General features: G+C 64.0%; 61 protein-coding genes and 2 pseudogenes (2 of these 63 only partly in view). 24 read left to right on the top strand and 39 right to left on the bottom strand.

Annotated elements, in window-relative coordinates:
* The 19 genes from CSQ85_RS01920 to CSQ85_RS01830 all read left to right on the top strand — a co-directional run.
* Nucleotides 1–1166, top strand: the 3' portion of a protein-coding gene (locus CSQ85_RS01920; RefSeq protein ID WP_150382607.1) for an ABC transporter permease. Its footprint begins 67 nt before the window's first position; the window shows 1166 of its 1233 coding nt (coding positions 68–1233); its start codon lies beyond the left edge, outside the window; it ends in the stop codon at nt 1164–1166.
* Nucleotides 1167–1299: 133 nt separating this feature from the next.
* Nucleotides 1300–3387 carry a bifunctional indole-3-glycerol phosphate synthase/tryptophan synthase subunit beta gene (locus CSQ85_RS01915; RefSeq protein WP_150382606.1) on the top strand — a complete coding sequence of 696 codons (2088 nt, stop codon included), beginning with the start codon at nt 1300–1302 and terminating at the stop codon, nt 3385–3387.
* 23 nt (nt 3388–3410) lie between these two features.
* Nucleotides 3411–4283 (top strand): tryptophan synthase subunit alpha, encoded by an 873-nt coding sequence (gene trpA, locus CSQ85_RS01910; protein WP_150382605.1) that lies wholly within the window; start codon nt 3411–3413, stop codon nt 4281–4283.
* A gap of 94 nt (nt 4284–4377) precedes the next feature.
* Nucleotides 4378–5307, top strand: a complete 930-nt coding sequence (gene lgt / locus CSQ85_RS01905) for a prolipoprotein diacylglyceryl transferase (RefSeq protein ID WP_150382604.1) — start codon at nt 4378–4380, stop codon at nt 5305–5307.
* Between the two features lie 102 nt (nt 5308–5409).
* Entirely contained in the window at nt 5410–6078 is a 669-nt protein-coding gene (gene rpe, locus CSQ85_RS01900; protein WP_107040560.1) for a ribulose-phosphate 3-epimerase, read from the top strand.
* A gap of 84 nt (nt 6079–6162) precedes the next feature.
* A complete protein-coding gene (locus tag CSQ85_RS01895; RefSeq protein ID WP_043166534.1) occupies nt 6163–6426 on the top strand; it encodes a phosphoribosyl-ATP diphosphatase in 264 nt (87 codons plus the stop codon).
* A 70-nt stretch (nt 6427–6496) separates the two neighbouring features.
* Nucleotides 6497–7348: an ATP phosphoribosyltransferase gene (gene hisG, locus CSQ85_RS01890; RefSeq protein WP_150382603.1), complete on the top strand. Its 852-nt coding sequence runs from the start codon at nt 6497–6499 to the stop codon at nt 7346–7348.
* A 25-nt stretch (nt 7349–7373) separates the two neighbouring features.
* Entirely contained in the window at nt 7374–8045 is a 672-nt protein-coding gene (locus CSQ85_RS01885; protein WP_150382602.1) for a CDP-alcohol phosphatidyltransferase family protein, read from the top strand.
* Nucleotides 8046–8102: 57 nt separating this feature from the next.
* Nucleotides 8103–9086: a DUF881 domain-containing protein gene (locus CSQ85_RS01880; protein ID WP_150382601.1), complete on the top strand. Its 984-nt coding sequence runs from the start codon at nt 8103–8105 to the stop codon at nt 9084–9086.
* A complete protein-coding gene (locus CSQ85_RS01875; protein ID WP_043166530.1) occupies nt 9087–9419 on the top strand; it encodes a small basic family protein in 333 nt (110 codons plus the stop codon).
* An 88-nt stretch (nt 9420–9507) separates the two neighbouring features.
* Nucleotides 9508–10290, top strand: coding sequence for a DUF881 domain-containing protein (locus CSQ85_RS01870; protein ID WP_223846780.1), 783 nt, complete (start codon nt 9508–9510; stop codon nt 10288–10290).
* A 6-nt stretch (nt 10291–10296) separates the two neighbouring features.
* A complete protein-coding gene (locus CSQ85_RS01865) occupies nt 10297–10734 on the top strand; it encodes an FHA domain-containing protein (protein WP_107040555.1) in 438 nt (145 codons plus the stop codon).
* 55 nt (nt 10735–10789) lie between these two features.
* Complete coding sequence (locus CSQ85_RS01860) at nt 10790–11443, top strand: MerR family transcriptional regulator (RefSeq protein WP_150382599.1); 654 nt, start codon at nt 10790–10792, stop codon at nt 11441–11443.
* Between the two features lie 13 nt (nt 11444–11456).
* Nucleotides 11457–11873: a hypothetical protein gene (locus CSQ85_RS01855; protein ID WP_150382598.1), complete on the top strand. Its 417-nt coding sequence runs from the start codon at nt 11457–11459 to the stop codon at nt 11871–11873.
* Nucleotides 11874–12003: 130 nt separating this feature from the next.
* On the top strand, nt 12004–13428 hold the full coding sequence (locus CSQ85_RS01850) for an ABC transporter permease subunit (RefSeq protein WP_150382597.1): 1425 nt from the start codon (nt 12004–12006) through the stop codon (nt 13426–13428).
* Between the two features lie 3 nt (nt 13429–13431).
* Nucleotides 13432–14415, top strand: coding sequence for a branched-chain amino acid ABC transporter permease (locus tag CSQ85_RS01845; RefSeq protein ID WP_150382596.1), 984 nt, complete (start codon nt 13432–13434; stop codon nt 14413–14415).
* Nucleotides 14408–15499: an ABC transporter ATP-binding protein gene (locus CSQ85_RS01840; protein WP_223846766.1), complete on the top strand. Its 1092-nt coding sequence runs from the start codon at nt 14408–14410 to the stop codon at nt 15497–15499. The genes CSQ85_RS01845 and CSQ85_RS01840 overlap by 8 nt, the downstream gene beginning before the upstream one ends.
* A 26-nt stretch (nt 15500–15525) precedes the next feature.
* Nucleotides 15526–16323 (top strand): ABC transporter ATP-binding protein, encoded by a 798-nt coding sequence (locus CSQ85_RS01835; RefSeq protein ID WP_223846779.1) that lies wholly within the window; start codon nt 15526–15528, stop codon nt 16321–16323.
* A gap of 230 nt (nt 16324–16553) precedes the next feature.
* A complete protein-coding gene (locus CSQ85_RS01830; RefSeq protein WP_223846765.1) occupies nt 16554–17828 on the top strand; it encodes an ABC transporter substrate-binding protein in 1275 nt (424 codons plus the stop codon).
* Nucleotides 17829–17935: 107 nt separating this feature from the next.
* On the opposite strand, the gene CSQ85_RS01825 is transcribed toward CSQ85_RS01830, so the two are convergent.
* A complete protein-coding gene (locus tag CSQ85_RS01825; RefSeq protein WP_190972836.1) occupies nt 17936–18724 on the bottom strand; it encodes a DNA/RNA non-specific endonuclease in 789 nt (262 codons plus the stop codon).
* Between the two features lie 88 nt (nt 18725–18812).
* Nucleotides 18813–19211, bottom strand: coding sequence for a hypothetical protein (locus tag CSQ85_RS01820; protein ID WP_150382593.1), 399 nt, complete (start codon nt 19209–19211; stop codon nt 18813–18815).
* A gap of 112 nt (nt 19212–19323) precedes the next feature.
* Here CSQ85_RS01820 and CSQ85_RS01815 point away from each other — a divergent pair, with 112 nt between their 5' ends.
* Complete coding sequence (locus tag CSQ85_RS01815; RefSeq protein WP_150382592.1) at nt 19324–19755, top strand: hypothetical protein; 432 nt, start codon at nt 19324–19326, stop codon at nt 19753–19755.
* Between the two features lie 575 nt (nt 19756–20330).
* Here the strand turns inward: CSQ85_RS01815 and CSQ85_RS12980 are convergent.
* The 10 genes from CSQ85_RS12980 to CSQ85_RS01770 all read right to left on the bottom strand — a co-directional run bounded on the left by CSQ85_RS12980 (nt 20331) and on the right by CSQ85_RS01770 (nt 26178).
* The gene (locus CSQ85_RS12980; protein ID WP_190972835.1) at nt 20331–20504 is read right to left on the bottom strand and encodes a hypothetical protein; all 174 of its coding nucleotides are present in this window, start codon (nt 20502–20504) and stop codon (nt 20331–20333) included.
* Between the two features lie 58 nt (nt 20505–20562).
* The gene (locus CSQ85_RS01810; RefSeq protein ID WP_190972834.1) at nt 20563–20913 is read right to left on the bottom strand and encodes a DivIVA domain-containing protein; all 351 of its coding nucleotides are present in this window, start codon (nt 20911–20913) and stop codon (nt 20563–20565) included.
* Between the two features lie 173 nt (nt 20914–21086).
* The gene (locus CSQ85_RS01805) at nt 21087–21824 is read right to left on the bottom strand and encodes a hypothetical protein (protein WP_190972833.1); all 738 of its coding nucleotides are present in this window, start codon (nt 21822–21824) and stop codon (nt 21087–21089) included.
* Between the two features lie 45 nt (nt 21825–21869).
* The gene (locus tag CSQ85_RS01800; RefSeq protein WP_150382589.1) at nt 21870–22238 is read right to left on the bottom strand and encodes a hypothetical protein; all 369 of its coding nucleotides are present in this window, start codon (nt 22236–22238) and stop codon (nt 21870–21872) included.
* Between the two features lie 19 nt (nt 22239–22257).
* Nucleotides 22258–22623 carry a YccF domain-containing protein gene (locus CSQ85_RS01795; protein ID WP_150382588.1) on the bottom strand — a complete coding sequence of 122 codons (366 nt, stop codon included), beginning with the start codon at nt 22621–22623 and terminating at the stop codon, nt 22258–22260.
* A gap of 19 nt (nt 22624–22642) precedes the next feature.
* Nucleotides 22643–22897 carry a hypothetical protein gene (locus CSQ85_RS01790; protein WP_107040537.1) on the bottom strand — a complete coding sequence of 85 codons (255 nt, stop codon included), beginning with the start codon at nt 22895–22897 and terminating at the stop codon, nt 22643–22645.
* A 299-nt stretch (nt 22898–23196) separates the two neighbouring features.
* Nucleotides 23197–23487 (bottom strand): DUF3592 domain-containing protein, encoded by a 291-nt coding sequence (locus tag CSQ85_RS13585; RefSeq protein ID WP_449495011.1) that lies wholly within the window; start codon nt 23485–23487, stop codon nt 23197–23199.
* 114 nt (nt 23488–23601) lie between these two features.
* A complete protein-coding gene (locus CSQ85_RS01780) occupies nt 23602–24018 on the bottom strand; it encodes a DUF3592 domain-containing protein (protein WP_150382586.1) in 417 nt (138 codons plus the stop codon).
* An 86-nt stretch (nt 24019–24104) separates the two neighbouring features.
* Entirely contained in the window at nt 24105–25148 is a 1044-nt protein-coding gene (locus CSQ85_RS01775) for an SOS response-associated peptidase family protein (protein WP_150382585.1), read from the bottom strand.
* Between the two features lie 31 nt (nt 25149–25179).
* Nucleotides 25180–26178 carry a hypothetical protein gene (locus CSQ85_RS01770; protein WP_150382584.1) on the bottom strand — a complete coding sequence of 333 codons (999 nt, stop codon included), beginning with the start codon at nt 26176–26178 and terminating at the stop codon, nt 25180–25182.
* Between the two features lie 564 nt (nt 26179–26742).
* On the opposite strand from CSQ85_RS01770, the gene CSQ85_RS01765 reads away from it, so the two are divergent.
* Nucleotides 26743–27132, top strand: coding sequence for a hypothetical protein (locus CSQ85_RS01765; RefSeq protein WP_150382583.1), 390 nt, complete (start codon nt 26743–26745; stop codon nt 27130–27132).
* 96 nt (nt 27133–27228) lie between these two features.
* Here the strand turns inward: CSQ85_RS01765 and CSQ85_RS01760 are convergent, their stop codons facing one another.
* Nucleotides 27229–27507 carry a hypothetical protein gene (locus CSQ85_RS01760; RefSeq protein WP_043166484.1) on the bottom strand — a complete coding sequence of 93 codons (279 nt, stop codon included), beginning with the start codon at nt 27505–27507 and terminating at the stop codon, nt 27229–27231.
* A gap of 205 nt (nt 27508–27712) precedes the next feature.
* Here CSQ85_RS01760 and CSQ85_RS01755 point away from each other — a divergent pair, with 205 nt between their 5' ends.
* Nucleotides 27713–28582, top strand: a complete 870-nt coding sequence (locus CSQ85_RS01755; RefSeq protein WP_150382582.1) for a DUF1963 domain-containing protein — start codon at nt 27713–27715, stop codon at nt 28580–28582.
* 187 nt (nt 28583–28769) lie between these two features.
* Here CSQ85_RS01755 and CSQ85_RS01750 read toward each other — a convergent pair whose 3' ends face one another.
* From CSQ85_RS01750 to CSQ85_RS13575, 6 genes and pseudogenes are all read right to left on the bottom strand, one after another.
* Entirely contained in the window at nt 28770–29486 is a 717-nt protein-coding gene (locus CSQ85_RS01750) for an HAD hydrolase-like protein (RefSeq protein WP_150382581.1), read from the bottom strand.
* Between the two features lie 132 nt (nt 29487–29618).
* Complete coding sequence (locus CSQ85_RS01745) at nt 29619–29963, bottom strand: RNA polymerase-binding protein RbpA (protein WP_150382580.1); 345 nt, start codon at nt 29961–29963, stop codon at nt 29619–29621.
* Between the two features lie 88 nt (nt 29964–30051).
* Nucleotides 30052–32646: a DEAD/DEAH box helicase gene (locus CSQ85_RS01740; protein ID WP_150382579.1), complete on the bottom strand. Its 2595-nt coding sequence runs from the start codon at nt 32644–32646 to the stop codon at nt 30052–30054.
* Nucleotides 32647–32967, bottom strand: a complete 321-nt coding sequence (locus CSQ85_RS01735) for a hypothetical protein (RefSeq protein WP_150382578.1) — start codon at nt 32965–32967, stop codon at nt 32647–32649. It abuts the gene before it with no gap.
* 117 nt (nt 32968–33084) lie between these two features.
* Nucleotides 33085–34167: pseudogene (locus CSQ85_RS13580) on the bottom strand (helix-turn-helix transcriptional regulator); the annotation flags it as partial.
* An 89-nt stretch (nt 34168–34256) separates the two neighbouring features.
* Nucleotides 34257–35001: pseudogene (locus tag CSQ85_RS13575) on the bottom strand (helix-turn-helix transcriptional regulator); the annotation flags it as partial.
* 309 nt (nt 35002–35310) lie between these two features.
* On the opposite strand from CSQ85_RS13575, the gene CSQ85_RS01725 reads away from it, so the two are divergent.
* Nucleotides 35311–35505, top strand: a complete 195-nt coding sequence (locus CSQ85_RS01725) for a hypothetical protein (protein WP_107040520.1) — start codon at nt 35311–35313, stop codon at nt 35503–35505.
* A gap of 22 nt (nt 35506–35527) precedes the next feature.
* Here the strand turns inward: CSQ85_RS01725 and CSQ85_RS01720 are convergent, their stop codons facing one another.
* Nucleotides 35528–36643: a substrate-binding domain-containing protein gene (locus CSQ85_RS01720; protein WP_150382576.1), complete on the bottom strand. Its 1116-nt coding sequence runs from the start codon at nt 36641–36643 to the stop codon at nt 35528–35530.
* A 167-nt stretch (nt 36644–36810) separates the two neighbouring features.
* Between CSQ85_RS01720 and CSQ85_RS01715 the strand changes: the two genes are divergently transcribed.
* Nucleotides 36811–37194 (top strand): hypothetical protein, encoded by a 384-nt coding sequence (locus tag CSQ85_RS01715; RefSeq protein WP_150382575.1) that lies wholly within the window; start codon nt 36811–36813, stop codon nt 37192–37194.
* A gap of 79 nt (nt 37195–37273) precedes the next feature.
* Here CSQ85_RS01715 and CSQ85_RS01710 read toward each other — a convergent pair whose 3' ends face one another.
* The 19 genes from CSQ85_RS01710 to CSQ85_RS01620 form a co-directional block, all read right to left on the bottom strand.
* Nucleotides 37274–38401 (bottom strand): tyrosine-type recombinase/integrase, encoded by a 1128-nt coding sequence (locus CSQ85_RS01710; protein WP_150382574.1) that lies wholly within the window; start codon nt 38399–38401, stop codon nt 37274–37276.
* A gap of 25 nt (nt 38402–38426) precedes the next feature.
* Nucleotides 38427–38804, bottom strand: a complete 378-nt coding sequence (locus CSQ85_RS01705) for a type II toxin-antitoxin system HicB family antitoxin (protein WP_150382573.1) — start codon at nt 38802–38804, stop codon at nt 38427–38429.
* Nucleotides 38801–38995 (bottom strand): hypothetical protein, encoded by a 195-nt coding sequence (locus tag CSQ85_RS01700; RefSeq protein ID WP_150382572.1) that lies wholly within the window; start codon nt 38993–38995, stop codon nt 38801–38803. The genes CSQ85_RS01705 and CSQ85_RS01700 overlap by 4 nt, the downstream gene beginning before the upstream one ends.
* A 238-nt stretch (nt 38996–39233) precedes the next feature.
* Nucleotides 39234–40025 carry an endolysin-like domain-containing protein gene (locus CSQ85_RS01695; protein WP_150382571.1) on the bottom strand — a complete coding sequence of 264 codons (792 nt, stop codon included), beginning with the start codon at nt 40023–40025 and terminating at the stop codon, nt 39234–39236.
* A 3-nt stretch (nt 40026–40028) separates the two neighbouring features.
* Nucleotides 40029–40463 carry a phage holin gene (locus CSQ85_RS01690; protein WP_150382570.1) on the bottom strand — a complete coding sequence of 145 codons (435 nt, stop codon included), beginning with the start codon at nt 40461–40463 and terminating at the stop codon, nt 40029–40031.
* Between the two features lie 70 nt (nt 40464–40533).
* Nucleotides 40534–40896, bottom strand: a complete 363-nt coding sequence (locus CSQ85_RS01685) for a hypothetical protein (protein WP_150382569.1) — start codon at nt 40894–40896, stop codon at nt 40534–40536.
* Nucleotides 40893–42032: a reverse transcriptase domain-containing protein gene (locus tag CSQ85_RS01680; RefSeq protein WP_150382568.1), complete on the bottom strand. Its 1140-nt coding sequence runs from the start codon at nt 42030–42032 to the stop codon at nt 40893–40895. The genes CSQ85_RS01685 and CSQ85_RS01680 overlap by 4 nt, the downstream gene beginning before the upstream one ends.
* A 348-nt stretch (nt 42033–42380) precedes the next feature.
* Entirely contained in the window at nt 42381–42800 is a 420-nt protein-coding gene (locus tag CSQ85_RS01675) for a hypothetical protein (RefSeq protein ID WP_150382567.1), read from the bottom strand.
* A gap of 102 nt (nt 42801–42902) precedes the next feature.
* Complete coding sequence (locus CSQ85_RS01670; RefSeq protein WP_150382566.1) at nt 42903–44291, bottom strand: DUF6273 domain-containing protein; 1389 nt, start codon at nt 44289–44291, stop codon at nt 42903–42905.
* A 4-nt stretch (nt 44292–44295) separates the two neighbouring features.
* Nucleotides 44296–46086 (bottom strand): hypothetical protein, encoded by a 1791-nt coding sequence (locus CSQ85_RS01665; RefSeq protein WP_150382565.1) that lies wholly within the window; start codon nt 46084–46086, stop codon nt 44296–44298.
* A gap of 14 nt (nt 46087–46100) precedes the next feature.
* Complete coding sequence (locus tag CSQ85_RS01660; protein WP_150382564.1) at nt 46101–48629, bottom strand: phage tail spike protein; 2529 nt, start codon at nt 48627–48629, stop codon at nt 46101–46103.
* A 12-nt stretch (nt 48630–48641) separates the two neighbouring features.
* Nucleotides 48642–49469 (bottom strand): phage distal tail protein, encoded by an 828-nt coding sequence (locus tag CSQ85_RS01655; protein ID WP_150382563.1) that lies wholly within the window; start codon nt 49467–49469, stop codon nt 48642–48644.
* A gap of 1 nt (nt 49470) precedes the next feature.
* Nucleotides 49471–52857: a phage tail tape measure protein gene (locus CSQ85_RS01650; protein ID WP_150382562.1), complete on the bottom strand. Its 3387-nt coding sequence runs from the start codon at nt 52855–52857 to the stop codon at nt 49471–49473.
* Between the two features lie 15 nt (nt 52858–52872).
* Entirely contained in the window at nt 52873–53205 is a 333-nt protein-coding gene (locus CSQ85_RS01645) for a hypothetical protein (protein WP_150382561.1), read from the bottom strand.
* A gap of 38 nt (nt 53206–53243) precedes the next feature.
* Nucleotides 53244–53765 carry a hypothetical protein gene (locus CSQ85_RS01640; RefSeq protein ID WP_150382560.1) on the bottom strand — a complete coding sequence of 174 codons (522 nt, stop codon included), beginning with the start codon at nt 53763–53765 and terminating at the stop codon, nt 53244–53246.
* Between the two features lie 136 nt (nt 53766–53901).
* Nucleotides 53902–54201, bottom strand: coding sequence for a hypothetical protein (locus CSQ85_RS01635; protein WP_223846763.1), 300 nt, complete (start codon nt 54199–54201; stop codon nt 53902–53904).
* Nucleotides 54198–54731 carry a phage tail tube protein gene (locus CSQ85_RS01630; RefSeq protein WP_190972831.1) on the bottom strand — a complete coding sequence of 178 codons (534 nt, stop codon included), beginning with the start codon at nt 54729–54731 and terminating at the stop codon, nt 54198–54200. The genes CSQ85_RS01635 and CSQ85_RS01630 overlap by 4 nt, the downstream gene beginning before the upstream one ends.
* Nucleotides 54732–54909: 178 nt before the next feature.
* Nucleotides 54910–55326, bottom strand: a complete 417-nt coding sequence (locus CSQ85_RS01625) for a hypothetical protein (RefSeq protein ID WP_150382559.1) — start codon at nt 55324–55326, stop codon at nt 54910–54912.
* Nucleotides 55319–55646: the 3' portion of a hypothetical protein gene (locus CSQ85_RS01620; RefSeq protein ID WP_150382558.1), read on the bottom strand. 65 nt of this gene lie beyond the right edge of the window; 328 of the gene's 393 nt are visible here — the last part of the coding sequence; its start codon lies off the right edge, out of view; it ends in the stop codon at nt 55319–55321. The genes CSQ85_RS01625 and CSQ85_RS01620 overlap by 8 nt, the downstream gene beginning before the upstream one ends.

Below are 55646 nucleotides of genomic sequence, written 5' to 3'. Positions count from 1 at the left end.
TCATGCACACGGCGTGGATCGGGGCCACCGGACGCATATCCCGCACAGTGCTCGCCGCGCTGGGCATCGCGCTCGGCGTGGCCGCATACGTGGCGCTCTCCGGCATCGCCGCGTCGAACCAGGCCGCGCTGCTCGCCCGCCTCGACGCACTCGGCGCGAACCTGCAGGTCGTGTCACCGGGACGCGACGCCGCACAGCAACCCGTGCCCCTGCCCGCATACGCGCCCGAAACCATCGCACGCCAGCCCCAAGTGGAACAGGTGGGCGTATTCGACACGGCACCCGAAAACGTGAGGATCTTCAAAAACGAATTCGTGCCCAAATCCAACGGCAACGCCCTGACACTGACCGTCATGCGACCGGGCGCCCTAGATGCCGTCGGGGCGACGATCGCGCAGGGACACGGCATCGACGAGAACAACCAGCACCTGCCCGTGGCGATACTCGGCTCCGAAGCCGCCTACCGGCTCGGCGTCACCACAGTCGGCGACCGCATCCTCATCGACGACGCATGGTACGGGGTCGTCGGCATCCTCGCCCCGGCACCACAGGCGCAGAACCTCGACCCGTCGGTCATCATCGGCTCGACACAGGCGAAAGCCAGCCACCCGGACCAGGCCGAGACGATCGGCCAGATCAGCGCGATCTACGTGCGCACCAAACCGGGCGACGCCGAAACACTGCGACGCATGCTCGCCCACGCGGCGAACCTCGCCGGCGCCAACGTATCCGTCAACGCGTCGGCCGACCTGTCCGAAGCACGCAACACCACCGACGACTCCCTCAACACACTGGGACTGATGATCGGCGCGATCGCACTGGCCGTGGGCGGCATGAGCATCGCCAACATGATGATCGTCACCGTGATGGAACGCCGCGGCGAAATCGGCCTGAGACGAGCGCTCGGCGCAACCCCCGGCGCCATCCGCATGCAGTTCGTCACCGAAGCGGCCATGCTCTCCGCATTCGGCGGCCTCGCCGGCATCACACTCGGCGCCGGCACGGCGTTCGGCTTCGCGATATGGGCGGGACAGCCAGCCGTACTCGAATGGGGGACACTGCCCGCCGCATGGGGCGCGGCCGTGCTCGTCGGCGCGCTCGCCGGCATCTACCCGGCGTCGAGGGCCGCGCGGCTCACGCCGACCGCGGCGCTGCGCGGGGAGTGAGGGGAGCGAAACGGGGGTGAGCACGGGGCGGAACAGGCCCCGAAATCGCCCAGAATGTAGGACGCGATTACCCGCGAGCACGGCGACCGTCCTATTGTGGCGCATGGTCGACTTACACATACAAGGGAGGACCATGTCGGTACTGGACGAATTGGTGGCGGGCGCGCTGGAGGACCAGCAGACCCGCGAGCACGCCGTGTCACTGGAGGAAATCAGGAAGGCCGCGCTCGCGGCCCCGGCCCCGATCGACGCGACCCGATGGCTCAAGCGCGTCGACGGCATCCCCGTGATCGCCGAGATCAAGCGCGCATCCCCGTCCAAGGGCCACCTGAGCGACATCCCCGATCCCGCGGCGCTGGCCCGCGAATACGAGCGCGGCGGCGCGAGCGCGATCTCCGTGCTCACGGAGGGACGCCGCTTCCTGGGCAGCCTCGACGACTTCGACAAGGTCCGCGCCGCGGTGCACATCCCGCTGCTGCGCAAGGACTTCATCGTCACCGACTATCAGGTCTACGAGGCGCGCGCCCACGGCGCCGATCTGGTGCTGCTCATCGTCGCCGCGCTGGATGACGCGAAGCTCAAGCATCTGCTCGACCTCGCGCACGACCTGAAGATGACGGTCCTCGTCGAGACGCACACGCGCGAGGAGATCGAACGCGCGATCGCCGCCGGCGCCCGGGTGATCGGCATCAACGCCCGCAACCTCAAGGACCTGAAGGTGGACGTCAACAAATACAACGAACTGGCCGCGAACCTGCCGGACGACGTCATCAGGGTGGCGGAATCCGGCGTGTTCGGCGCCGTCGAGGTCGAGGATTACGGCCGGGCGGGCGCGGACGCGGTGCTGGTCGGCGAGGGCGTGGCCACCGCCGATGACCACGAGCTGGCGGTCGAACGACTAGTGAAGGCAGGAGCAAGAGTGAAGGCATCCGAAACCACCCCGTTGAGCGAACACCACGGCCCGTACTGGGGCCAGTTCGGCGGTCGATACGTGCCCGAGGCGCTGATCACCGCGTTGGACGAGCTCGAGCGCGTCTACGATGAGGCCAAGGCCGACCCCGAATTCCACAAGGAGTTCATGACCCTCCAGCAGCGTTACGTGGGCCGCCCGAGCCCGCTGACCGAGGCGCCGCGCTTCTCCGCGCTCGTCAGGGAGAAGACCGGGCTCGACGCGCGCATCTTCCTCAAGCGCGAGGACCTCAACCACACCGGCGCGCACAAGATCAACAACGCGCTCGGCCAGGCCCTGCTCGTCAAGCGCATGGGCAAGACCCGCGTGATCGCGGAGACCGGCGCCGGACAGCACGGCGTCGCCACCGCCACCGTGTGCGCGATGATGGGTCTGAAGTGCCGCATCTACATGGGCCAGATCGACGCCCGCCGTCAGGCCCTCAACGTGGCCCGCATGCGCATGCTCGGCGCCGAGGTGGTCGAGGTCACGCTCGGCGACCGCATCCTCAAGGACGCCATCAACGAGGCCCTGCGCGACTGGGTCACCAACGTCAAGGACACCCACTACCTGCTCGGCACCGTCGCGGGCCCCCACCCGTTCCCCGAAATGGTGCGCGACTTCCAGAAGATCATCGGCGAGGAGGCCAAGCAGCAGCTCAGGGACTGGTATGGCATCGACCATCCGGACGCGGTGTGCGCGTGCGTGGGCGGCGGCTCCAACGCCATCGGCGTGATGAACGCCTTCCTCGACGACGAGCGCGTCAACCTCTACGGCTACGAGGCTGGCGGCAACGGCCCCGAATCCGGCAAGCACGCCATCCGCTTCGCCCCCGGCACCGGCCAGCTCGGCATGTTCCAGGGCGCCAAGAGCTACCTGCTGGAGACCGACGAGGGCCAGACCCTCGACACGTACTCCATCTCCGCCGGCCTCGACTACGCGTCCGTCGGCCCGGAGCACGCCTGGCTCAAGGACATCGGCCGCGTCAACTACTCGTGGGCCACCGACGAGGAGGCGATGAACGCCTTCCGCGACCTGAGCCAGACCGAGGGCATCATCCCCGCCATCGAAAGCTCGCACGCGGTCGCCGGCGCGTACAAGGCCGCCGCCGACCTGAAGGCCAAGGGCTACGACAAGGCCGTGATGATCGTCAACATCTCCGGCCGAGGCGACAAGGACATGGCCACCGCAGGCAAGTGGTTCGGCTACCTGACCGACGATCAGGCCAAGGCGCTCGAGGTCACCGGCGCGCACGGCAACACGGTCGCCTGAACGAGAAGAGGAGAACGACAATCATGACAACCACCGCAACCACACCCTCCGGCCAGCCGCTGGGCATCAGCCACAAGCCCAGCCAGACCGAGGCCATGTTCGCCAAGTTCAAGGCCGAGAACAAGCCCGCCTTCATCGGCTACCTGCCGTACGGATTCCCCGATCCGGAAACCTCGCTCGTCGCCCTCAAGACGATGGTCGAGCACGGCGTCGACGCCGTCGAGATCGGCCTGCCGTACTCCGACCCGGTGATGGACGGCCCGGTCATCCAGGCCGCCTCGTCCATCGCCCTCAACAACGGCGAGACCATCAAACGCGTCTTCGAGGCCGTGGAGACCGTGGCCAACGCCGGCGGCGTGCCGCTGGTCATGAGCTACTGGAACCTCATCTACCACTACGGCGTCGAACGCTTCGCCACCGACTTCGAGAACGCCGGCGGCGCCGGACTCATCACGCCGGACCTCATCCCGGACGAGGCGGGGGAGTGGATCGAGGCGTCCGACCGCCATGGCCTCGACCGCATCTTCCTGGTCTCCCCGGATTCGGCCACCAATCGTCTCGAGACCGTCGCGAGGAACGCGCGCGGCTTCGTCTACGCGGCAGCCCGCATGGGCGTCACCGGCGAACGCGCGCAGCTCGACGCCTCCCCGGAGCTGCTCGTCGAGCGCACCCGCAAGGCGGGCGCCGAGAACGTGTGCGTCGGCATCGGCGTGTCCACCGCCGAGCAGGGCGCGAAGGTCGGCTCCTACGCGGACGGCGTCATCGTCGGCTCCGCGCTCGTCCACACGCTGCTCGCCGACGACAACCGCTCCGCGCGCGACACCTCCGAAGGCCTGAAGCTGCTGGCCGCCAAGAGCGAGGAGCTCGCCGCGGGCATCCACGGAGCGCGCGGCTGAGCCGGATCGCCCCAAGCGATTCCCCCAATGGGCGATCGCTTGGGGCGATCCCCGGCAGGCCGGCAGGTCCGTACGTGGCGCGTAGGATGAAACCATGAATCTCGCGTATATCCCCTCGCCGTCGTTCTCCAAGTTCGAGATCGGCCCGGTCACCATCCGCATGTACGCGGTGTGCATCCTCATCGGCGTGTGCTTCGCCGTGTGGATACTCACCCGCAGGTGGAAGCGCGTGGGCGGCACCTTCGATCAGGTGCTCGACACCACGCTGGTGACCGTGCCGTGCGCCTTGGTGGGCGCACGCCTGTACCATGTGTTCACCACGCCGGCCATGTACTTCCCGCCGACCGGCGACCCCGCCGACATCGTCAAGGTGTGGGAGGGCGGCATGGCCATCTTCGGCGGCATCGGCGTGGGAGCGCTGGTCGCGTTCCTGTGGTGTCGTCATCGGCGTTACCCGTTCGCGATGTTCGCCGACTGCCTCGCGCCGGGGCTTCTCGTCGCGCAGGCCATCGGCCGCCTCGGCAACTGGTTCAACCAGGAGCTGTTCGGATGGCCGACCACCCTGCCGTGGGGCCTGAAGCTCAACGACTCGGCCGACGCGATCGGCCGCACCGAGGTGTGCTGGCAGGGCGCGGCATGCCCGTCCGGCACGCTGTTCCACCCGACGTTCCTCTACGAGATGATCTGGAACCTGATCGGCGCGGCCCTCATCGTGTGGATCGGGCACCGGTTCGCCGACCGTCTCAAGGCCGGCCAGCAGTTCGCCATGTACATGATCTGGTACGGGCTTGGCCGCAGCTGGATCGAGAACGTGCGCATCAACTACTCCACCGTGATCCTGGGCCTCAGGACCAACGTGTGGACCGCGATCCTCGTATGCCTCGCCGGATGTGTCCTGTTCGTCGTGCTCCACCGCGTCGGGCAGGACACGAATACCCTGAGCGAACGCCTCATCAAGGTCACGGCGGACGAGCTCGAACGCCAGCGGCTCCAGGAGGAACGGCACGCGAAAGGCAAGCGCTGAACCTGAACTTCCGGTGACGGCCCCGCGACGTTCCCGCGACATCTCCGCGACATCCGCGGCAAAGCACGACATAGTCTCATTTGATAGATAAGGTATGGAATCATGAAGAAGATTGAAATCGCCCCCAGCATCCTGTCCGCCGACTTCTGCAACCTCGAGCGCGACCTCAAGGCCATCGCCAACGCCGACCTCGTCCATGTGGACGTGATGGACCATCACTTCGTGCCGAACCTGACCCTCGGCGAGCCGATCGTCAAGCGCATCTGCGAGGTCACCGATCTGCCGGTCGACGTGCACCTGATGATCGAGGACCCGGACCGTTGGGCCCCGGAGTACGCCAGGCTCGGCGCCGCCTCCGTGTCCTTCCACATGGGCGCCACCCACGCGCCGGTCCGTCTGGCCCGCCAGCTGCGCGACATGGGCTGCAAGGCGTGCTTCGCCGTGCGCCCGGCCGAGCCGGTCGAGCCGATCTTCGACATCCTCGACGAATTCGACATGATCCTCATCATGACGGTCGAGCCCGGTTTCGGTGGCCAGAAGTTCCTCGACAACCAGATGGCCAAGGTGCGTCGCCTGCGCGACGAGATCACCCGCCGCGGGCTGACGACCAAGATCCAGGTCGACGGCGGCGTGAGCCCGAAGACCGCGCACATCGTGGCCGAGGCCGGCGCCGACGTGCTCGTGGCCGGCTCCGCCGTGTACGGCGCCGACGACCGCGCGGCCGCCATCGACTCCATCCGCGAGAAGGCCGCCGCCGCGTACCGCGACTGATCCGACCGACCATCCGCCAATACGCCCCCAATACGTTTACGTTTCCAACACGTCCAAGACAACATCAAAGGAATCATCACACACATGAAGACGTTCGAATCGCTGTTCGCCGAACTGAGCGAGAAGGCCAAGACCCGCCCCGAAGGCTCCCTGACCGTCGAGGAACTTGACAAGGGCACGCACTTCATCGGCAAGAAGATCGTCGAGGAGGCCGGCGAGACCTGGATCGCCGCCGAATACGAGGGCGCGGACCGCACCGCCGAGGAGATGAGCCAGCTGCTCTACCACGTGCAGGTCATGATGATCAAGCACGGCCTGACCCTCGAGGACGTCTACAAGCACCTGTGACCGGTTCCCGCTCAGGAAACCGCGGAACCTCCTGAAAAAAAGACCTCCTGAAAAAGCGAAGGGGCAAATCATGCTGAGAATCGCCGTGCCCAACAAGGGCATGCTGTCCGAACCCGCCTGGAACATGCTGTCCGAGGCCGGGTACCGTCTGCGCACCAACCCGCGCCAGCTCGTCGTCGAGGATCCCGACAACGACATCGAGCTGTTCTACCTGCGTCCGCTGGACATTGCCGTGTACGTCGGCCGCGGCACCATCGACTGCGGCATCACCGGTGAGGACCTGCTCAAAAACTCGGGCACCGAGGCCATCGAGCACATCCCGCTCGGCTTCGGCGCCTCCACGTTCCGCTTCGCCGCGCCGAACGACTCCTCCTTCTCCAAGCTGGAGGACATCGAAGGCAAGCGCGTGGCCACGTCCTTCGACAAGCTGGTCCACGACTACCTGACCGACCACGGCATCAACGCCGAGACCATTCATCTGGACGGCGCTGTCGAATCCTCCGTGCAGCTCGGAGTGGCCGACCTCATCGCCGATGTGGTCTCCACCGGCACCACGCTGCGCAACGCCGGCCTGAGGATCTTCGCCGACCCGATCATGCACTCCGAGGCGTGCCTGATCCGCTCCCCGAGGATCGATCCGAAGGACGAGCGCCTGACCGTCCTGAGCCGTCGTCTGGAAGGCGTGCTCACCGCCCAGCGCTACGTGCTCATGGACTACGACATCCCGATCTCCAAGGTCGCCGCCGCCGTGGACGCGGCACCCGGATTCGAGAGCCCTACCATCTCCCCGCTGCACGACAAGCAGTGGAACGCGGTGCGTGTGATGGTGCCCAAGGCGCAGGTCAACCAGATCATGGACAAGCTCTACGAGATCGGCGCGCGCGGCATCATCGTGACCGCGTTGCAGGCGTCCCGCATGTAGCGGACCGTGTACACTGAACCGAAGTATGAGCGAACACAACGTCACATCACGGTACAGCCCTGAGGCGCGGGACATCTACCTGACGATCCCGAACCTCATCAGTCTGTTGCGCATCATCTCGATACCGTTCATCGCATGGCTGATGGCACGGCACGAGATGGTGCCGGCGCTGATCGTGCTCGCGATCTCCTCCGCTTCGGACGGCGTCGACGGCATCCTCGCGCGCAAGCTCAACCAGGTGAGCAAGATCGGCCAGATCCTCGATCCTCTGGCCGACCGTCTGCTCATCTTCTGCTCAATCCTCGCGCTCGGCGTCGCGGGCATCATCCCGTGGTGGATGCTTATCGTCGTCGGCCTTCGCGATCTGGTGATGGCTGTGCAGGTGTTGTGGATCGCGCAATACGGGTACGGCCCCCTGCCCGTGCATTTCGTCGGCAAGGCGGGGACCGCGCTGCTCATGATGGCGATCGTCGCGCTGACGGTCGCGGACCTCGGCACCGGCTCCCTGTTCCGGCTGCTGCATCTTGCGGGGCTGGCCACCGGCATCTGGGGCATCGCCATGTACTGGCTCGCCGGGTACATTTACTTCCGTCAAGGGATCACGGTGCTGCGTCAGGAGCTTCCTCATCGCGACCATGACGGCCGCGACATTCAGGACGCCCACGTCATCCGTGACGTCCCAGACAAGGCCGCCTGACCGTGCGACGGTCACGGCAACAGGGAATCCACGGAATCTGAATCTGGTGCGTGTGCGATGAACGAGTACGAGCCGATGCCGGCATCCTATCCGGCCGACGCCGCGCCGTCGACGAGACGACGCCGTTCCGTATTCTCCCGCTCCTACTCCGGGCTGATGTCGCATCACCCCACACCACGTTCCGACATCAGTGAGGGGGAGCGGGAACGTCGCCGCCGGGTCCGACAGGACGAGTCCCTGCGTCTCATCGACGATCTGACGAACCGGCCGCTCGACCCGATCTACCTCGATTCCAATCTCGCCACGCATCGCGAGACGCCGCTGTCGACATGGACGATGCGCATCCTGTGCTTCGTCGTGTGCATCGCCGTCGGTTTCCTTGGCAGTCTGTTCGTCCAGCAGCTCCATTCCGACCCGCGCAAGGAGGTGCGCGCGTCGCTCGCCTCCGAACTGGCCACCTCGCAGGGCAACGTCGATTCGCTCACCGGGCAGATCAACGACCTCAGGGCCCAGGTGGAGCGCCAGTCAAAACGCCTCGACGTCAGCGGGTCGAGCGAGACCGTCCTCAACGACGAGATGGCCAGCGGGCAGGTGAAGGTGACCGGGGAGGGCATCACCATGACCGTGTCCAACCCCATCGCCGCCGGCAACGACACATCCGCCGGCGCCCTGCCACGTGAGACCGCCGGCAGCCACCTGCGCGTCATCACCGACGGCGACCTGCAGCAGCTGGTCTCGATCCTGTGGCAGGCCGGAGCGGAGGCGATCTCCATCAACGGCCACCGGCTCGGCGTGCAGACCTCGATCCGCACCGCGGGTGGCACCATCCTCATCGGGCTCGACGCCGTCTCCAGCCCCTACACGATCGAGGCCATCGGCAATTCGTCCTCCCTGTCCGAATCGGTCGGCAAGCGTCGCATCGCAAGTCTTTACGATGCCTACAAAGACGCGGGCATCACATTGCAGGTCAAGGAGTCGAAGGCGCTTACACTGGAGGCAGCCGTGGTCGGCGATCTCAACTACGCAAGGAGGGCTGAATAGATGGCAGCGGTTCTCGGTCTGATCATCGGCGTGGTGATCGGCGTGTTCGTCCAGCCCGACATCCCCGTGTGGGTGCAGCCGTATCTGCCGATCATGGTCGTCGCCGCGCTCGACGCGCTGCTCGGCGCCGCACGCGCCTATTTCGAACGCCGGTTCTCCGACCGTGTGTTCATCATCTCGTTCTTCGCCAACGTGATCACCGCGACGTTGCTCGTCCTGCTCGGCAACCAGCTCGGCGTCGGCTCCCAGCTGCAGACGGCGGTCATCGTCGTGCTCGGCATCCGCATCTTCTCCAACGTCTCGGCCATCCGCCGGTTCATCTTCCGCAGCTGACGGAGGCGATATGGCAGGACAGATCAGACGCGGGGGACGGGATGCCAAGAGCGTCGAGGACAGCGGGAGAAACGACACGGTCAGCCGCATGCGGGCGCGTGCCGAGGCGGAGGAGCGCAACGACGGGCTCGCCACAGGCTCGTTCCCGCAGGTGCGCCGACGCGACGACGGCAAACGCCCCGGTTCCGGGCTGCGGGCCAAGCTCCTGTCGTCACTGCTGGTCGTGCTCATGTGCGCGCTGCTCGGCTTCGGATACATGACGCAGATCAACAACACGCAGTCGACGTACGAGACGATGAGCGAGGACGAACTCGTCCGTCTCATCAACGAGACCAGCAACCAGGCCCAGCTGCTCGAACAGCGCAAGAACGAACTGTCCAGCCAGCTGTCGAGCCTCAAGGCCGCCGCCGACCAGCGCGAACAGGCCGAGAAGATCGCCAAACAGAACGAGGAGACCAGCGGCATCATCTCCGGCAGGCTTCCGGCGCAGGGGGAGGGCGTGGTCATCACCGTCACGCGCGGCACCAAGCAGGACATCGACGCCGCCACGATGTTCACCCTCGTCGAGGAGCTGCGCAACGCCGGGGCCGAGGTCATATCGATCGGCGACGTGCGCGTCGTCACCTCCACGTCGATCGTCGCGAAGGACGGCGAACTGGTATGCGACGGCGTGACGCTGGACGCGCCGTATGTGATCCGCGCGATCGGCAACCCCAGTGACCTGCAGAACGCCGTCAACATCGCAGGCGGCGTGGGTTCCAGGCTCAAGGTCATGTTCGGCGCGCAGGTCACCGTCACCCAGTCCGATGACGTCGTCATCGATGCAGTGCGTGGCACAACCACATACGACTATGCAAAGAATGTAGAATGAGGAGTTATGACTGAACCGATTCCTAGCGCAGGCGAAACGACCATCATCGGTCTGCCCGCCATCACCATCCCCGTAACCGCCACCGGCGACCGTCCGCTCACCCAGGAGGATCTGGAGACCATCTCCCGTCTTTCCCCGGGAACGGCGCTGCTCATCTCCACGCGAGGCGCCGTCTCCGGATCACGGTACCTCCTCGACGAGGACGAGGTGACCGTTGGCCGCGACCCGAAATCGGACATCCTGCTCGACGACTCCACGGTGTCCCGCGCGCACGCGGTGTTCCGTCGCGTCAATGGCGTGTTCTCCGTCATCGACGCCGGATCGCTCAACGGCACGTACGTGAACCGTCAGCGCGTCGATCAGGCGACGCTGAAGAACGGCGACGAGATCATGATCGGCAAGTTCCGTCTCGTCTTCTTCACCCAGTCCGCGATCGTCGCCTGACGACGGTCCGACTGGACTTCCGAACGGAACGGCAGGCGAGGCTGGGGGAACGGCGATGATCGGCGCGGACGATGCGGGACTGCGATTGCACGTGTGGTCCGAGGACCGGGACCGGGCCGATGACGGCGCCGTGCAGGGCGAGCTCTTCGCCACTTCGGAGGAGGAGGACGTCAAGCGCGGATACCGCGGCACGGTCGCGTCCAAGGTCGCCGGCATCACCTACCGTCAGCTTGATTACTGGGCGCGCAAGCAGATCGTGGAACCGTCGATCACCCCGTCGCACGGTTCCGGATCGCGTCGCCTCTACTCGTTCAAGGACGTCGTCATCCTCGCCGTCTCCAAGCGTCTGCTCGACGCGGGCGTGAACCTGCAGAACGTCACGGCGGCCATCGGCTTCCTGACCCAGCGCAGCACACGCCAGCTGGAGAACATCACCATCATGTGCGACGGCCAGCATGTGCACGAATGCACGACCAACGAGCAGATGCTCGACCTGCTGCAGAGCGGCAAGGCGGTGTTCGCCGTGTCGGTCGGATCGCTGTGGCATCAGATCCAGCAGGCGTTGGAGGGGGAGGACTACGTCGATCTGGAGGCCAATCCGGCTTCCAGATCGACCGGGCGTCCGATCGACGACCTCACCGCCGCGCGCATGCGCAGGAAGCTGGAGGCGCAACGTCTGGCGCGTCATGGCGCGAGCGCGGTGGCCTGACGAGGGGAGTGCCATGCTGGACATCCTGCCCGCCGTCCTGTGGTGCATCGCCATGGTGATGTCGCTGTTCGTCATCGGCGTCTGCGTGGCCCGCGGCAGGTTGCTGCGCGGATATTCCGGGGGAGTCCCCATCGTCTCGTGGAATCTGATCTACGTGCATATAGCGTCGGCGTTGCTCGGCACGGTGCCGTACATGGCGTATGTATGGTACTCCGACACGGGCGCGTTCGATCCCGACGTCCGTGATTTCTACGCAGCCTGGGGCTGGCCGAGCGCCGTCATCTTCATCGTGGCACTGGTGATCCAGTGGGTATGCATGTACGCGCAGGCGAGGCGGGCCGCGCGCAGCCAGTTGGATGCGCGACTCGGATCGGCGCACTCGGCTCACTCGGCGCCCTCGGACCGGGCCGACGCATCAGGCACGGCCTGAGGACCGGCCCGGCGGACATTATCCGCACGTAACGAATTCCGTCTGAGGAAACGAAGGGGAAACAGAGGCGCAACGGCGCGCGCAACTTACCTCTTTAGATTGTGGAAACACATCCAGAGAGGACATTCACATGGCAGCCGTAACACTACAACGGCGTCATCGAATGGGATTGCTACTGTTCGTATTCACAGCGGTTTCTACCCTACTGATGGCGTTTCTCATCATTCCACCGACCGCGGCCCGGGCGGCCGAGGCGGTACCGACCTGCAACCCCTCCGCGACGAACGGATGCGTCAACGGCATCCTGCAGGACACGAACAAGGCGCCCATCGCCGGAGTCGAGATCACACTGGGCGGCGCCGAAAGCGCGACCACAACCACCGACGCCAACGGCAACTGGGCGTTCAGCGTGGCCAAGGACGGCGAATACACCGTCTCGATGGACGAATCGGTGGCCAAGGAGCACGGGCTCAAGGCGGCGAAGGCCACCGTCGAGGTCAAGATGAACAGCTTCGACAAGGCCCGCCAGGTGGTCCGTTTCGACAAGCCCGCGCCGTCCGGCTCCGACGGCGGCTCCACCGGCCCGTCATCATCCGGCAAGTCCGGAACGACGGGTGTCGGCTCGAACGCGGATAAGGCCACTCAATCCGGCGGATCCTCGCTCGGCGCCAACATCGGCGCGCGGTTCTGGCAGCAGCTGTTCTCCGGCGTGATCTTCGGACTCATGCTCGGACTCATGTCCGTGGGCATGAACCTCGTGTACGGCACCACCGGGCTGAGCTCCTTCTCCCACGGCGAGCAGGTCAGCCTCGGCGGGCTCATGGCGTACGTGGGCACGCAGGTGCTGCACTGGCCCCTCATCCCGTCCGCCGTCTTCGCGGTCGTGATCGGCGCGCTCACCGGCTGGATCCAGAACGAGCTGGTCTGGGCCCCGCTGCGGCGCAAGCGTGTCGGCACGATGCAGCAGATGATCGTCACGATCGGCCTGTCGATGGCGTTGCAGTATCTCTTCCAGTTCTTCTTCGGCGGCGACATCAAGGGCATCGTCAAGTCGGTGCCGGCGAGCTTCCAGCTCGGCCCCGTCACCACCGACGCGCCGACGCTCATCTCGGCCGGCATCGCGATCGTCGTCATCGTCGGGGTCAGCCTGTTCCTGTACCGGACGCGGCTGGGACGCGCGACCCGTGCGGTCTCCGACAATGCGGCGTTGGCCGCCGCGTCCGGCATCAACGTGGAGCAGGTGGTGCGCATCGTGTGGATCATCTCCTGCGCGATGGCCGCGCTGTCCGGCGTGCTGCTCGGCGTGTACCTCAACGGCATCTCCTGGAACACGGGCGCGACGCTGCTGCTGCTTATGTTCGCAGCCGTGACCCTGGGCGGTCTCGGCACCGCGAACGGGGCGCTCGTCGGCGCCCTGGTCATCGGCATCGTGGCGGACATGAGCTCGCTCGTCATCCCCAACGACATGCGGTACGCCAGCGCACTGGCGATCCTCATCATCGTCCTGCTGGTGCGTCCGCAGGGCATCTTCGGCAAGCAGCAAAGGGTGGGCTGAGACATGGACATCATGACCGTCATCACCAATACGCTGGGCGAGCTCATCGCCCCGACCACCGCCGCATACGCGCTGGCGGCGATCGGACTGAACATCCACTTCGGTATGACCGGGTTGATGAACATGGGACAGGCCGGCTTCATGCTGCTCGGCGCGTACGGTTTCGCGATCGTACAGATGATGGGCGGCAACCTGTTCGCCTCCCTGTGCGCCGCGATCGCGCTGGCCGTGATCTACGCGCTGCTGCTCGGCATCCCCACCCTCAAGCTTGGCCCCGACTATCTGGCCATGGTCACGCTCGCGGCGGCCGAGATCATCCGCATCATCGGACGGTCGACCGCGATGACGACCATCACCGGCGGTTCCGCCGGCATCTCGCCGCAGGACTTCACCACGCGGTTCGAGGATCTCTCGCCCCTGCCGCAGGGGTCGACCACGTTCCTGCTGTGGACGTACTCGAACAACATCGCCGACTCGTGGTGGCTGCGCATCGTGGCCTGGGTGCTGGTGGCGATCGCCGCGCTGCTGTGCTGGCGCTGGTTCCACTCGCCGTGGGGACGCGTGCTCAAGGGCATCCGTGAGGATGAGAACGCGATCCGTTCGCTTGGCAAGAACGTGACCGTCTACAAGATGCAGGCGCTGATCTTGGGAGGCGTCGTCGGTGCGCTCGGCGGCGTCATCTTCGTGCTGCCGCGCTCGGTGCAGCCTGATTCGCTGGGACGCGCGGTCACCTTCTACGCGTGGACGATCCTGCTGCTGGGCGGCGCCGCCACGATCTTCGGTCCGATCGTCGGATCGTGCCTGCTGTGGGTGCTGCTCACGTTCATCAAGGAGCTCATGCGCGGGGCCATCCCGGACACGCTGATCTCCTCGAACCAGGTCGAATCGCTCGGATGGGTGATCGTCGGCGTCGCGCTGATGTGCCTTGTGATCTTCAGACCGCAGGGCCTGTTGGGAGACCGAAAGGAGCTGGCCTTCAATGTCTGACATCGAAATGCCCGGAAACAGGCAGCAGCAACCGAATAAGCCGTCCGCGGGGAGTGGTGACGAAGAGACGATCGCCGGCGTGACCGCCGCCAACCTCTCCGAACGCGACGTGAATCCCGCGCAACCCGGCAAGCCGTTCCACGACCTCGCCCAATGGGCCACCAAGGCGCCCGAAGGAGAGCATCTGATCTCAACCGCGTTCGGCGACAAGGTCCGGGAGGACCTGGAGTTCGTCGAGAACAGGCCCGGCGTCCACAAGCCCGATCCGATCCTCGTGGCCGACAAGGTGACCCGACGGTTCGGCGGCATGACCGCCGTCGACGTGGACCACTTCGAGATCGAACGCCATGGCATCACGGCGCTGATCGGGCCGAACGGCGCCGGCAAGACCACGTTCTTCAACCTCATGACCGGGTTCGACACCCCCAACACCGGTTCGTGGCGCTTCGACGGCCACGATCTCGCCCATGTGCATCCCGAACAGGTGGCCCGCATGGGCATGGTGCGCACCTTCCAGCTGACCAAGGTCATGAGCCGCCTCACCGTCCTCGACAACATGCTGCTCGGCGCCCCCGTGCAGCCCGGCGAGGGCATGTTCCGGGCGCTCATTCCCGGATTGTGGAAACGGCAGGAACGGGCCAACATCGAGAAGGCCGAGGCGCTGCTGGAACGGTTCCTGCTCATCAAGAAGAAGGACGATTTCGCCGGCTCGCTCTCCGGAGGCCAGCGCAAGCTGCTGGAGATGGCACGCGCCCTGATGTCCGACCCGCAACTGGTCATGCTCGACGAGCCGATGGCCGGCGTCAACCCGGCGCTGAAGCAGTCGCTGCTGGACCACATCATGGCCCTGCGCGAGGAGGAGACGACCGTGCTGTTCGTGGAGCACGACATCAACATGGTGCGCCACATCGCCGATTGGGTCACCGTCATGGCTGAGGGCAAAATCGTCGCCGAAGGCCGCCCGAAGACCGTGATGAACGATCCGGCGGTCATCGACGCGTATCTCGGATCCCACGCGAACATCGATCTGGGAGACGACTGCGTCATGGACGACACGGATGATACGGACAAGGGGGAGCACTGACCATGAGCGACATGAGCGACATCGACATGCTGCCGGGCACCGACACGCGCCCGCGCGCCGAGATCCATGTGGGGGAGCCCGCAGGAGAGCCGCTGCTGGACGCCGTGGATCTCGTCGCCGGCTATTTGCCGGGCGTGAACATCCTCAACGGCGCGTCCCTGACCCTGCATCAGGGCGAGATCGTCGGCATCATCGGACCGAACGGCGCCGGAAAGTCCACGCTGCTCAAATCCCTGTTCGGACTCGTCCACATCCATTCCGGCCATCTGATTCTCAAGGGCCAGGACATCACGAACCTGCGGGCCGACAAGCTCGTCTCCCTCGGCGTCGGATTCGTGCCGCAGACCGAGAACGTGTTCCCGAGCCTCACGATCGCGGAGAACATGCACATGGGCGCCTATCAGGCACCGAAGAAGTTCAACGAACGTTTCGACTACGTGTGCTCGATCTTCCCCAGGCTGGGGGAGCGCAGGGACCAGCTCGCCGGCTCGCTCTCCGGAGGCGAGAGGCAGATGGTCGCCATGGCCCGCGCGCTGATGATGAACCCGTCCGTGCTATTGCTCGACGAGCCGTCCGCGGGACTGTCCCCGATGCTTCAGGACGAGACCTTCATCCGCGTACGACAGATCAACAAGGCCGGCGTCTCCGTCATCATCGTCGAGCAGAACGCCCGGCGATGCCTGCAGATCTGCGACAGGGGATACGTGCTCGATCAGGGACGCAACGCCTATTCCGGTCGTGGCCGCGACCTGCTCGAGGACCCGAAGGTCATCTCCCTGTATCTGGGCAATCTGGAGGAGGAGGTGCAGGAGGAAGGCCGCTGACATAGAAGCCTTTTGTTTCCAACGATTTTGTTTCCAACGATTTTGTTTCCAACGGTTTTCGGACTTCATACGACGGTTACACGGCAACAATCCGCACGAATCAAGCGATGCGTAGGGTGAAGCCCAAGATTCGAGAAGGAAACGGGGAAACGAAGACTCGCATCGAACATCACAACAACGAACATCGAACACCATTGCCCGCAAGGGCTTGAGAGGAAGTGGTGATTCACATGTTGAATTCAAAGAGGATCATGCTCACGGCCACAGCGGCCGTGGCTGCGGCGGTCATGGCACTCGCGGGATGCGGTTCGTCCGGCTCCGGTTCGTCCGGGGCCAGCGGCGACTCCGGCTCCGGCAAGGTCGACACGTTCACACTGGGAGGCCTGTGGCCCGAAACCGGATCGCTCGCCTATCTGGCGCCTCCTGAACTGGCCGCGGAGAAGCTCGCCGTCAAGGACATCAACGCAGCCGGCGGCGTCCTCGGCAAGGATGTGACAACCGTCGACGCCGATACGTCCGACGCCGACCACGCCGACCAGAACACGTCGGCCACCCAGTCGGTCCTGTCGAAGAAGCCGTCGTTCATCATCGGCCCCGCATCCAGCTCCGTGGTCAAGAACGTCTACAAGTCCATCACCGAACAGAAGATCCCGATGCTTTCCATGGGCGCCACCAGCTCCGACTTCTCCGGCCTGAGCCCCTACTTCTTCCGCACCGTCCCGCCGGACACCGTCCAGGGCACCGTGCTCGGTCAGGTCATCGCGCAGGACGGCGTCAAGAACCTCGCCGTAGCGGTGTTCAACGACGAGTACGGCACCGGTCTTCGCGACACCGTCGTCAAGACCGTCAAGGATGCCGGCGTCAACGTCGTCTACGGCGAAAAGGACGCCTTCGACCCGACCGAGACGAACTTCTCGTCGATCGTGACCGCCATCAAGGCGTCCAACCCCGACGCGATCGCCATCATCGCCTTCGACCAGACCAAGCCGCTCGTCAAGGAGATGGCGTCGCAGGGCATCGACACCCACAAGCTGTACTTCGTCGACGGCAACACCGCCGACTATTCGAAGGACCTCGACGCGGGGCTCCTCGAAGGCTCCAAGGGCACCATCCCAGGCGTCATGGCCTCCGACGACTTCCAGAAGCAGCTCGTCGACGCGTACGGCAAGGACATCAGCACCTTCACCTACGGCGCCGAAACATACGACGGCATCATCCTCGCCGCGCTCGCCGCGCAGAAGGGCGGTTCCGCCGACGGCGAGACCATCCAGAAGAACATGGCGGCCGTCTCCGGAGCGGACGGCGGCACCGAGTGCACGACCTACAAGGAGTGCCTCGCCGCGCTGAAGTCCGGCAAGGACATCCACTACAAGGGCGTCACCGGCATCGGCCCGTTCAACAAGAGCAACGACCCGAGCTCCGCCAACATCGGCGTGTACAAGTTCGACGCGAAGAACGTCCCGAACTTCGACCACGCGCAGGAGGGCGAGGTCCCGTCCAACTGATCGGATGATCCATGGCCGATGGCATAGGCCATAGGGGAGAGGGCTCTGAAGGAATGTTCCTTCAGAGCCCTCTTCGTGCTTCAAGCGCTTCAAGCAGTGATCTGGTGCTACTTGACTCCGCCGTTTTGGTAGTCGATGTCATAGCCCTTGGCGGCGTTGAACGTGACGACATGCTCGTCGATTGACCCGTCGCTGGATTTGATGTCGACGTCAACGGTGCGGGGGACCAGCTCGTCGCCGACGTATTTCGGCACGGCCATGTACTGGATGGTGCCGCTCGGGTTGGCCTTGAGCCACTCGCGCGCTTCAGTCTCCGTGTAGGCCATACCGCCGGGGGTCTTGTCGTTGTCGCCGACGTTCTGCGGACGCGTGCCCGTGATCATGTTGTCCGGCTCGTCGGGGCCGCCCAACGACTTGGCGAGCAGGTGGCTCTTGTTGAACAGGTAGCCGTGGTACACGCGGCCGGATGCGAACGTGATCTCCGCCTTCGGGTTGTGCTCCGGCCAGCCGGTGATCGTGTCGGGCATGTTCCGGTCGCGGTCCGATCCGGACTGCATGAACTGGTAGGTGACGGTCGCGTACGCGCCGGTCGGCCGGTTCAGCGAGTCGGGATCTCCGATGCGCACCTGTCCGGCGGCCGGCATGGTGCCGGCGGCGGTGAAGTCCGCCTTGCCGGTGACGAGGTAGTAGTTGGGCGCGGTGTTCTCGTCCCATGTGCCGTCCGCGGGCGCCGTACCGGTCGCCGGGTTGTCGTCAGTGGTCTGTGAGCTGTCGACGTACGACTTTGCTTCATTGATCGCGCTATTGATTTGCGCCTCGGAACAACCACCGGTGAGCGCAAGCAGGCCGACAAGCAGACCGGCGGCGGCACGGGTGAGCAACGTATGCATTCTCATTTCCTGTATTCCTCCATAGATTCCTTGACGACGCGGTAAAACGTGTCTTGCAAAGAGATGATTCATCTTAGTCGAACATATGATCGAATCAGGAATTCACACGGTTTGTTGCGGAAAACTTTTTCAGGTCTTCCATACCACCTTCAGCACCGCCGCCCGAACACGGAAAAGGCCCGTTCGCACATGACATCGCATGGCAAACGAGCCTTGAGTATCGGTGAATCGCGAATCGATACAGGAACGATCCGACGTAACCGTTGACGACATTCATGGCGATACTGCCGACGATGAGCGCAAGCAGGTAGAACAGTATCACTGCAAGAACGAGTCCGGCCATGGAGGCGAGGAACCGTACCCAATGCTCGTCGAGGTTACGGCTGATGACGGACCCCCACGCGAACGCGATCAGCCAGACAAGGCGAGCAACGGAGGCGACCGCCTCATCCGCCCGGTTCCACAGGGGTCGCCGGTTGGCTCGGACGGTCATGACGACGGGGACATAGTTGTCCGGTCTTGTCGGCGCCGTTGCCGGGCCTGCCGGGCCTGTCGGGACTGTCGGCGCGGGGTCGCGGCGGTTTGTCCGGTTATGGTTGGTGTGTGTGATCCGGTTGGAATGGGAGGTTGCGATGGTTGATGCTGGTTTCGGTTTGGTGTTGGTGGCGCGGGATGTGGCGTTGGATGCGCCGTTTTTGCGGGGCACGGTGGGGTGTTTGGAGGTTCGTGACGGCGTGTTTGCGTGGGATGCGCTTCCGGAGACGGTGCGTATTCTCGGGCTCATCCCGCCGCGCTTGTTCAGGGATCTGGATGTGGAACGCGTGTATGCGCGGTGGTATGAGCTGGTCTTGTTGGAATATCTGACGGATGACGTGGATGCGGTGGTGCTGGTGTCGTTCCCGGATGGGGGTGTGCGTGTGGGTGTGATGGATGGTGTGGCGGATGGTGTGGCGGCGGCCGGGTTGGATGTGATGCGGTGGATGGTGGAGGGGTCGCGCACGGGGGGCGAACGCGGGGGACACATACCCGTGTCGTAAAGGAGGTGGACCATCATGCTGTGGTTCGTGCTGGTTTGGCGGCTCGAGCAGTTTGGCTTTGGCGCGGTCCAGCGTTTCGGTCCTGGTGCGTCCGACGGTGCTGACGCGGCGGCGTCTGCCGTCGACAGGGGTCCTCGCCGAGCGAGGTCGAGGTAGGCGCACCAGCGTCCGTTCGGCAGTTGTCTGAGCGTAGGATGGGGATTTCACCAATATCCTTTCTGACATAACGTGCATTATCGGCTCGATAGTCAGGTTTGGATAATCAAACGATAATCACACGTCGCCGGACGCAAACCATCTGCGATGGTTACTCCGCGGAGATCGCATCCACCCCGTCCATTTGCGCTCGAGTGAGTCCTTGATCCTCAAGATGACCCACCGCATGGTATTTCAGCCACTTCACAAAAGGTCCGCGTTCATTCGACTCGTAGTATTCCAACAATCTGTCCTTGAACGATGCTTGCGGTCTTCCACAGCAGATCGATGCTCTTCCGTTTCGCCAATTCGACACACCGTTCAGTCAAATCGGTCTCCGGTTCCGGCTGAATCCATTAGGGTCCTCATCCTTTCCCTAGTCAAACCGCTTGGAGCCAATTCCACAGCGTTATCCCTAAGATATTGCTCAACCCGGTGTTCGCAACCGTGGAAGCCACGGAATACGGAATCCCCTGCATCTTCAGATTGGCGGTCTTCCAGACGCCATCATCCTTAAGCCTGACAGCCAATTGTTGGGCTTTAGCGTTACCCATAAGAAGCACCTCCTTGGCAACAGACTTTAAACGACTGGTCCCCGCACCACAACATCGATCATGACAATCCCCTTCGTTTCAGTTCCGCGGTGTAATCCGTGATCCTCTGCACCAGTTCCACGGTCGACAACGCCGAGAGGTCAGCCGATGTACTCGTCGTGTCGCCGTACGAGAGCTCACGCTCGACGCGGGAGAGGAAGTCGTCGACTTCGTCGATATCGTATCCTTTGACGAATCGCACGGTCTGGAAGGTGAAGTCTCGCACCCATTGGGCATCCACGGGTTCGCGACGATCCAACCGGTCGGCGAGATCCTCCAGGAACCTGTCGACCTCGTCGATGTTGTAGGCTTCATGCCATTTCGAGGAGTACGAGAACCGTTGCGCCCTGACAATCGTGCCGCTGATCATGATGCGTTTCCTTTCATCGCATTCATACCCGCACTCCATTATGACAGAACAAACCCGCCAACCAAGCCGAGACATCCTTGGCCGTCAGATTCAACACCTGCTGGCAATCAGCCCGTCGACGTAGATCGTCAATTGGACTGCCGGTGCACGATGTCAACGCCGACTCCTGTTCGTCACGGCACCCTGAATCCGACGGCCATGCTGTCCGCACCGCCGTTCCGTCCGATCAACATGTCATCCGGGATACGGAAATTGCCGTTATGCCAGAACGCGTCGGCCACCGCGTCGACCGCGATCGGCTGGACGGCGATGACCGTCATGACGGTGCCGGCCAGTTCCACGTTGACCATGATCATGGTGAGACGGTCCGGCGCCACGAACGTCATCGGGACGGGCATACCGGTCATCGCCGTCCAGTCTTCACGCGGCACGTACGCGTACAGGCGCGCCCGCATAGGCGGCATATCGGCTCGCCAGAGCATGAGCTGCAACGGGAACTGGTCCACGCCCTCGTCGTCGCCCCGGTCCGGCCGGTACACAGGTTCGACGCCAAGTGCGGCCGGATTCAATCCGACGATGCGCGGGTCGGCGAGTGTGGCGCGGACGGCGGGCTGACGCGACGACATCCTGCCCGGCCGGATCCATAGCGCGAGACCGAGCGCGACGCCGATCGCCAGCAGAGCCAATCCGCCGATCAGCGCGGGCGTCGTCCCGTCGGCCAACCCAATGCCTATGCCGTGCAGGCCGGCGAACGCGATGAGGACGAACAGGATGGATACGATCGTCACGCCGACAATGCTGACATGCAGGTTCCTGCCGTATAGGCGGGCCGCGTCCGATGCGGCCGCGTGGGAGGCCGCGTATCGTGAGCCGATTCTCGGGATCATGCCTCCATGATCGCGCTCGAGCATGACGTATCCTCCCCCGGTTCCACGCATGCTGTACGACCGGCCCGACTACCCCGGTATCACCGGCGCCGGATCGATCAGGTCCGCCACGCCAACGAACCCGATGAACGCAACCGGCAACGCGGCTATCGCCATCGTCCACTCGGCGAGCACACGCGCCACACCGACGATCATGCGCCGACGAAACTCGACTGGATCAGCCGGGGCGTCATCCAGAAACGACATGAAGAACGAGATGATCCAGCAAAGCAGCCCCAGCGCATAGCATATGAACGCCGCGATCGTGACCGCGTCCCCCGGCAGTCGCGACACCATGTCGAAGAACGGCGGGATCCAGAACGCCGCGACCGGCGCAACCAACGCGAAACCGGCGATACGAAGAGCACGGACGATAAGAGGCTTGTCGATATGCGGCATCTTCAAGAAACGATGCGGTTCATGCGTCCATGATCTCCGCGCCGAACGGCCAGAGGGCGAGCTTGGCCATCTTGAACGACTGGATGCCGAACGGGATGCCGATGATCGTCACGCAGTTGAGTAGTCCGGCGACCACGTACCCGATCGCCATCCAGATGCCGACGAGCACGACCCAGATGATGTTCGCGAACGTCGATCCCGCTCCCCCGCCGTATCGCACGGTCTTGCCGAACGGCGTCAGGGTCAGTCCCGCCATCTTGAACGCTTGCAGCCCGAGCGGGATGCCGACGATCGTGACGCACAGTACGAACCCGACGACCGCCCAGCCGATGGCGATCTCGATGCCGCCGAGCACGATCCACAGGATATTGCCGATCAGTCGCATATGCGGTTCCTCCTTGCCGTCACCGGTTCGCCCATGCGGCGGTCCAGTCCTCGGCGTCGGACAGACGGTCGAAGCTCTGGTGCAGGATCCCGTCCACGCCGAACGGCTGGACCGGCATGTCAGCCGGGATCAGCCGGCGAGGCACCTTGACCGACGCGTCATACGGCAGGTTCGGCGCAAGCTTCGCGATCCTCGCGGTCACACCGTTCCTCGCTCCCGTCAGATGGGCGGCGAACGTGAACGGACGCGATTCGTCGATGATGAAGTTCAACATGATGAAACCCCTTTCAAGAACAGGGTATGAAAGTCAAACGTAAACGGCGGACATTCCGTCGGTGTCTCGCGGAAAAGCCGAAAGCATTGTAGAAGTAAGAAACACCACGGGTCCGCGCATATTCATGAAATCACCCGCGTAAGCGGAACACACTGTATGTATGTTTGCTCTCACCATAATCCGGGCCGGGGACGGCCGGAACGGACCGGAACCACGACCATGACCACGACCAACACGCATGTCGAGCGTGTGCCGGCCGCCCATCGTCCGAAGACCCCACGCTCACCGGCGATCTGCGGCTATAGCAACGCGACCGCCGACAATTCGACGCCGATCGCCAGCAGCGGAGCGCCCGCCCCTATCTCCAGCATCGGACCGACGTATGACGGCCGATCGGCGTCCAATCGCGCCGTATGCGGACGGGTCGGATCACACACGACGGTGACGGTCTGGCCGGGCCGGAACCGTACGTCCTGATTCCACCCCTTTGAGACGATCGTATACGGCACGCCTCGGATCAGATACCTGACCACGAGATTCCATGTGCCATCACGCGTATTCCGCAGACGACGAACGATCACGCCGGTCATGGCCAACCGGCATCCCGACCGCAGCCGACGCACACGGACGAAACCGATGGCGCCGGCGGCAACAGGTACGGCACCAACGAGCGTGAGGATCACGCCCAAGGCGAACATCGGATCTCACGCACTGGCAGCGGCAAGCGCCACACCAGCCACGAGACAGACGGCGCCCGCGGCCGTCATGGTACGCGTCATGGCGCCGACATGCCGATCGGACGGAAGATACGCGACATCCGGGTGAGTGGGATCATAGGCGACGTCAGTCCGCTCGTCCAGATGCATATCAGGCAACCCGGCCGTGGCCGCGGCCAGCACCGTGCGTTCACGGCCGTCGGCGTCGTACCGGATTTCCGGCGTCAGCGTGAGATTCCAATCATTCTCATGTTCGACGAAGCGAATGACCGTGCCGCGCGTACGGGCGGTGCAACGGGAACGCAGCGTGCGGATGCGTTGCGAGACGACAAGTGCGACGAGTAGGACAATAAGACCGGCTGCGAACAGCACGCCACCGACGATGGCCGACGACGAACCGAACATGGCGAATCACTCCTTTGTGGGCTTCCGCCTACTATCTTTACCATATGATCACGACTTTGATCCGCCGGGAATTCCCCGCCCATCGTTCACCAGTCCGGGTGCAGCCGCCTCCACTCGGACTGCAGATGTCTCCTCCAACCTTTCGGGCTACCCGGCACGCCCCAACGTTCCAGCGTCCGTTTGTCGGGAGCCCCCACGGACTCCAGCTCCTCAGGCGACGGCACGTACGGGTAGCGCACGCCGCCAACCGGATCCAGCCAATGATCACGCAGGTCCAGCCACTGGATCTTCAGCCTTCCGACCCAACCCTCTTCGAGGGACCCCGGAAGACCCCACGCCTTTTTCCGATCCCGTGTCAGATGATTCTTGTACTCACCGACCTCCCTGGGTGAAGGCACTCCTTGAATCCGCCAATCCTCCCAATCCGTCCCGGCCTCGTCATCGAACAGACCCGGTTTCGGATCAAAGGCGACCGGCATAATCGGCCCGGTCGCCCGGATGTTGCCTTTCCCTTCGCCACGCAACATGGCGACCCTGTGGAACCTCCAACCCTTCGCGAGCGAATCCAATCGCCCCGTCAATACGGCGGCGGTCTCGTCAAGCGTTCCCTTGCCGGACAGCCACAGGTCGGCGCAACCGCCCTCGCCGACGATCAACGGCATGTTGTCGCACACCAAGTACAACCGTCCCACAGCCGGCACGGTTACGATCGTCATATCCATGGCATGGTTACCCGTCTTCCGGCACAGCCCGGCGACCAGCAGCAGTCGTCCGTCGGCCGCATACACATAGCAGGGAACCGCACCACACCACAGGTAGAAGCCATTCACCGGGACAATGCACCGTTTGAAGCCGGCATCATCCGCATACGGACCATCACCCAACGCGTTTAACCGCACATTGAACATGCGCGCCGACACCTTGGCTCCGTTGACGTCCCGGGTAATCCCCCAATGCACGGGAACCACATAATCACGTCCGTTGGTCGCACGGATCACGGCGTTCACGACATCATCCGGTCCGATACTCCATGACGCGCGGCGAACCGGCCCCCACCCGTCTTCACCCACCACTCCGATACCGGGATACGTGGCCCGTGGATCCCAAACCTGCGCGATACGACCCGTCACGCCACTCCTCCCGTTGCGATGCTGCCGCCGATCACCGCGAACCGGACGGCCGCGGCAGTGCCGACAGCGTCATGATGACGACGATCAAAACGATCAAATACCTGCCGAAAAGCATCACATACGGCCCGTACGTACCAAGGAACACGGCGAACGCGGCCGGACCGCCGGGGCGCTCGCCGGCACTCACATACGCGATCGTCCACGACAGAACGCCGTCCACACAGCCGAGGATCAGGCCGACCATGGTCGCCCCGTCCGCCACGTGCAGCCGAGCAGTGCGATCCGGCGGAACCGTCCGGTCATGCGCTACGGACGACACCGTCAACCGCAGGGACAGGTACACGGCGATCGCGAACGAGACGACCGTCAGCACGGCGCCCGTCGCCTGCAACGTCTTGTATTCGGGATCGGCGAAGGCGTTCACACGCATGATCCGCTCCAGCAGCGAGGTGGTCGTTTGACCGAGCGCGAAGACCACCGTCGCCACCGCGATGGCGATCTTCGCTCCCCCATTGTCGCGGCGGGATTCACTGCGACGTCCGTATTGGCCCTGCGATTGTCCCCGCGCGGCCATCGCCGGGATATGCGGGGATCGCACCGCGATGAGGAAGAGCACCGCCGCGGCGATGAGCAGCAGGATCATCACCACGTTCCAGACGTTCATCGCCCACTGTCCAGAGCCTGACGGAGCCCCGTGATACTGCTGTCGCGCCTGTGCGAGACGGGACATCGCCCGCCCCAAGCCGCACACCACATACACGCCCGCGAGGATCGCGAACGGGAGGACGGGGTCACGGCGTGTACGACCGCCACGGCCACCAGCCTGCAACGCCGACACCGATGCGGCGAGAGCCATGAGCACTAGGACGCCGGAGATGCAGGCCGGCAACCCGTTCCAGAGGAAATACATCGTGTACGCGGGAGAGTCCATGCCGGCATTCCCCGCACCGGAGAGGAACAGCGTCGACATGCCGGTCATGGAGACGAAAGCGACCACGAGTCCGATGATCACGGCGATCAGCATGACCATGAGCGGAAGTCGTGCCGGATGCCCCTGCCCTGCCGGTTGCCCGGCAGGCATGACCGGAGCGGCCGGCATGGAGGCGTTGGGATAGCGGGGATATGGATTGGAATAATTGGGATACGGATTGGGATACTGCGCGACCTGGCCTGCGGGAGGCAGCGCCGTCCCGCACGAACCGCAGATTCCCGCACCGTCGGCGCATGGAGCACCGCATCGTGGACAGGGCCTCATATCGTCCTCCTTGCCATCCTGGCAATGCATGGAACCACTTTCAGACTAGCCCCAGCGGACGCGATCGCGCCACGATCGGTCATGGAAGTTCCCGCCATGTTCCCGCGCAGTTCCCACGGGATTCACGCGCTGAAAGCTGAGGCGAGGAGATCCGTTAGCCAAGCCCTACAATGCTCGATCCTGATGCCGGTGCCACGTATGGTCACCCACCCGGTGTGCATCATGCGTGATGCACACCACAGTCGAGCCGGGTGCGCGGAATGGCCGGATATGGAATGATTGAAAGACGACGGCCGTGGTGGGAGCCGTCATACGGCACGATCGATAAAGGAATCGACCATGACCAGTTCAATCAAACGCATGTTCACCATATTCGTCGGAGCGGCCGCGGCATTGTTGCTGGTACTGGGCGTATCCGCGTGCGGGACCACATCCTCGCCGCAACCGGCGCCTAGAGGCTCGCAATCAGAGACCGAACAATCCACGTCGAACGACGACGATCAAGACGACACCAGCAGCACGTCGGACGACGATGCAGATGACTCAGACGATGCGTCAGACGCGTCGGACGATACAGGAAACGACGACGCCGACGATGCCGACGATCAAGACGACGGCAACGACTCAGACGATTCGTCGGACGACGATGCCAACGACGACAACGATGACAATCAGAATGACACCGACGACGATAATGACGACGGGGACGATACGGATGACGACAACTGACCTTTCATAAGCGTCAGCCGTCCCCGCGATCGGTCTTGATCCGACGAGACACAGCAGATACATGACCCGTCGGATCGAGGCCGATCAGGCCGCAGATCAGGCCGCGACGGTCTGATGCAGCGATCCGGTGAGCCGATCCACCCACGCGCACGCCTCGTGCAATCCGGCGAAGGAGCCGTGCACGATGACGCGTTTCTTGTCCACAGTGGACGCGTCGCGTGTGACCATTTCCGGCAACTCATAGAACCCCGGGATGACCACCGTCGCATCGTAGGCAAGACTGGGCGCCAGACGGGTGATCTTCGCCGTGACCCCGGCTGGGCCGCCGATCATCGTCGCCGCATAATCAAGATTCGTATGCTGTTTGACGAACATGTTGTGAACGGTAACAACCCATTGTTACGTAACGGCCGACACATACCCATAATGTCGCCCATATCACATAACAGATCCACATTGCGCACATCCACACCGCATACGACGGATCCGGAACTGACGGCACTCACGCAGGACCAGTACGATCCGACGCGATCCCCGCGTAGACTGGAACCGTACCGGACACTTCGGGAAGGGAACCGGCATGAGCACACACAATGATGTGACCAATGACGTGACGACGATTGAAGGACTGTCCTCGACGATCGCGGACATGATACGGGAACGCACTTCGATTCCGGCCGTGGCGTTGCATGTGCAGGCCGCGGACGGCAGCGCGATCCTCGATCCGCAGACGTTGCGCGACATCGACAAAAGGGATCTCGCCTCGCCGTCCCTGATGGACACGAAATACGGCGGCCCCTACCCGGTGCCGACGGAGTGGAACGATCCGGTCGATGCAGACGGAGCGCCCCTGTTCCTGTTGGCGCAGTGGAACTTCGCGGATCTGCCGCATCTGGATGGGTATCCAACGGACGGGTTGCTGCAGCTGTTCATCGCCGAGGACGTCGAGGCGGAGCATCCGTGGGAGATCCGCTATCTGCCCGCGCCGCTGCTCAGCGACGTGCGGGTCGTCGCACCGTCATGGACGTCCGACCTCAACGACCTGCCGTTCAGCGGTCCCGACGTCACCTTCAAACTCGTCGGCGCCCCCATCCGCAATCCCATGGACACGAGCGACCGAGGGATCGAGGATCTCATTGACGCGTGCCTCGACCGGCTCGGGGACGAGGCGCGCGACCTCTATGACGACAACGACGCGGATATCGACGACCTGCTGTTCGAGTTGCTTGGAACGGGCGGCCACCTGCTCGGCGGCCATCCCACGTTCACGCAGGACGATCCGCGTGACTGGCTCGACGACGGTGATGACCTCGTCCAGCTCGCCCAGATCGACAGCATCGAGTTCTCGATGATGCTCGGCGACAACGGCATCGGCCACATCCTCATTCCCCGCGACGCGTTGCGCGCCTGGGACCTGTCCCGCGCCGTCTACCAGTGGGACTGCTACTGAATCCCGCTGTCAAGGCTACCGAAGCACACCACAGACAACGTTCCTCCAACTCCTCACGAGATCGTGAGGAGCTTTTATGTTTTCATATTTGCGTGAATACCTGCGCGAACACGCCGCCTACATCCGCATGAGCATCGATCCAGGCAACTGACGGGATGCCACCACCAACGGGAACGCCGCCTCAATCCTACTTCGCGAAGTACTCCTCGACGGCGGTGCTCAGGTCGGCGATGTCGTCAATGATGCGGTAGCAGCCGTGCTCCTTGAGCTCGCCGGGTTCGGCGTAGCCCCAGCCGCAGCCGAGGCAGTCGAGGCCGCATGCGACCGCGCCGTCGGCGTCGGTCCAACGGTCGCCGACCATGAGCGCCTTGTCGCCGGCGGTCGCGTCGAAGTCGATGTGCTCGAAGCAGTAGCGGATGACCTGCTCCTTGGTCAGACGCGAGTTGTCCTTGCTGGCGCCGTAGATGCCGGACACCATCGGGGTCACGCCGAAGCGGTCGCAGATCGGCTTGGCCTGGTATTCGGGCTTGCAGGTGGCCACGGCGAGGTAGTAGCCGTCTGTGCGCAGGATGTCGAGCTGCTCGGCGATGCCGTCGAACACCTTGTTGACGTATCGGCCGGCGACCTTCTGACCGGGGTTGTTCGGATCGTCGAACACGTTCTGGTTGGCGTAGTAGTCGCGGTAGATGTCGACGGCCTCGTCGAGCTTGTCCTCCGGCACATGGTTGCGCTTCAGCGAGGTGATGATGGCGGGGCCCACGAACCGATGCAGCTCCTCGTCGTCCGGCACCGCCATGCCGATCTTCCTGAAGGTCTCGGTCACGGCCGCGATGATGCCGGGCGCGGAATCGGTGAGCGTGCCGTCCAGATCGAGTAGGACCACGTTCCTCGGATGTTCAGCCATCGGTGTCACTCCCTGATGTCTCTCGTTGTTGTCATTCGGCGGAATCGCCAAGAATAGATTACGTTGTCATCTGGAACAAATGTGCCCGGTCCAATCGGGCCGGGCACAACGTTCATGCACTGTTCACTCTGCTCACTCGTAGTCGGGGATCCAGCCGTCGCGGTGCATCTGCAGACGCTTCTCGAGCAGCTCCTTGAGCTCCTCCTCGCTGCGGCGTTCGAGCAGCATGTCCCAGTGGGTGCGGGTCGGCTTGGCGATCTCGTTGGTCTCCGCGTCCTCGCCCTCACGATGCGCGGTCGCGCCGCAACGGCACTCCCACTCGTCAGGGACCTCGGCGCCCTCGGCGAACGGCAGGATGGTGCGGTGGCCGTTGGGGCATACGTAGGCGACTTCCTCACGCGCGGCGAAATCGACGTTCGAATCGGATTCCAGCGACTTCGCGCCGATGCTCATGCCACGCAGACTGCGTTCTGCCATATCACGTCCTCCTTATAAGACCTATCAACATTACGAAACAGCTCGGACGAGCGCTTTATTCCGGTATTCCAATCGCCTCTACAAAGCCTCAGTCGACCCCGGAGTACGACACGACGCCACGGTTGACCATCTCGACGGCCTTGCGCGCCCGTTCGGCAAGCGATTTCCCGTTGGGACCGAGATAGTTCTCCGCGGACGCGATCTGCTGCAACACGTCGGCCAGACGCTTGGCGTTGCGCACGAAGTCGCCGCCGGTCAGTTCGACCCCGCGCAGCACCTCGGACAGGTCCTCGCCGTCGGCCCACTCGTACATGATGTCGAGGATGCCGGCGTCCAGATCGGGCAGCGGGTCGAGCCCATGGTCCTCGCACAGGGCGCTGACCTGATTGCGGATCGCCTTGAGTTCGCCGGCCGCGACTGCGATCGGCCCGTGGATCGATCCCGGATAGTAGCGCGGTTCCCCGCCGGCGCCGCGACGGGCCTCGTAGACAAGCAGCGACAGCACCGCCGCCAACCCCGCAGGCGGCAGCAGGTCGAGCGCACCGGTCAGGATCGCCTGAGCGAGCACCACATCCTGTTCGCTGTACAGTCGCCGAAGCAGTTGGCCATGCTCGGTGAGCCGCAGATCACGATCCCCACTTCGTTCGAGATAGCCGAGTTCGGTCAGCACGTCGCAGATGCGGTCGAACTGGCGGGCCACCGATCCGGTGCGCGAGTCATACCGTTCCTGCACGCGTTCCAGTTCCCGCATCTCGCGCGTCCAGCGATGCCCCCATTTGAGGTGCTGCTGCAGGTCGGGGCATTCCCGGCATGGGTGGTGCTGCTCCTGCTTGCGCAGGTCGCCGATGCGACGGTCGAGGTCGCGGAACGCATCGCTGCGTTCGCTATCGGAGCGGAACGCGGTGTGTTTGAGACGGTTGCGTTCCGTCTTCTCGAGATCGCTCAGCCGCATGCGCAGCGTCATGAACTCGCGGAAGTCGCCGTGCTCGCATGAGAAGGCCTTCTCGTAGCCGTCGATCGCCTCCTTGAGCGTGGCCATCCGCGATTCGAGCTCCCATGCGGAGGCGTTCGCCTCCCACTGGGCGAAGGAGTGGTCGAGGGTGATCCTGCTGGTCTCGTAGTCGCTGGAGTTGAGCAGGTTCACCGCCATGTTGAACGTGGCCTTGAAGCTTGAATGCAGCGGGTACACGCGCTTGCTGGAGAGCGCCGCCGCCGTGGCCGGGACGAATCCCCGGTGGTCGACGACGATCGCGTGGCCGATGGTGTCGATGCCGCGGCGTCCGGCGCGTCCGGTCAGCTGGGTGAACTCCCCCGGGGTCAGTGCCACATGGCCTGTGCCGTCGAACTTCTCGAGCTTCTCGACCACCACGCACCGGGCCGGCATGTTGATGCCGAGGGCCAGCGTCTCGGTGGCGAACACCATCTTGACCAGCCCTTCCTCGAACAGTCGTTCGACGATCTGACGGAACAGGGCGATCATGCCTGCGTGGTGGGAGGCGAAGCCCTCCTCGAGCGCGAAGCGGAAACGGGAGAACCCCAGCGCCTTGAGATCGGCCTGGGAAAGCTGGCCCTCGACCATCTCGTCGACGATCGTGCGGATGCGCCTCGCCTCCTGCTCGCTGGTGAGCTCGAGACCGGCGTTGACGCACTGTTCCACGGCCTGATCGCATCCGTTGCGCGAGAAGATGAAATAGATGCCGGGCAGCATGTCGAGGAAGTTGAGCTCGTCGACGACGGCCCAACGGCGCGGCGTGTGCCGTTCCGGCTTGCGTGTCTGCCCTCCCGGACGGCCCTTGCCTCCCTTGCGTCCGTGGTCATGACGCTTGTGCGAACGCTCCTCGCCCTGTCTGCGGGCCGCGATCCTGTCGAGCTGGTCGAGCCTGCCGGCGAGGTCGGGGTTGAGCTTCATGGTCTGATCGCCGTGGTCGTCGCGACGGTACAGGTCGATGATCTCAGGTTCCGTATGGTCGTCGCGCTGGACGATGACGTGCTGCTCAAGCGGGACCGGACGCCGTTCGGAGACGACGAGCTCGGTCCCGCCTCTGACGGACGAGATCCACTTGCCGAAGTCCTCGACGTTGGACACGGTCGCGGACAGCGCCACGATGCGGACGCGCTCGGGCAAGTGGATGATGACCTCCTCCCACACCGGTCCGCGGAACCGGTCGGCGAGGTAGTGGACCTCGTCGAGGATCACATAGCGCAGCGCGTCGAGCGTGGTGGAGTGCTCGTAGAGCATGTTGCGCAGCACCTCGGTGGTCATCACCACGATGTCCGCCTCGGAATTGATCGAGGTGTCGCCGGTGAGCAGGCCGACCTTGTCCGGGCCGTACACGTCGACGAGATCGTGGTACTTCTGGTTGCTCAGCGCCTTGATCGGTGTGGTGTAGAACGCCTTGACGTTACGGTCCTGCGCGAGGTAGACGGCGAAGTCGGCCACGACCGTCTTGCCGGCTCCGGTGGGCGCCGCGACGAGGACGTTCTTGCCGGCCTCGAGGGCGTCGTTCGCCTGCGATTGGAAGTCGTCAAGTTCGAACGGGAGGGTGCGCGCGAATCTCGCGGCCACGCTCGCATCCTCGGCCCGGCGCTTGCGGAACGCCGCATACCTCGCCGAGGGTGACAATGCGCGATCGCCTTCGCCGGTCTTCCTGCTGTTGTCCCTGTTGCTGTTCTTCTTGCTCATCTATCCGAGAACGCCCTTGCGCCAGCGCCTCCACGCCTCGACGTGGCGGCTGCGCTTGGCTTCCTTCCTTAGGATCACGCCGACATGCGCGTCTTCGTAGCGCTCGGCTGCGGTCTTCAACGGCTGGGTGAATATCGGGGCCTCATCACCGGCCTCGTCCTGTGACGGTTCGCCCATGCGCTCCAGACGCTCGCCGATCCGCGACCCCGTTTCGGAGACGACGCCAAGCGCCGCGATGGCGCGACGAAGCGCGTAGACACCGCCGATGACGAGCATGGCGACCATAAACAAGACCAGCAACAGCCATATCCACCAAGGCATGAATCACTCCTCCTCCCGCGATTTGCCGCGATCCTCCCCGCGCTCTGCGCTCATGTGTCTCTTGTATCCCGTCTGCACCCCGTCTTACCCGTCCCGCACCGCGGAACCGGCGGACGGTCAATCCTCGCCGCGCGTCACGACGCTCAGCTCGCGCTGAGCTCGCGCGATGATCATCGTGCGCAGGGTATCCGGGGCGACGGCGACGATATGACGCGCATGCGCGATGCAGAACGCGACGAACCACGAGTCGGACGAGACGATGAGGTTGACCTTCTCGCCCTGGCCGCACGGTTCCACGGTGGCCCCCGGCAGGTTCTTGACAAACGCCATGTCCTTCGCATCGGTGATGAACGACGCCGCCGTGCCGTTGTCGAAGCTCCACTTGCGCAGTTCGCTCAACGGCATGTCGGGGATGTCCAGACGCGTGGTGGGTTCGACGAGCTTCGCCTGCTCGATGCGCGCGATGCGCAGCACCTGCCATGTGCGCGGCTTGCCGTTCGCCTTGTTGATGGCCGGGTTCTTCAGGACGATGTCCTGCCTGTCGGCCGGGGCCGCCTTGGCCACATCCGTCCACACGGCCACGTAATACACGCCCTCGTCCACATAGATCTTGACCGGCGCGACCAGACGCCTGCGCGTGTTGCCGGCGCCGTCCGTATAGGTCATGTCAAGCAGCGAATGCGAGGTGATGGCTCGCTTGACCACCCCGAAGTTGTGCGGTTCGAGCTCGTATCCGGTCAGGCTCAGCCACGGCGTCTGCCCCGGCTTGACGTGCTGGTGCAGACGATGGTACAGGCTTTCGGCCTGTGCCCGCTGCTCGTCGGGCAGCAGGGGCGAATGGGCCAGATAGCTCACCGAGGCCGTGAGCATGCTCAGGTATTGCGGGGAGATGCCCGCGAGACGCTCCAGACCAAGCGAGTTGGTGGCCGAGACGATGCCTTCGGCGTCGAGCAGCGACCAGTCGATGTCGAAGAACTGGCTGCCGGCCATCTCGCCGTCGTCGGAGACGGTGGTGAGCGTGTTGATGTCCTTGTGGATCACATTGACGGACTTCTTGAGCTCCTCGGGGGTGCGCGGCCGGCCGATGAACCGCTCGGCGAGCTCCTCGAGCGAGAACTCCTCCCCGAGATGCGCGGAGAGGAACAGCATCAGACGCAGGCGGCGGTCCACCTCGCTGCCGGTCTGGAACGAGGACTTCTTGGAACGCTGTTTCGCGCCCTCGTCCTCGCTGGTCTCCCCGTCCGCGTTGGCGGCGACGCTGGCGGCGTCGAGTTCGACGGCGCGCTGTTCCGCGTCGACGTCGGCCAGCACCAGCGATTCGGCGGCGACGAGACGGCGGTGGAACGCGTCCGCGGCCTCCTGCGGGCTCACGATCGAGGCGCCCGGATGCTCCAGCACGTACATGGCCAGATCGTCCGAATCGGTGTACGCGACGTTGATATGCTCGCCGTCCACGTCGATGGTCGCGGCGAAACGACGGGAGTCGATGACCTTGACGAGCGCGTCGGGGATGGTCTGGGTGCCCAGTCCGGGCGCGATCGAGTCGAGTCCGAGACCGGGGATCGGAGTCTGGGGCACCCGCGGCGCGGTGCGCGACGCATGCCCGCCGCCCGCGTTCTGATCGGATTCGCTGGACATCGACATGGAGCGGGCGAGGTAGTTCGCCGCCGCCAGAACCGGCATGTCCTCCGGATCGAAGCGCAGACGCACACGGGGTTCGTCGCCGAGCTGCAGACGGTACGAGGCGAAATCCTGCCCCTCGGACTTGGACGAGTATTCGGGCTGGCGCGATTCGATGGCGATGCCCATGGCCGCGAGCTTGGCGCGGTCACGCTGGAACTGCTTGGCGAACGCCGCCTTGGCCGCCTGATCCGCCAGCTCTCCGTAGGAATCGGCGTACGCCTTCACTCGCTGGGCGATCTGACGTGAGGTGAGCCACTGCGGGAACGCGGATGACAACACGGCCAGCACATCGAGCTCGTGCTTACCCCACTTGTCCGAAAACCGCCGCCTTCCGGTACTACCTTCTGCCATTAGTCCTCACGTATCGTTAATCTTTAGTTTCAACTGCGTGCATCGTTATATGACGCAACTTCCCTCTATCTTACGGTGTTTTTCCGGCATGAAGTGCCTTTTCGCTAAATTTCGGCCTTCAATCATGTCGTATCCGCCGCGGCACGCCCGCCGTCCGTCCCATGAAATCCGCCCGACCTCGCGGAAACCGACCCACGCCGAACATGAAACGGCGATTTGTCGACGGCGTGTCGTATGTCGTTAATCCACGATCGGAACAAACGCCGATTAAGCTGGAAGTTACATGATCGACGTCAGGGAGGTATTGGCATGACGGCGAAATCCATGAGCCGCGATGAGATGCTCAAGATGCTGCGCGACCACGACGGCGAGGTGCCGAGGGAGTGCTCGATGCTCGACGGTCTGGAGTCGGCGCGTGGAACGTTGGCGAGCATGCCGACGTTGGAGGAGCTTTCGAAGAGGGAGCAGCGAGGCGGGTTCACGACGCTCACGACGAAGCGGTGACCTGTTCCGAGACGTCTGGTGCCTATTTGAGGGCCGCGATGAGCGCCTGCATCGCCTGATTGTCCGGCAGTTCGGCGACATTCGTCACCTGATCAACCACACCGTTCACGCCGAACCGGGAAATCGGGTCCGCGCCCGAATAGTCCACGGACCGGAACCCGTGGCTGCGCCAGGCGAGCTGCTGCACATCCTTCGACGTGAGCAGGTCGAGCAGCCGCTCCCCCTTGTCGTCCAACGCCATCAGCGTATGCGTCGACCAGACGGTCGGCGTCGGATAGGCGACGACGAGGTCGTCCTTCACCTGTTTGAAGGCATCCGGATTATTGGCGGCGAGGTCGAGGATCTGCGATTCATAGCCCACGGTCATGGGCTTGGAGCCGACGCCGAGGGTCAGGAACTGGTTGAACGAGTCCTCACTGGAGGTCTCCATCCATCCCGACTTCGCGAAGATCGCCTTCACGCGGGCGCCGTCGCGCGCGACCGATTCGGTGGTGGCGGGCGATCCGCCGTTCATGACGGTGGCGATCAGCGCCGCGTATTCGTTGCCTGAGTTCGATTGCACCGGATCGGTGGAGTCGATGCGGAACTGGCCGTATCCGGCGGCGTATCCGACATCGTTCCAGGTCTTGTTCGCCTCCATCGCGGCGACGGCCTTGGCCATGTCGAGACGGTAGACGCCGTTGGCGTCCCTGCTCATGATGCCGGTGGAGACGAGTCCGTCGGCGACCGCCTTGTGCGTGTAGACGACGATGGGCGAATTGAACACGATGTCGCTTCTGACCGGTTTGATTCCCTGCGCCTTGCCGTATTCGACGGCGGTGCGGGAGGAGGGGAACAGGTAGTCGAGACCCTTGCGGTCGGCGTCCATCATGGCGAGACTGCCGGCCTTGCGGTACGACACCTCGAGGCCCTTGCCGGCCGCGAGCTTGGCGAACGCGGGATCGTCGAACAGGCCGATCTTCTCGCCTCCCAGATAACCGTCCACCTTGACCGTCTCCGCGGGCGTGCCCGAGGCATTGCCGTCGGTATCCCCCCTGGGACCCACCGTGTTCCACACGATGAGGCCGAACACGATCGCGACCGCCACCAGCAACGCGATCAGACCGACGACCCTGCCCGTATTGCGATTCGGTTCCATGCTCCGTCCCCTCCGTGGACCAGTTCCACCGGCATCCCGATCGGCCGATCGGCTTCGGCCGACCCAATCCGATGATGGTCCCAACCATACGCGCCGCTCGGCACACACCTGTGGACCGGGCGGGGCGTGCGGCGAGTCGGGGCGGTCGGTCGCGTATGGTGATGCGCATGGATCGCGTGCGTATTGTCTTTGAATTCCCCGACAGGGCGTCGGCGCGCGCGTGGCTGTTTCGCCTGCGCGAGTTGGGGTTGGAGTCGCCGAAGGCGCTTGTCGAGGACGAGCAGCCTCTCAATGTCAAACGCAACGGGCCGAAGCTCGCCCGTTGGCTGATGACCCATGAGGGATGGCATCCCATCGCGGACGCGGCGAACCGTTCGGCCGCGCGCAAGGCCGCATACAAGATCAACAACGGCATCCGACGCGGGTTCGAGACGGGGGCGTTCGAGGCGCGCGCCCGCTATGAGGCGGGCGCGTGGATCGTCGAGGCCAGGGTCCGCCCCCGTCGTCAGCAGGTCGCCGAGACGACGGCGGACATGCATCCGCTGTTCTGACCCCGCCCCGTCATTCGGGAATCGAACCATAAATATACAGTCCCGCAACCCCTACTGCCGCCTAGTGTTTCGAGTCCGCTCACCAGTTTTTGCCCACATTTTGCCCACATCCGCTTTCGTCTATCATCTCGCCCATGCGGACGGACAGGGCCTCCAGATCGTCGTCGAACAGGTCGGCGTACACGTCCAGCGTCATGGCCGCGCTCTTGTGGCCCAGCTGCCGTTGCACGGCCTTGACGTTCGCGCCGGAGGCGACCATGAGGCTCGCCGCCGTATGGCGCAGGTCGTGCAGGGTTATCTGCTTGGCGATGCCGGCCCGGCGCAATGCGACGCGGAGCCACCCGTCCTCACGCGAGCTTTTGCCCTGCTCCCGCATCATCTCGCCCGGCCGCCTGGGCGATTCGAACAGGAGGGCGTCATCCGCCCGGCCCTCGCAGTGCGCGGCCATGACCGGATCGAGGGCCGTCGGATACATGATCGTCCTCGACTCGTGCGTCTTCGTGTCGCCGGGCGTGGGCACGCCGCCCACCATCGGCGCGGACACCTCTATGCGGATACGGCGCCTCGCCAGATCGACGTTGCCGACGCGCAGGGGCACCAGCTCGCCCCACCGCATCCCGCACAGCCCCAGGGTGAGGATGATGTCATGCCGCCATCCCGCGTGTTCCGCGAAGGCGTACAGTTCCTCCAAGGTCAGGTAGACGCGGCGCCCCCTGACCTTGCGCGGCAGTTCGACGCCGCGCGCTGTGTTCGCGGGGATGCGCCCGTCCCTCGCCGCGTCGTCCAGGATGCCGGCCAATATGCCGTAGGCGCGCAGCACGCAGCTTGCCCCGCGTCGCCCGCTCATGCCCGTCACCCACTGTTGGACGTCCTTGCGGGCGACCATGCCGACCGGCACCCCGCCCCACTCGGGTTCCACCCAGTTCCGGTATGCGGCCTCCAGATCGTCCATGTAGGAGGGCTTGACCCTTGTGCGCTTCGCGTCCAGCCACGCGCCGGACAGTTCGCCCACGGTCGTCTTGGCGTCCTGCGGGTCGATGAAAGAGCCCCGCGCCTTGGCGACGGTCACATGCTCGGCGGCCCAAGTGGTCGCGTCGATCTTGCGTCTGAAGCCGCGCTTGTCGGTCTGCGTGCCGTCGGGCTTCCTGTAGCGGACCCGGTAGCGGGTCTCGCCCTTCGACGTCAGGTATTTGACGACGTTGGCCATGTGCGCCTGCCTTCCGCGTGTCTGGTCAGGCGTCCTGCAGGGCGCTGACGCGCTGTGGGCTGACGCCGGTCACCACGGCGACGTCGCGGACGGTGAGGCCCTCGCCGCGCAGTGCGGATACGGTGCTGCGCGCGAGCTTTGACGCCTCGTCCTGTGCCTTGCGTGCGGCGTCGCGTTTGGCGAACAGCTCCTCCACCATGCGGCGGGTGGCCGGGTCGAGCCGCGGCTCGACGTGCACGTCGCCGACCGTCGCGTCGAGCATGTCGGCCGCGTCGCGCACCTGATCGGCGACCTGATCGAGGCGGCGCGCCTGGGTGAACAGTCCGGGGATTTCGGGGACCTCGACGGCCCACCAGCCGCCGGAGCGGCGGCAGACGGCGGTCACGTCCTTGGCTTCGCTCATTTCATGTTCCTTTCGATGTAGTTCAGGATGCCGTTGGCGGTGAGTTCGTTGACTTCGCCGTGTCGGGGTACCGTGGTCTTGGCTTTGCCGACGGTGACCTTGCTGTGGTTGGCGCCTTCCTCCCAGATGGCCTCGAGGCCGTTGGCCTTGGCCATCCGGTGGATGCGTTTCGCGAGTTCTTTTCTCTTCATAGGTATAGTCTATACCCATTTACTAATTCAAGTCAAGTGGTATTTACTATTTTGTGTCGGGTTTTACGGAACAAGAAAAGCCCCGGAACCGCGCAAGGCGGAACCGGGGCGAACGGAACGACGGGCTAACGGCCGCCGCCATGCAGATCCGAATATACGACGTCGGCAAGGAAGCAGGCGAGGGATGCGACGGCGACGAGCACCGCCGTGAACGGCGCGGCCAACAGACGCAGCAGCCTCACGACCTGAACTTCTTCCGAGTCTCCGCCGGCTGGTCGGTCAGGATCGAGATGGCGTAGTGCATCTGCCGGGCGGTGTTGTAGATCACCGTGGGAATGACATGCCCCGTGATGTTCTTGTAGTCGCCGGCCATCTCCTGCATCTCCTTCGGCTCGTACAGGGGGATGACGCCCTGCCCGGGAATCCACAGAAGTCGTTCGTCCGTGTCCCTTGCGCCGAGGAAACGCGGCTGGATGAGCCGCAGGATCTGGCCGCTGTTGTCGGATGCGTAGTGCACGAAATTGTAGATGGTGTCGTTGTTGGCGTAGCGGTAGCTGCCCACCGCCTGCGCGATCTCCTGCGCCGATGGCATGGTTCCTCCTTGATACCGTAGGTAGCAGTCCCACGGATAGCTGTAATACTGGCTGATGTTGGTTTCGCGGCCCGTCTGGTCTCCCGGATTGCCGGCGATGCTGTTGTATTCGCTGATGCTCGCCTGGGCGAGCAGTCCGCCGCCAAGATAGACGGCGACGTGGTTGGCGTCGTTCAATAGGATGTCCCCCGCCTGCGGGTGCCCGTCGGCGGGGAGGCGCGACCAGCCCCGCGCGGCGAGGTTCATCCACATGTTGCCCGTGTAGGTCGCCCCGCCGGTGTCGAATCCCGCCTCCTGCAGGCAGTGGATGACCAGCGACGAGCAGTCGCAGTTGCCTCCCGCCGGAGTGAAGTTCCACCTGTCGTACTGGCTGTACCCCATGTTGGCGTCACGGCACCAGTAGATCATGCGGTCGATGAGTGTCTGGACGCTGGCCATCGGTCACTCCACGTTGATGACCGGGGTTCCGGTCAGCTCGTCCACCACGGTGTCGCCGTTGTCGTCGGTCGCGTACAGGGCGGACATGTCAGCCACTGGCGTGGCAGTGGCAGGCGCCGCGTCCGTCCCCTGCACAGTGGAGACGCTTCCGTTCTTGATGGCGTTGGTGAGCTGCTGGCCGGCTACGGCCGCCGTGGTCAGATTGTTGTTTCGCCACCACGAGTAGACGGATGCGACGACCGCGATGACGCCGGTGATGGCCGTCGAGACCTGATCGGTGGTGAACGGCAGGCTGGAGATGCCGGCCAGCGACAGTCCCGTCTGCAGGACGCTGTACAGCTGCACCAGAAGCAGGATGATGCTTTTCGTCCTCTCCAAGGTGAGTCCCGGTATGGTGGATTGGGCCTTGTGGTCGGCCTTGTTCGGCGTGTTCGCCATGGTTGTCCCCTTTCTGTGGGCAATAAAAAAGCCACCCGGCGGGTGGCTTGGAAAAATCAGGCGTGGAGGCTCATGGGCGTTCGATGTTCGCGTGCGCCTCGATGAGCTCGTCACGGTAATGCTTGCCGACGCCATTGCCGCCAAGCGCCGCATACGCCTGGTACGCGGCCTCCGTGCGGGTCTTGATCTCCGTGCTGACGGGCAGGCCCCGTTCCACGGTCTCCGCGTGCAGTCGGGCTATCTTGTCGAACAGGAGCGCCTTCATGCCGGCTTCCATGATCTGCTGCTTGTCGAGGATCTCGACCAGCTGCGGGTCGGCCTTCCGATTCGATTCGAGATGTTTGATGAACTGGACGATGATGGTTCCTCCCACGCCTCCCGTTCCCAGGATCGATGTGAGTATCACCGCCCATACCGGCAGTGTTTCGGTCACTGTGCCTCCCTTTCGTCTTGGATTTCGTCGAGCAGCCTGCGGTACAGGACGTCCATCGTCCGCTGCGAGCGGCGCCCGTTGACATGGTCCAATCCGCCACGCCATGACATGTACGAGCGTTCGAACGCGGCCGTCGTGAGGATGCCCCTGCCCGCGAGTCTCGCCATTCGTTTGAGTTTGCGGCGCTCATGGGTGATGCCCTTGCGTGCCGGACGGACCACGATGCGCCCCGAATCGGTGATGCTCCATTTGCGTTTCAGGAACGTGAAACCGTGGGACAGCTTCACCAGTCGAGTCTTTTTCGGATTCAGCGTCAGCCCGAGACGCCACGACAGGTATTCGATCATGCGCAGGACGTCCCGCAATCGGTCTCGATCATTGTCGATCACATACACGTCGTCCATGTAGCGGCCCGTGGCCTCGCAGCCGCTCATCTCCTCCAGCCAATGGTCGATGCGGGACGGGTAGGCGACGGCGAGGATCTGGTTCTGTTCCGCGCCCAATCCCAAACCGTAGTCGCCGCGTTCCCGGTCGAGCATGCGGCGGATGAGGGCGAGCACGCGTGGATCGTCTATGAGCCGTGCCGCCTGTTCGAGCACGAGTTCGCGCGGGATGCTGCCGAAATAGTTCCGATAGTCGCATAGCAGGATCCAGCCGTCCCGTCCATGCCGGCGATAGTGTCTGGCCAATTGCCGTTTGAGTCGTCGTATCGCGTACATGGTGCCGCGTCCTCGCGTGTTGGCGGAGTTGCCGCTGGTGAAGGTCGGCGTGTAGACGGGCAGCAGCACCTGACGGGACAGGGCCTTCTGTATGACCCGTTCCGGGAAGCGCGCGGCCTGTATGTGTCTGAGCTTGCCCCTCTCCCATAGGTCGAAGTAGCGGCGCGGCAGGGTCACGTCCTCGCCGGCGAGAAGCTTGCGTCGGGCCTCCACGATGCGCGGCAGTCGATGAAGCATGTAGGATTGGGTCGATGCCTTCCAACTGACGCCGCTGGCCGCGGCGAACGCGGCCTGTTCGAGCGTGTTGAGGTCGGCTATGGACTCGATCGTGCATTGCTTCGTCCGCTTCGCCCTGTTGGCCGCGCGTTTGGCCTCGCGACGCTGGCGTCTCGCCCTGCGACGGTCCTCGTTGCTCATAGGAGGGCACCCGGCACGGCTTTTCCAGACGGTCCGACAGCCGCGTAGCGGGATGGCATGCAACATGGCGAACCGTCAGTGCCACGCCATGCACGTGAGCGTCCGCCACCCGCGTCCGGGTGCGTATTCACGCGGCGGTTCGCCGCGATGGTCGATGTCCCCTTCAAAAAATCCCTCTGCTTTCGCTGTGTCGCTACTGGGTCTGGGGCCTCGCCGCAGGGGCGGGGTGTTTGAATCAAGGGCAGGCGCGCCCGGCCGTATTGTTGGCATTGAAATTGTCAGCGGAGCCGGAGGCCGACACGTCGCACACATTGTTGCTATTGCCGGAGTTCGCGGACCTGCTGGACATCAACCGAGTTTCGAGCCTACCACGCGGGCCTGCCTCAACTGGTTGCGGAGCATGGCCTTCTCGTGTTCGAGCGCGGCCACGACACGGTCGAATCGTCGCGTGTCCGGGGCGAGCCCGACCTCCCGTATGAGTTGCAGGTCCATGATCAGATCGTCGCAGCAGCCGACCGCCTCCAGCCAATGCCGCTTGCGCTCCCATAGCCGCTGCGGGTCGGACGGGTAGAAGTCGGATCCGTGGGTGACGTGCTGGACGAGGCGTTTCGCGTCCTGCACGGTCGGCAACGCCAGCGTGAAACGGTAGCTTTTCGGGATTATCTTCTCGCTGCCCATCAGTCTGATGATCTCCACCTGTATGTTGCGGGCATTGTCGTAGTATCCGAGGCGGCTTTCTCCCCGGTTCCGTGCAAGCACTCCACTCATAACCGATAACCTTTCACCCCCCCCGACGATCCGCCTCCCGGATTTCGCGCCCCTACGGGGCGAAGGGGGCGCACGCCGAAGGCGTGCGCCGGGGCTCGGCTTTCAGCCGAGCGTGAAGCAAGGGCAGGCGCGCCCGGCCGTATAGCGGGCACCGAAACGGTCAGCGGAGCCGGAGGCCGACACGTCGCACACATAGCTGCTATAGCCGGAGTACGCGGACCTGAGCCACCACCATGCGGCGGTGTTGTTCGCCTTCCTGACGCGCGACGCATTGTCCGGGAACACGCTTTTGAGATGCGTGTGCGGGCTCTTGCCGCTCGTTCCCTTGTTGACGACGGTCTCCGCCGAATAGGTCTTCGCGCCGAACACCTCGATTTCGGACAGGCTGAACACCTTGCACGCAAGATTCGAGAAACCGCCCGAATAATTGACGTACGGGATCTTGACCTCGAGAATGCTGTTCCTCGTCGTCGCGGGAAGCGCGTTCAGGAACGCGCCCTGCTCCCACACGTGCAGGTCGGAGGGGGCGTAGTCGTTGACATTGCCCGTGTCGAACGCCATCGTCGTGGGCCACAGGCTGGTCGGCACCATGAGCACGTGATGCTTGTCGTTGACGCCGCTCTGATAGTACTGGTCGATGCCGGCCACCTCGTAGCGCATCTGGTTGCCGGATACGGTGATGTCCATGTAGTCGCCGACGAACAACGCGGAGAAATCGTTCGCACGGGCGCACGCGGCGATGATCTCCGCCGGCGTGGACCCCATGCCGTCGAACGGCAGCCAGCCATCGAGCGGTTCGAAGGACGCCGACGGCACCTTGCCCTTGTATGTGCCGGCCGTGACCTCCTTCTGTCTGGCCGCAGTCCACGCCGCCTTCTCCTCGTCACTCGGACCGGTCTGGACGGCCGTGAACGCCGAGGATGCGGTGACGGTGGGGTCGGAGACGCTGACGGCCTTGATGACGCCCTCGCCGCCCTTCACGTACGTGACGGTGTACGTGTGTTTGTTGCCGTCCGAGCTCTTCTTCGCCACGGTGGCCAGTGTCGTGTCCGAACTGGTCACGGTCAGGGACTTGTCCGTGGCGTTCTCAGGCAGTACGGTGAACACGATGTCCGTGCTGGTCTTCGTGTCGCCGCTGATGGTCGGCTTGTCCACCGTGATGGACGTCACGGGGACGCGTACCGCGACGGTCAGCGTCGCCTTCACGGTCGGGTTCACGGCGCTTGCCACGGTGATGGTGGCGTCGCCTCCCGCAGGCGGGTTCGCCGCGGCCGTGATCGTCCACGTGTTGTTCTCCTTGCGTGTCACGGCGACGAGGGACTCGTTCGAACTGGTGACGTGGTAGCGTTTGTTGCTCGCGTCCGACGGCGCGAGCGTGACCGTCACGTCGATGGATTCGCCGGTTTTCAGCGAGGCCGTCGTCCTGTCCAACGTGATGCCTGTCAACGGTCTGGCGACCTTGAAACCGCCGATGAACAACTGTATGACCATGTTGTTATGCCTCCTTGAAGATCCATACCTCGACGGCTAAGTCAGCCGTCAGTTCGTTCGTCAGTGTCAGACGCAGCGAACCGTCCGGGATTTCCGGAACGTTGTCATGCCCTTGGGCGATGGGCTGGGCTTCGGCCCATAGGCGCACGTTGTCGATGCTGTTCGCGTTGGGGCCGACGAGCAGTTTCGCGCCGGCGGCGTTCGGCACAGGCAGTGTCGCCGTGAGATTGTCGTCGAAGGCGTCCGGCGTGAACGTCACGGTTTCCGTGGCGACGCTCGCCCCCTGTCCCGCCCCGGTGAGCACGCCGTCCACGATGCGGATGGTCGTGCCGTCCACCGCCACCGCCACGCCGCCCGCGTCGGCGGTGACCGCTCCCCCGGTCTTGGGTTTGACCGCGACGCTGCCGTCCGTGACGGTGATGCCCGCCCCGGCCGTCACTGTCGCGTCCGAGCCGTCATGCCCGGCGGGGATGCCCATGTTCACCGTGTACGCCCAGGGCGTGTCCGGGTCTGCGACGAGTTCGAACGTGGGCTGGCTGCCCTCGGGCAGGCTTGTCACCGTTCCGGGCATCAATGTGGGCGTGTGGCCGTCGGGACCTTCGAGACCGGTGGCCTCGAAATGCAGGGTGCGGTTCTCGGGCGTGCCACCGGCTGTGACGGTCAGCCCCGGCGTGGTGCCGCCGGGCACATAGGATGCCGTGACCTCGCTGATGGCCGCTGTGTTCTCTCCCCTGTCACCGGTGACCAGTCCAAGGTCGATGGCCCATTTGGCGCCCACCTTCTCGGCGGACGCGGTCGGTTCGCTGCCTGCGGGCAGTTTCGTGACGGTGCGCACCTCCACGTTGAAATGCTCCGCCGCGTCGGCCGCGGCGGCGGCGCTGGCCGCGGCCGCATCCTGCGATGCCTTCGCCGCGGTCTCGCTCGCCTTCGCCGCGCCGGCGCTATCGGCTGCGGCGTTCTTCGACTGCGTGGAGGATTCGGCCGCGTCGGTGGCGGTCTTCGCGGACGCCGCTGCCTGCGTGGCACTGGCGGAAGCCGCTTCGGCGTGGGAGCCTGCCTGTTCGCTGCTGTCCGCTGCCTGAGTGGCGCTTGAGGCAGCCGCGTCCTGAGATGCCTTCGCCGCGGTCTCGCTCGTCTTCGCCGCGGATGCGCTGGCCGCGGCGTTCGTTTCGCTCGTCTTGGCGTTCTTCTCCGATGCGGCCGCGGCCTTGGCTGACGTGGACGCCTCGTTGACGAGCTCTTCGGCCGTGGCCTTCGCCTGATTGGCGATCTCAACGGCCTGTTCGGCGGTTTTCTTCGCTTCGGTCGCCGTCGAATCCGCCTCCTGTGAGTTCTTCAACGCGTCATGCAGTTCCTTGAGCGGGTCGAGGATTTCCGGGGCCGTGGCCCTGATGACCGCCGCCTCCACGATTACGTCGATGTTGCTGGAGCAGATCACGTCGCCGTTGGTCTTGGTGATCTCCAATCCCGCCACGCTTGTTCGTCCGCCGTTGAGCAGCAGGTGCCGGGACACGTCCGCCGCCCACGCGGCGGTCGTATGGGTTTCGTCCAGCTGGTACGCCTCCAATGTCATGGTGTCGATGCCTCCGCCGGATGTCGGTGATGATGGCGCGATGTTCCATAACAGGCGTGCCGTCATGCCCTCCCCGTTGACGGGCTTGCCCCGGTCCGTGACGATGATGCGTATGCGTCGCCCGTTGATGTCGCCGGCGTTCAACCGGATGGGAGGCACGATGTCGTTCGCCGTGTCGAAATGCACGTCGATGGTGCGGAAGTCGTCAAGCGCTTCTGCCATGGGTTTCTCCTTGCCTATTTGAGTGATAGCGATGCCGACGGGGTGGGGATGTTCATCGCGTCGTAGTCGGCCTGCGTCCATACCCGCTGTTCGCTTTCGTACTGGTCGAGCAGGGTCTTCGCGCCGGCAGTGTCGCCGTCCACGAGCAGGCGTAGGACGTCGTGCAGCTTGCCGAGGGGTATCTCCTCGATACCGGCCGGCATGGTCGCATACGCGTCGGGCGAATCAAGGTCGAGACCCTCGTCCGCGAGTGTCATGAGCCTGCTGTCGAGCACACCCGTATCCGCTGTGCTTGCCGATGCGGCTTTGGTGACGGTGCCGACGCCGTCGGCACTGACCATGACGTGATAGCCGCTATAGACGATCGCGCTGTAGTTGTTGGTGAGGTCGATTCTGGCGTTATGGCTGGGTGTGAGCATCTGGATGCTGGTGTCAGTGGCGAGGATGTCGTATCCATGGTTGCCGACCTCGATGCCGTAGACCCCCGCCCAACCACTGTCCGATGCGACGAGGTAGGCGTTGCCGTTCAGCAACATATACGAGGCGGACGGGCTGATGCCGATGCACGGGTAATCCTGCCCGGATGCCGTGTGGATGACAGTGGATCCCGACTGCCCCTGCGGATCATCACCCACCTCCAAAAACGGCTGGTTGCCGAGCGCGGACGCCTGAAACAGGCTGCTGTAACTCGTCCCGCCCTGAATGGTGAACAGCTCGCGGCCGGAATTGTAGAGCTGTAATGCGTTGCTGCCGCCCACCTTCAGATAATTGTTGTCATCGGGCCCCAAAGTGCTGGATCGCAGGGCGACGTTCCCGTTGTTGTCGGTCATGGTTCCGCCGCCATTGCCGCCCGTCACGTTGAAACCGCTCGCGTCAATGGTTGTCGTGCAGCGTCTGCCATCGACATAGCCGCTGATGCTGATGCTGCCGTCAGTGATCGTGATCCCGCCTCCGTTGGTCAGATCCCAACTGTTGCCTCCACCGTCACTGATACGTCCACGTCTGAGGACGACCTCGCCCGTGGTCAGGTTGATGCTCACCGTGTTCGACGTGTTATGGATGACCCCGGATTCGAAATTGACCTCACCGGTATTGAGATTCCACCAGCTCTTGCCGCCCTTCAACAGGCCGGTCACGATGGTGTCGGCCACCAGTCCGGCTCCCGTGCCCATCGTCCGCCAAGCCCATTCGCCGTTCGACTGCCGGCTGTTGGCGATGCGCATGAAACCGCCCCCGATGTGAATCACCATCGTCGGATTCGCGTCACGAGGCTTGTCATACACGTAAACGCCCTCGTTGGGCACGAAATACGTGTAGCCTCCGGTCGCGTTCATCTGCGCGTTCAACCCGGCTATCACCCCGTCCACATAGGATGGCGTAAGCGAAGCGGCGTCATCCCATGACTGGCGGGAGCCCATGAGCTCCTGCACTGTCTCCTGCACGCGCCTGTCGATGAGCGTGAACGGTTCGATGATGCTGCCCAGGGTCAGTTTCGTGTCCGACGTGTCAAGCAGGTTCTCGTCCAGTTCGGTGACACGCCCCTCGACGCGGATTCCGGACGGCTGGTCGACCAGCTGCACCTTGTCGCCCAAGGCGATGCCGTCCACGTCCAACCCGGCGCGGGCGAACGCCGTCACGTCAGCCTCGTAGGTGATCTGCGGCACCTTCACCTTGTCGAGGTATTCGCGAGTCTCGTCGAGCAGCTGCCGCTTGTCCTCGCATTGCGTGTTCTCGTAGTAGCATTCCACCGGCTGGCGTACGCCGTCCGCATCAAGCACGCCCCATCGTTCGGTGGCCTCCACGTCCTCGACGTAGTCCCTGCCGTTGTTGATGTCCTCGAACGTGAGCTTGCGCTTGTACCCGTCCCTGTCCGCATCCCCGGTTTCGCCGGTGTCGGTGTCCTGCAAGCCCTTGCCGCGCCCATGCACCCGCGTGTACACGAGCCCGGCGCTGTAGGTGCGTTGGATGCTGGACAAATCGGCGGCGTACTCGAACCTGCGCAGGATACCCGTGTCCCTTCCCTGCCGTTCCAGAAGAGACAGTGTACGTCCGGTCACATGATCGTCGTCCGCCGTATAGGAGGCGACGGCCTCCAACCCGTACGTGTCGCAGATGTCCTGCACAGCCTGCAACGCGTTCGTGTCATAGAAGCTCAGGTCGGCGGTCTTGGAGCCTTCCACGGCGCCGACCTTCCATCGTGTGTCCTCCAACGCCTTCGTCAAGCATAAGGTGGCGGTCGCGGACCGGTTGCGCTTGTCCTTGATGCCCTTGCCTTCGAGCTCCGCCATGGACCCGTTGCACACGACGGTCAGATAGGGGCGGCCGTCGGCTCGTATGAGCTGCGGGGATTGGGCGATGTACTCGCGAACCTCCCCCATGCTGTCGAGAAGCGTGATCCGATCGCCGAAGTCGATGGCGTCCGCGCTTCGGAACGCGAGCGTCAGCTGGTCCTTGCCGTTCACGTTGCGCAGCAGACGCGCCTTCGTGGGTTCCGGAACCGGGGCGAGCTGGTTGCCGTCCCGATCGTATCGTGCGAAAAACATGCTTTGCCTTCCCTATATCAATCCCAGCGGGACAAAGGACAGCCAGCCGGATGATAGTGTCCTTCCGTCGGCCGTCGGCTCCCTGCCGATGGTTATCGAATGTCGGCCGGGCGTGAGATTGAACCAGTCGCTGTCCAATGTCAGCCCTGCGAGCGCGGAGCCGAATCGGAGCGTGCGCGTCTCCGCATCGACGACGAGCGGCCTGCCTCCGTCAGCCGCCGCAGGCAGTTTGACCGTCATCGCACGCTCCCCGTTATCCCGGATGAGCACCCGTTCCACTCCGGCGGTGGGTGTGAGTGTGAACCGTGGACGCGTCGGCCTGTTGCCGGGCACGGTGAACAGGAACGCGTCCTCGCCGTCAAGCAGTGGAATCGTCTGGCGCGGATATCGTAGGAACGGGTCCGCGCTGATGGTCAATGTGGTCGTGGACTGGAAGAACACGGGACCCAGGTGGATGTCGTTCCATGCGTCCCGTGAGAGACGCCCATGGTATTCGCCGGGCAGCGCACGCCATTTGACCGTCACATCCCGGCCGATGAGGGTGCCGATGCGCAGCTTTGATTCGGTGGCCTGCTGTTCGTCTCCGCTGATGACGATGCCGAGGCTGATGGACAGTCGGCCGATGGCGGCCGCGCCAGTCTCATCCTCCAACGTCATGTCGATGCCGCCCGACCGGCCCGGAACCTGCTGGAAGCTGGTGGCGATATCCGCGGAGTCGATCTGCAACCACCCGTCAGACGGGTCCGCCCCGTACCAGTCGAGCGGATGCCCGTCAAGGCTCAACGGCGCCACATTGTCCAGATCGTAGCGTCGTCTGGTCAATCCCATGTAGTCGGGCATATCAGAGTCCTCTCATCTTGTCCCGTGTGAACTGCCGGCTCAACGGGCCTGACAGTTCGCCGGCGAGCACGTCGCCGTTGAGGTACAGGCTCCAGTCGATGCCCCGCAACGCGTCGGACACCGCCGCCGCGATCTGCCCGGCGTCCGCACCTCCCGTGTTCCCCGGCAGTTGGAGCACCGGGGAATACCGTTTCGCGGATCCCAGCTGCCCATACGCCTCATAGTCGGAGAACAGGCTTTTCGGGATGCTCATGTTGTTCATCGCATACATGGTCTCGGGACCGTAATGGCGGACCGCTGCGGCCTTGGTGACGAACTCGCCGTCGGCCACTCGGGCGTTGCGCAATTGGATGCTGTCGCTCGTACCGGTGCCGGGTCCACGCATCATGCCCGACACGATGGGGCCTCCCGTCGCATAGCCGGGCAGGAACAGGCCGTTGCCGAACAGGCCTCCGGTCGCGCCCTTGCCGCCCACGCTCACGTTGACGCTGAACACGCTGGACAGGATGCGGTTCATCGCACCCCAGAAGCCTCCAGTGTTCGCGTTCACCTGCACGGTCTTCGCGCCGATGCTCGTATTGTCCACCTGCGTTTTCGCCGCTTGGAACGGCCCGTTGTCGCCCTTGATGACGCCGGTCTTCGGATCGATCTTCCAGCCTTGCGTCTGGCTGAATTTCTGCCAGAACTCGTTGTTGTCGGCTTTCAGGTATCCCGTTTTCGGGTCGATCTTCGCGCCGTTCGCCAACGCGAGGGCCATATCATACTGGTTCTTGTCCAATGTGAGCGTTCCGGTTTTCGGGTCGATGGGCGTGCCAGCCACCTGGCTGATGGCGTTCAACGCCTCCGTGTTGTCGCCGCTGATCTTGACCTCGCCGTTTGGCAGCGTCTGCACGGTCAGTCCGACCTGGTCGAGCATCTCCTGCGCGGTGTCGATGCCAGTGGTGGTCACGTCGATGTTCTTCGACTCGGGCGTACTGTTCGTGGTGTCGATGAGCTGTTGCAGGGCCTCACGGTTCAACCCGTATTTGTCGGCCAGTTGCGCGGCCTCGTCCGCGCTCAGTCCCATGGCCTGCGCGTATTCGATGAACCGGTTGCGCGCATCGTCCAGCATCGGGCCGATGCTTTCCATGCCTTCGCCGTTCTTCGCATGCGCCTCCGCGGCCTTCATCGCGGCTTCGGCCACGTCGTTCAACGCGCTCTGGTTCGCGCGCCCCTGCTCCGTGTTCAGGTCGAGCGAAGCGCCGTTCTGCTGGATGGACTGCGTGGCCTTGTCGAACGAGTCATGAAGGCTGATGTCCGCGTCGGACACGCTCAACGCGAAACCGTAATAGGTGTTCAACGCGTCGATGACCTCCGACAGGGCGGCTCCCTGCTCGTTGACCGCGTCGGCGGTGGCGCCGAAACTGTCCGCAAGAATGTCGGACGCGGATGACGCCTTGCTCGTCGAATCGGTGAGCGCGTCGGTTGACGCTGTAGCGTCACCCGTGACTTTGTTGACCTCGTCCAACGCGTTCTTCTTGTTGTTCGCGGCGGCGGTGGCCTTGTCGTAGTTCTCGGCTTCCTCGTTGATCTGCGAGAGGATGATTCCCGCGAGTTCGCGCTGTTTGCCGCCGGACGCGATCATCTCGTCCGTGACCTTCTTCACACGTGCCATGGCGTCCGCGTTGCCTTCAGCCGCGAGCGCGGCGTCGCTCATCTTGATGCCCACGCCGTCGAGTGCTTCACCGAGGGTCTTATACCCGTAGTACGCCTGTTCAATATTGTCGGGAACAAGCCATGAGTTGTCGATCTTCGCGTTCGACAGGTTTTCGATGATCTGCTTGCTGGCGTCGCCGGTAGACTCGAGTGCGGTCTGCAGCGAGTCGGCGCGCTGTTTCGCTTCGGCGGCACTCTGTGCAAACGACCCCAATGCGGCGGCCGCGATGGTGATGGCAATGCCCCACGGGCCTCCCAGCATGGACATTAGCCCCTGTCCGACGGCGCTCATGCCCTGCATGACTCCTTGGGTTCGGGTGACGGTCGTGCCGAACACCTGCATCTGTCGTTCCGGCCCGGCGAAGGACGCGGTGATCATGGTGAACGCCGACTGGAAGGCCGGCGCCGCGTTGATGACACGCTGGAACGGGTCGATGAGCTGGCCCAGCGTCTGCCCGAACCTGCTCGTGCTGGTGTTCAACGGGGAAAGAGTCTTATGGAACGCGGTCAGGCCTCCGCCAGCGGCCGCGGCGAGCACGATGGTCTGCTGGACCGGTGCGGGCAGTGAACTGAATGCGTCGATCATGCCCTCGAGGCCTTGGACCACGGTTCGCATCGGCCCGTTCGCGCCTTCGCCGAGCGTCAGCAGCAGCGTGTCGAAACTGCCGCCCAACTGTTCGATGTCGCCCTTGAGATTGTCGGTCTTCTTGGCGGCCATCTCCTGCGCGTACCCGGATTCGGACACCGCCTGAGTCCATTGCGCGATGCCGTCCGAGCCTTCGTTGTACAGCACGTTCGCGGCTCGGATGGCGTCGCTGCCGAAGATCGTGGCGAGGGCCTGGTTGCGCTGCTCCTGTGACAGGCCGCTCATGGCGGTCTTCAACTGGCCCGCCAAGCCCTCAAGCCCCACGAAGTTGCCCTGGGCGTCGTAGGCGTTGATGCCGAGCTCCTTCATCAGGTCCGCGGCCTTCGTGCTCGGGTTGGCGAGCGCGATGAGCATCGTCTTGAGGCTCGTGCCGGCGTCGCTGCCGATCATGCCGGCGTTCGCGAACGCGGCGAGCGTTCCCACGGTTTCCGTCATGGAGATGCCGAAACTGTTGGCGACCATACCGGACTGGGACAACGCGTATCCGAGATCATGGGCGGAGCCCTGCGCCTTGCCGGCGCCGGCGGCCAGCGCGTCGGCCACGGATGCGGCGTCACGGCCTGTCAGATTGAACTGGGCGAGCGTGGAGCTCATCAGTTCGGCGGCCTCGCTGACCTCCATGCCGTCGGATGCGGCGAGGTTCAACGCTCCGCTCAGGCCGCCGGACAGGACGTCCGTGGTGCTCATGCCGGCCTTCGCCAGCTCGTTGATGGCGTTCGCGGATTCGGTCGCATTGTATACGGTGTCCTTGCCGGCGTCGATCGCGGCCTGTCGCAGTCGGCTGAGCTCGTCGGCGCTTGCACCGGTGTTGGCCGCCACGTTGGACATGGCCTCGTCGAATTCCGCGTAGGATTTGACGGCGACAGCCATGCCCGCCGCGGCCATGGCGCCGACCTTCATGACACCGCTGGCGAGCATGTCGAGCTTGCCTTTTGAGGATTGCGACTTCTGGCCGATGGCCTCCGTTGAGTTCGCCGCGGATTGCATGCCGGATTCGAATTGTTTCGCGTCGAGCATGAGCCGCATCGTTATCGAGCGTTCGGCCATCGTTCCTCTTTTCTTTTATTGGTTGGGGATGTTGGGGATGATGCGCGTGGTGAGCGCTTCCTCCCTGCTGATCTGTCCGCCCTGCCGTTTCATGTCGTTGCGATAGGCGTCCATGACCTTCACTCGCGCGTCGGTGATGAAGCAGCGTTCGATCTGGGCGGTGGTGTCGCGTTCGCGCGTCTGGTCGTGGCACCAGTCGGATGGGTTCCCGCAGGACGGGCAGAGGGTGGACTCCCATTCGGCGAGCGCGAGCATCCATTCGCGTTCCTGTTCGTCCCATTCGGGTTCTGTCTCCACCACCCATGCGTCGCCGTCCCGGATGATGCGGCGTCGCGGCTCCCAGCCCATCAGCCGTTTGTAGCTGATGCCGAGCTGGCGGGCGAGTTTCAGTTCGTCCCGGAGTTTTGCAGAATGCTGGATGCTCTCTTGAACGCTGCTTTTGGGCCGGCGCCGGTCTCCCTGCCGAGTCCGACGACGGTTTGCAGGAGCTGGGCGCATTGGAAGTCGCTCATGGAGTCCATGAGCGCGGGCCAGTCCATGTCGGGCTGGAATTCGCACGCCTCGCCGGTTTTCCAATGGGCTTCGACGGTGGCTTCGGGGGCGAGCAGTCGCACCACGTTGAACCAGTCGGTGCCTTCGGGGTGCTGCGCGTCCTTTTCGACAGCGGACGCGGCGAGCGCTTCCGCGTAGGCTCGCCCGGTGACGGCCTGCAGTTTGACGACGAGCGTGTTCTCGTCCAACTGGTGTTCGAGCTTCTTGAGTTCGCGGGCCGCTTCGATGCGGTCGGGGTCGGCCAGCTGGTCGGAATGCTTGGACAGCCTGCGGGTGAGTTCATCGACCTTGTCGAGCATGGTCAGGTCGGTGCAGATCTCGAGGCTGCGTTCGGCGCGTTTCACGGTGATGGACATTGCTATTGCCTTTCGACGGAAGTTTTTTGCTGCCTTTCGGGTGTCGGTTCCTCCCGATGTCCCTGAAGAGAGGAGAGCCGCACGGTGGCGAAAGGCAGAAAGCCCACCGTGCGGACATTTTTTCTCCCCGACGCGGTCAGCCCGCGGTGGGTGTGGGTGCGGGCAGTGTCGCGGTTCCGGTCTTACGGGCGAGCGCGCCGCTGGTCGTGTTATCGACCACGGTGATCACCTGTCCTTCCGTGCCGTTCACCTGCCCGTTCTCCGGGAATGCGATCCATCCGCCGTCAGTGGCCACGACGGTGTCGTATGCGACGGCGGGCTTGGCGTTGGCGTCGGTGATCTTGTAGCGCCGCTGGAGCCCTGAATCCACGGGCTCGGTCACGGTGACGGTCTGTCCGCCCTCACGGGCGACGGCCTTCACCGTCAGCGGCGTCACGCTTTTGGGGCCGTGACCTCCGCGGTGTCCGTATACCAAGGGCCTGTGATGCCGTAGGGGATGGTGGAGCGGATTGTGGTGTTCGCCTCGTTGGCGACGTACTGCTTCTCGCCGCATCGGAACGGGTAGACGCTGACCTTCTGGCCTTCCTTGAAGTCCACGTCATAGTCGAGTCCTCGACGGACGACGAAGTAGCCGGTCGCCCCCTCGTACAGGGTTTCGACCGCCTTGTTCGCGGTGTCCTCCAGTTCGGTGTTCGTGTTGTCGATGACGGTCAGCGTCTTGTTGTCGCTGGTCTTCCGGCCGGGGATGTCGTACGTCTGGGAGCTGCACAAACGCTCGTCGGCGATGGAGTCCTGACCTGTGGTCAGCGGCCAGCCGTCGGAGGTCAGATAGCAGCTGATGTCGAGCACGGTCTCGGCCGTGAGCTCGGACATGAGCGGTTTGGACGGGTCGGCGAGCGCCGGTACGACGACGACCTTCATCTTGCCGTCGATGGGGGTCGCCGGAATCGGTGTTCCTTGTGCCATGGTTTATCTCCTTGGTGGTTTCTGGATATGGTGAAGCCGGGGTTTCATGGGCCTCGGGATCGTGGATGGCGGATAGTCCGCCCGGTTGAGCGGTATGAACAGGCCCTCGCGTAGGCGGGGGTCTTGGTCGGACACGTCGAAACGGTGGCCGGTGCACTTGTCCTTGACTCGGATGTACCTAACCATGTCGGCTCCATATGGTTTTCCACCGCAGCACGCGCACGGAGTATGCGGCTGCGGTCACCGTGCCGATGACGCCTCCGGAGTCGCCCGTGTTGTAGGTCTCGGAGTCGAACGTGTTGTTGAGCGCCCCGCATGAGACGCCGTCGGCCACGGGTCTTGCGCCCGTGACCGCGTCGAGCAGGGTCAGGGCCGCGATGTCCACCTGTTCGGGCGTGAGCGCGGCGATGCGCGCTTCGAGCGTGGCCTCGTGGCTGCTGACCTGCCGCGCCTGGCTGACGTCGGAGACGCCGAGGCTGACGGTCAGTATCATCCACGGAGGCTGGTCGGAATCCGTCGGGTGCACGCCCTCGTACCGGCTCATGTAGTCGAGTTCGGGGACGAGCGCGTACAGTGCGGCGCGAAGGTCAGCCATGCGTCATCATCTCCGTCGCCACCCGTTGCACCTGCGATTGCAGTTCCGGCATCTCCTGTTCGCCGAACTCGTAGAACAGGTGGGTGCCTCCGCCTCGTGACGTGCCGAAAAACGCGATGTTGGCGAGACTGTTCACGCCGCCGGAGCGTGGCCCGATCTCCACTCCGACGCCTTCCGCCGAGGGCAGCAGGTCGTAGGAGACGCGGATACGGCGGAAACCGCCGTTGCGTGATCTGGACAGGTCGTCGTTGATGGCGTTCTTGACGTTCAGGCCGGCGCGGCTGAACGTCGGCTTGAACCTGTTCGGCGTCTTCGCGGCC

The sequence above is a fragment of the Bifidobacterium rousetti genome (assembly GCF_008698235.1).
Taxonomy (GTDB): domain Bacteria; phylum Actinomycetota; class Actinomycetes; order Actinomycetales; family Bifidobacteriaceae; genus Bifidobacterium; species Bifidobacterium rousetti.
The sequence above is the reverse complement of the archived record's forward strand: the minus strand, read 5'-3'. Positions and strand labels throughout refer to the sequence as shown.

Excerpts from the sequence above, each read along its gene's own strand:
- CSQ85_RS01915 (WP_150382606.1), top strand. The coding sequence starts at position 1,300 with ATGTCGGTACTGGACGAATTGGTGGCGGGCGCGCTGGAGGACCAGCAG.
- trpA (WP_150382605.1), top strand. The coding sequence starts at position 3,411 with ATGACAACCACCGCAACCACACCCTCCGGCCAGCCGCTGGGCATCAGC.
- lgt (WP_150382604.1), top strand. The coding sequence starts at position 4,378 with ATGAATCTCGCGTATATCCCCTCGCCGTCGTTCTCCAAGTTCGAGATC.
- rpe (WP_107040560.1), top strand. The coding sequence starts at position 5,410 with ATGAAGAAGATTGAAATCGCCCCCAGCATCCTGTCCGCCGACTTCTGC.
- CSQ85_RS01895 (WP_043166534.1), top strand. The coding sequence starts at position 6,163 with ATGAAGACGTTCGAATCGCTGTTCGCCGAACTGAGCGAGAAGGCCAAG.
- hisG (WP_150382603.1), top strand. The coding sequence starts at position 6,497 with ATGCTGAGAATCGCCGTGCCCAACAAGGGCATGCTGTCCGAACCCGCC.
- CSQ85_RS01885 (WP_150382602.1), top strand. The coding sequence starts at position 7,374 with ATGAGCGAACACAACGTCACATCACGGTACAGCCCTGAGGCGCGGGAC.
- CSQ85_RS01880 (WP_150382601.1), top strand. The coding sequence starts at position 8,103 with ATGAACGAGTACGAGCCGATGCCGGCATCCTATCCGGCCGACGCCGCG.
- CSQ85_RS01875 (WP_043166530.1), top strand. The coding sequence starts at position 9,087 with ATGGCAGCGGTTCTCGGTCTGATCATCGGCGTGGTGATCGGCGTGTTC.
- CSQ85_RS01870 (WP_223846780.1), top strand. The coding sequence starts at position 9,508 with ATGCGGGCGCGTGCCGAGGCGGAGGAGCGCAACGACGGGCTCGCCACA.
- CSQ85_RS01865 (WP_107040555.1), top strand. The coding sequence starts at position 10,297 with ATGACTGAACCGATTCCTAGCGCAGGCGAAACGACCATCATCGGTCTG.
- CSQ85_RS01860 (WP_150382599.1), top strand. The coding sequence starts at position 10,790 with ATGATCGGCGCGGACGATGCGGGACTGCGATTGCACGTGTGGTCCGAG.
- CSQ85_RS01855 (WP_150382598.1), top strand. The coding sequence starts at position 11,457 with ATGCTGGACATCCTGCCCGCCGTCCTGTGGTGCATCGCCATGGTGATG.
- CSQ85_RS01850 (WP_150382597.1), top strand. The coding sequence starts at position 12,004 with ATGGCAGCCGTAACACTACAACGGCGTCATCGAATGGGATTGCTACTG.
- CSQ85_RS01845 (WP_150382596.1), top strand. The coding sequence starts at position 13,432 with ATGGACATCATGACCGTCATCACCAATACGCTGGGCGAGCTCATCGCC.
- CSQ85_RS01840 (WP_223846766.1), top strand. The coding sequence starts at position 14,408 with ATGTCTGACATCGAAATGCCCGGAAACAGGCAGCAGCAACCGAATAAG.
- CSQ85_RS01835 (WP_223846779.1), top strand. The coding sequence starts at position 15,526 with ATGCTGCCGGGCACCGACACGCGCCCGCGCGCCGAGATCCATGTGGGG.
- CSQ85_RS01830 (WP_223846765.1), top strand. The coding sequence starts at position 16,554 with ATGTTGAATTCAAAGAGGATCATGCTCACGGCCACAGCGGCCGTGGCT.
- CSQ85_RS01825 (WP_190972836.1), bottom strand. The coding sequence starts at position 18,724 with ATGAGAATGCATACGTTGCTCACCCGTGCCGCCGCCGGTCTGCTTGTC.
- CSQ85_RS01820 (WP_150382593.1), bottom strand. The coding sequence starts at position 19,211 with ATGACCGTCCGAGCCAACCGGCGACCCCTGTGGAACCGGGCGGATGAG.
- CSQ85_RS12980 (WP_190972835.1), bottom strand. The coding sequence starts at position 20,504 with ATGGGTAACGCTAAAGCCCAACAATTGGCTGTCAGGCTTAAGGATGAT.
- CSQ85_RS01810 (WP_190972834.1), bottom strand. The coding sequence starts at position 20,913 with ATGATCAGCGGCACGATTGTCAGGGCGCAACGGTTCTCGTACTCCTCG.
- CSQ85_RS01805 (WP_190972833.1), bottom strand. The coding sequence starts at position 21,824 with ATGCTCGAGCGCGATCATGGAGGCATGATCCCGAGAATCGGCTCACGA.
- CSQ85_RS01800 (WP_150382589.1), bottom strand. The coding sequence starts at position 22,238 with ATGCCGCATATCGACAAGCCTCTTATCGTCCGTGCTCTTCGTATCGCC.
- CSQ85_RS01795 (WP_150382588.1), bottom strand. The coding sequence starts at position 22,623 with ATGCGACTGATCGGCAATATCCTGTGGATCGTGCTCGGCGGCATCGAG.
- CSQ85_RS01790 (WP_107040537.1), bottom strand. The coding sequence starts at position 22,897 with ATGTTGAACTTCATCATCGACGAATCGCGTCCGTTCACGTTCGCCGCC.
- CSQ85_RS13585 (WP_449495011.1), bottom strand. The coding sequence starts at position 23,487 with ATGACCGGCGTGATCGTTCGTCGTCTGCGGAATACGCGTGATGGCACA.
- CSQ85_RS01780 (WP_150382586.1), bottom strand. The coding sequence starts at position 24,018 with ATGTTCGGTTCGTCGTCGGCCATCGTCGGTGGCGTGCTGTTCGCAGCC.
- CSQ85_RS01770 (WP_150382584.1), bottom strand. The coding sequence starts at position 26,178 with ATGGTCATGCTGATCGCCGTGATCATCGGACTCGTGGTCGCTTTCGTC.
- CSQ85_RS01765 (WP_150382583.1), top strand. The coding sequence starts at position 26,743 with ATGACCAGTTCAATCAAACGCATGTTCACCATATTCGTCGGAGCGGCC.
- CSQ85_RS01760 (WP_043166484.1), bottom strand. The coding sequence starts at position 27,507 with ATGTTCGTCAAACAGCATACGAATCTTGATTATGCGGCGACGATGATC.
- CSQ85_RS01755 (WP_150382582.1), top strand. The coding sequence starts at position 27,713 with ATGAGCACACACAATGATGTGACCAATGACGTGACGACGATTGAAGGA.
- CSQ85_RS01750 (WP_150382581.1), bottom strand. The coding sequence starts at position 29,486 with ATGGCTGAACATCCGAGGAACGTGGTCCTACTCGATCTGGACGGCACG.
- CSQ85_RS01745 (WP_150382580.1), bottom strand. The coding sequence starts at position 29,963 with ATGGCAGAACGCAGTCTGCGTGGCATGAGCATCGGCGCGAAGTCGCTG.
- CSQ85_RS01740 (WP_150382579.1), bottom strand. The coding sequence starts at position 32,646 with ATGAGCAAGAAGAACAGCAACAGGGACAACAGCAGGAAGACCGGCGAA.
- CSQ85_RS01735 (WP_150382578.1), bottom strand. The coding sequence starts at position 32,967 with ATGCCTTGGTGGATATGGCTGTTGCTGGTCTTGTTTATGGTCGCCATG.
- CSQ85_RS01725 (WP_107040520.1), top strand. The coding sequence starts at position 35,311 with ATGACGGCGAAATCCATGAGCCGCGATGAGATGCTCAAGATGCTGCGC.
- CSQ85_RS01720 (WP_150382576.1), bottom strand. The coding sequence starts at position 36,643 with ATGGAACCGAATCGCAATACGGGCAGGGTCGTCGGTCTGATCGCGTTG.
- CSQ85_RS01715 (WP_150382575.1), top strand. The coding sequence starts at position 36,811 with ATGGATCGCGTGCGTATTGTCTTTGAATTCCCCGACAGGGCGTCGGCG.
- CSQ85_RS01710 (WP_150382574.1), bottom strand. The coding sequence starts at position 38,401 with ATGGCCAACGTCGTCAAATACCTGACGTCGAAGGGCGAGACCCGCTAC.
- CSQ85_RS01705 (WP_150382573.1), bottom strand. The coding sequence starts at position 38,804 with ATGAGCGAAGCCAAGGACGTGACCGCCGTCTGCCGCCGCTCCGGCGGC.
- CSQ85_RS01700 (WP_150382572.1), bottom strand. The coding sequence starts at position 38,995 with ATGAAGAGAAAAGAACTCGCGAAACGCATCCACCGGATGGCCAAGGCC.
- CSQ85_RS01695 (WP_150382571.1), bottom strand. The coding sequence starts at position 40,025 with ATGGCCAGCGTCCAGACACTCATCGACCGCATGATCTACTGGTGCCGT.
- CSQ85_RS01690 (WP_150382570.1), bottom strand. The coding sequence starts at position 40,463 with ATGGCGAACACGCCGAACAAGGCCGACCACAAGGCCCAATCCACCATA.
- CSQ85_RS01680 (WP_150382568.1), bottom strand. The coding sequence starts at position 42,032 with ATGAGCAACGAGGACCGTCGCAGGGCGAGACGCCAGCGTCGCGAGGCC.
- CSQ85_RS01675 (WP_150382567.1), bottom strand. The coding sequence starts at position 42,800 with ATGAGTGGAGTGCTTGCACGGAACCGGGGAGAAAGCCGCCTCGGATAC.
- CSQ85_RS01670 (WP_150382566.1), bottom strand. The coding sequence starts at position 44,291 with ATGGTCATACAGTTGTTCATCGGCGGTTTCAAGGTCGCCAGACCGTTG.
- CSQ85_RS01665 (WP_150382565.1), bottom strand. The coding sequence starts at position 46,086 with ATGGCAGAAGCGCTTGACGACTTCCGCACCATCGACGTGCATTTCGAC.
- CSQ85_RS01660 (WP_150382564.1), bottom strand. The coding sequence starts at position 48,629 with ATGTTTTTCGCACGATACGATCGGGACGGCAACCAGCTCGCCCCGGTT.
- CSQ85_RS01655 (WP_150382563.1), bottom strand. The coding sequence starts at position 49,469 with ATGCCCGACTACATGGGATTGACCAGACGACGCTACGATCTGGACAAT.
- CSQ85_RS01650 (WP_150382562.1), bottom strand. The coding sequence starts at position 52,857 with ATGGCCGAACGCTCGATAACGATGCGGCTCATGCTCGACGCGAAACAA.
- CSQ85_RS01645 (WP_150382561.1), bottom strand. The coding sequence starts at position 53,205 with ATGGGCTGGGAGCCGCGACGCCGCATCATCCGGGACGGCGACGCATGG.
- CSQ85_RS01640 (WP_150382560.1), bottom strand. The coding sequence starts at position 53,765 with ATGTCCATCACCGTGAAACGCGCCGAACGCAGCCTCGAGATCTGCACC.
- CSQ85_RS01630 (WP_190972831.1), bottom strand. The coding sequence starts at position 54,731 with ATGGCACAAGGAACACCGATTCCGGCGACCCCCATCGACGGCAAGATG.
- CSQ85_RS01625 (WP_150382559.1), bottom strand. The coding sequence starts at position 55,326 with ATGGCTGACCTTCGCGCCGCACTGTACGCGCTCGTCCCCGAACTCGAC.